Source organism: Streptomyces sp. SID13031 (assembly GCF_010548305.1).
Lineage (GTDB): Bacteria > Actinomycetota > Actinomycetes > Propionibacteriales > Kribbellaceae > Kribbella.
Map to the genome: position 1 here is coordinate 457,862 of NZ_JAAGLV010000001.1, position 57,671 is coordinate 515,532.

At 68.1% G+C, this 57,671-nt stretch carries 48 protein-coding genes (2 of these 48 running past the window's edge); 35 read left to right on the forward strand and 13 right to left on the reverse strand.

Annotated elements, in window-relative coordinates; translation table 11 throughout:
• Nucleotides 1-2,687, forward strand: the 3' portion of a protein-coding gene (locus G3I17_RS02060; RefSeq protein ID WP_343238185.1) for a molecular chaperone Hsp90. The gene continues 298 nt to the left of window position 1, outside the view; the window shows 2,687 of its 2,985 coding nt (coding positions 299-2,985); its start codon lies beyond the left edge, outside the window; it ends in the stop codon at nt 2,685-2,687.
• A gap of 23 nt (nt 2,688-2,710) precedes the next feature.
• Here G3I17_RS02060 and G3I17_RS02065 read toward each other — a convergent pair whose 3' ends face one another.
• The 4 genes from G3I17_RS02065 to G3I17_RS02080 all read right to left on the reverse strand — a co-directional run bounded on the left by G3I17_RS02065 (nt 2,711) and on the right by G3I17_RS02080 (nt 6,828).
• On the reverse strand, nt 2,711-3,292 hold the full coding sequence (locus tag G3I17_RS02065; RefSeq protein ID WP_164593332.1) for a hypothetical protein: 582 nt from the start codon (nt 3,290-3,292) through the stop codon (nt 2,711-2,713).
• Nucleotides 3,292-4,125 (reverse strand): class I SAM-dependent methyltransferase, encoded by an 834-nt coding sequence (locus tag G3I17_RS02070; RefSeq protein ID WP_164593334.1) that lies wholly within the window; start codon nt 4,123-4,125, stop codon nt 3,292-3,294. The genes G3I17_RS02065 and G3I17_RS02070 overlap by 1 nt, the downstream gene beginning before the upstream one ends.
• Nucleotides 4,125-5,927 carry a BTAD domain-containing putative transcriptional regulator gene (locus G3I17_RS02075; protein ID WP_164593336.1) on the reverse strand — a complete coding sequence of 601 codons (1,803 nt, stop codon included), beginning with the start codon at nt 5,925-5,927 and terminating at the stop codon, nt 4,125-4,127. Before G3I17_RS02075 ends, G3I17_RS02070 begins: the two co-directional genes overlap by 1 nt.
• Before the next feature lie 73 nt (nt 5,928-6,000).
• Nucleotides 6,001-6,828, reverse strand: a complete 828-nt coding sequence (locus tag G3I17_RS02080; RefSeq protein ID WP_164593338.1) for a methyltransferase domain-containing protein — start codon at nt 6,826-6,828, stop codon at nt 6,001-6,003.
• A gap of 366 nt (nt 6,829-7,194) precedes the next feature.
• On the opposite strand from G3I17_RS02080, the gene G3I17_RS02085 reads away from it, so the two are divergent.
• The 14 genes from G3I17_RS02085 to G3I17_RS02150 all read left to right on the forward strand — a co-directional run bounded on the left by G3I17_RS02085 (nt 7,195) and on the right by G3I17_RS02150 (nt 26,181).
• Nucleotides 7,195-9,024, forward strand: a complete 1,830-nt coding sequence (locus G3I17_RS02085) for an ABC transporter substrate-binding protein (protein WP_164593340.1) — start codon at nt 7,195-7,197, stop codon at nt 9,022-9,024.
• Complete coding sequence (locus G3I17_RS02090; RefSeq protein ID WP_164593342.1) at nt 9,021-10,115, forward strand: ABC transporter permease; 1,095 nt, start codon at nt 9,021-9,023, stop codon at nt 10,113-10,115. Before G3I17_RS02085 ends, G3I17_RS02090 begins: the two co-directional genes overlap by 4 nt.
• Nucleotides 10,116-10,120: 5 nt before the next feature.
• Nucleotides 10,121-10,996 carry an ABC transporter permease gene (locus G3I17_RS02095; RefSeq protein ID WP_164593344.1) on the forward strand — a complete coding sequence of 292 codons (876 nt, stop codon included), beginning with the start codon at nt 10,121-10,123 and terminating at the stop codon, nt 10,994-10,996.
• Nucleotides 10,989-11,804, forward strand: coding sequence for an ABC transporter ATP-binding protein (locus tag G3I17_RS02100; RefSeq protein WP_164593346.1), 816 nt, complete (start codon nt 10,989-10,991; stop codon nt 11,802-11,804). Before G3I17_RS02095 ends, G3I17_RS02100 begins: the two co-directional genes overlap by 8 nt.
• On the forward strand, nt 11,801-12,685 hold the full coding sequence (locus G3I17_RS02105) for an ABC transporter ATP-binding protein (RefSeq protein WP_164593348.1): 885 nt from the start codon (nt 11,801-11,803) through the stop codon (nt 12,683-12,685). The genes G3I17_RS02100 and G3I17_RS02105 overlap by 4 nt, the downstream gene beginning before the upstream one ends.
• Before the next feature lie 530 nt (nt 12,686-13,215).
• On the forward strand, nt 13,216-14,628 hold the full coding sequence (locus G3I17_RS02110) for a family 2B encapsulin nanocompartment shell protein (RefSeq protein WP_343238186.1): 1,413 nt from the start codon (nt 13,216-13,218) through the stop codon (nt 14,626-14,628).
• A gap of 4 nt (nt 14,629-14,632) precedes the next feature.
• Entirely contained in the window at nt 14,633-16,879 is a 2,247-nt protein-coding gene (locus G3I17_RS02115; RefSeq protein ID WP_164593352.1) for a germacradienol/geosmin synthase, read from the forward strand.
• On the forward strand, nt 16,873-18,264 hold the full coding sequence (locus G3I17_RS02120) for a family 2B encapsulin nanocompartment shell protein (RefSeq protein ID WP_343238199.1): 1,392 nt from the start codon (nt 16,873-16,875) through the stop codon (nt 18,262-18,264). The genes G3I17_RS02115 and G3I17_RS02120 overlap by 7 nt, the downstream gene beginning before the upstream one ends.
• Before the next feature lie 11 nt (nt 18,265-18,275).
• Nucleotides 18,276-19,328, forward strand: a complete 1,053-nt coding sequence (locus tag G3I17_RS02125) for a family 2 encapsulin nanocompartment cargo protein polyprenyl transferase (protein WP_164593356.1) — start codon at nt 18,276-18,278, stop codon at nt 19,326-19,328.
• Between the two features lie 23 nt (nt 19,329-19,351).
• Nucleotides 19,352-20,287, forward strand: a complete 936-nt coding sequence (ispH, locus tag G3I17_RS02130) for a 4-hydroxy-3-methylbut-2-enyl diphosphate reductase (protein WP_164593358.1) — start codon at nt 19,352-19,354, stop codon at nt 20,285-20,287.
• Nucleotides 20,284-21,414 carry a flavodoxin-dependent (E)-4-hydroxy-3-methylbut-2-enyl-diphosphate synthase gene (ispG, locus tag G3I17_RS02135; protein WP_164593360.1) on the forward strand — a complete coding sequence of 377 codons (1,131 nt, stop codon included), beginning with the start codon at nt 20,284-20,286 and terminating at the stop codon, nt 21,412-21,414. The genes ispH and ispG overlap by 4 nt, the downstream gene beginning before the upstream one ends.
• Complete coding sequence (locus tag G3I17_RS02140) at nt 21,411-22,178, forward strand: DUF4239 domain-containing protein (RefSeq protein WP_164593362.1); 768 nt, start codon at nt 21,411-21,413, stop codon at nt 22,176-22,178. The genes ispG and G3I17_RS02140 overlap by 4 nt, the downstream gene beginning before the upstream one ends.
• Before the next feature lie 4 nt (nt 22,179-22,182).
• Entirely contained in the window at nt 22,183-23,502 is a 1,320-nt protein-coding gene (locus G3I17_RS02145) for a hypothetical protein (RefSeq protein WP_203589610.1), read from the forward strand.
• Between the two features lie 96 nt (nt 23,503-23,598).
• Entirely contained in the window at nt 23,599-26,181 is a 2,583-nt protein-coding gene (locus tag G3I17_RS02150; protein ID WP_164593364.1) for a LuxR family transcriptional regulator, read from the forward strand.
• Between the two features lie 49 nt (nt 26,182-26,230).
• Here G3I17_RS02150 and G3I17_RS02155 read toward each other — a convergent pair whose 3' ends face one another.
• On the reverse strand, nt 26,231-28,279 hold the full coding sequence (locus G3I17_RS02155; RefSeq protein WP_164593366.1) for a phospholipase C, phosphocholine-specific: 2,049 nt from the start codon (nt 28,277-28,279) through the stop codon (nt 26,231-26,233).
• Between the two features lie 149 nt (nt 28,280-28,428).
• Here G3I17_RS02155 and G3I17_RS02160 point away from each other — a divergent pair, with 149 nt between their 5' ends.
• The 4 genes from G3I17_RS02160 (at nt 28,429) to G3I17_RS02175 (ending at nt 30,735) form a co-directional block, all read left to right on the forward strand.
• Nucleotides 28,429-29,052, forward strand: a complete 624-nt coding sequence (locus G3I17_RS02160; protein ID WP_164593368.1) for a histone deacetylase — start codon at nt 28,429-28,431, stop codon at nt 29,050-29,052.
• A 75-nt stretch (nt 29,053-29,127) separates the two neighbouring features.
• Entirely contained in the window at nt 29,128-29,766 is a 639-nt protein-coding gene (locus G3I17_RS02165; protein WP_164593370.1) for an NAD(P)H-binding protein, read from the forward strand.
• A complete protein-coding gene (locus G3I17_RS02170; RefSeq protein WP_164593372.1) occupies nt 29,766-30,206 on the forward strand; it encodes a DUF1772 domain-containing protein in 441 nt (146 codons plus the stop codon). The genes G3I17_RS02165 and G3I17_RS02170 overlap by 1 nt, the downstream gene beginning before the upstream one ends.
• Nucleotides 30,207-30,246: 40 nt before the next feature.
• Nucleotides 30,247-30,735, forward strand: a complete 489-nt coding sequence (locus G3I17_RS02175; RefSeq protein ID WP_164593374.1) for a MarR family transcriptional regulator — start codon at nt 30,247-30,249, stop codon at nt 30,733-30,735.
• An 11-nt stretch (nt 30,736-30,746) separates the two neighbouring features.
• Here the strand turns inward: G3I17_RS02175 and G3I17_RS02180 are convergent, their stop codons facing one another.
• Nucleotides 30,747-32,909, reverse strand: a complete 2,163-nt coding sequence (locus G3I17_RS02180) for a M6 family metalloprotease domain-containing protein (RefSeq protein ID WP_164593376.1) — start codon at nt 32,907-32,909, stop codon at nt 30,747-30,749.
• Nucleotides 32,910-34,258: 1,349 nt separating this feature from the next.
• On the opposite strand from G3I17_RS02180, the gene G3I17_RS02185 reads away from it, so the two are divergent.
• Nucleotides 34,259-35,617, forward strand: coding sequence for an NAD-dependent succinate-semialdehyde dehydrogenase (locus G3I17_RS02185; protein WP_164593378.1), 1,359 nt, complete (start codon nt 34,259-34,261; stop codon nt 35,615-35,617).
• Between the two features lie 18 nt (nt 35,618-35,635).
• Here G3I17_RS02185 and G3I17_RS02190 read toward each other — a convergent pair whose 3' ends face one another.
• Nucleotides 35,636-36,055 carry a PaaI family thioesterase gene (locus tag G3I17_RS02190; protein ID WP_164593380.1) on the reverse strand — a complete coding sequence of 140 codons (420 nt, stop codon included), beginning with the start codon at nt 36,053-36,055 and terminating at the stop codon, nt 35,636-35,638.
• A 39-nt stretch (nt 36,056-36,094) separates the two neighbouring features.
• Here G3I17_RS02190 and G3I17_RS02195 point away from each other — a divergent pair, with 39 nt between their 5' ends.
• From G3I17_RS02195 to G3I17_RS02205, 3 genes are all read left to right on the forward strand, one after another.
• Nucleotides 36,095-36,754, forward strand: a complete 660-nt coding sequence (locus tag G3I17_RS02195) for an HAD family hydrolase (RefSeq protein ID WP_164593382.1) — start codon at nt 36,095-36,097, stop codon at nt 36,752-36,754.
• Nucleotides 36,755-36,867: 113 nt separating this feature from the next.
• Nucleotides 36,868-38,025: an NAD(P)/FAD-dependent oxidoreductase gene (locus G3I17_RS02200; protein ID WP_164593384.1), complete on the forward strand. Its 1,158-nt coding sequence runs from the start codon at nt 36,868-36,870 to the stop codon at nt 38,023-38,025.
• Nucleotides 38,026-38,039: 14 nt separating this feature from the next.
• Nucleotides 38,040-38,729 carry a TetR/AcrR family transcriptional regulator C-terminal domain-containing protein gene (locus G3I17_RS02205; protein ID WP_164593386.1) on the forward strand — a complete coding sequence of 230 codons (690 nt, stop codon included), beginning with the start codon at nt 38,040-38,042 and terminating at the stop codon, nt 38,727-38,729.
• 65 nt (nt 38,730-38,794) lie between these two features.
• On the opposite strand, the gene G3I17_RS02210 is transcribed toward G3I17_RS02205, so the two are convergent.
• A complete protein-coding gene (locus G3I17_RS02210; RefSeq protein WP_164593388.1) occupies nt 38,795-38,998 on the reverse strand; it encodes an antitoxin in 204 nt (67 codons plus the stop codon).
• 279 nt (nt 38,999-39,277) lie between these two features.
• On the opposite strand from G3I17_RS02210, the gene G3I17_RS02215 reads away from it, so the two are divergent.
• The 3 genes from G3I17_RS02215 to G3I17_RS02225 are packed head-to-tail and all read left to right on the forward strand — an operon-like array spanning nt 39,278 to nt 41,162.
• Nucleotides 39,278-39,691 carry a hypothetical protein gene (locus tag G3I17_RS02215; protein WP_164593390.1) on the forward strand — a complete coding sequence of 138 codons (414 nt, stop codon included), beginning with the start codon at nt 39,278-39,280 and terminating at the stop codon, nt 39,689-39,691.
• Between the two features lie 13 nt (nt 39,692-39,704).
• Complete coding sequence (locus G3I17_RS02220; protein ID WP_164593392.1) at nt 39,705-40,313, forward strand: cell wall protein; 609 nt, start codon at nt 39,705-39,707, stop codon at nt 40,311-40,313.
• Between the two features lie 12 nt (nt 40,314-40,325).
• Entirely contained in the window at nt 40,326-41,162 is an 837-nt protein-coding gene (locus G3I17_RS02225; RefSeq protein ID WP_203589611.1) for a MauE/DoxX family redox-associated membrane protein, read from the forward strand.
• A gap of 40 nt (nt 41,163-41,202) precedes the next feature.
• Here the strand turns inward: G3I17_RS02225 and G3I17_RS02230 are convergent, their stop codons facing one another.
• Together G3I17_RS02230 and lexA are read right to left on the reverse strand one after the other, a co-directional pair.
• A complete protein-coding gene (locus G3I17_RS02230; RefSeq protein WP_164593394.1) occupies nt 41,203-41,637 on the reverse strand; it encodes a TIGR03618 family F420-dependent PPOX class oxidoreductase in 435 nt (144 codons plus the stop codon).
• Between the two features lie 28 nt (nt 41,638-41,665).
• Complete coding sequence (gene lexA, locus G3I17_RS02235; protein WP_164593396.1) at nt 41,666-42,325, reverse strand: transcriptional repressor LexA; 660 nt, start codon at nt 42,323-42,325, stop codon at nt 41,666-41,668.
• A 123-nt stretch (nt 42,326-42,448) separates the two neighbouring features.
• Between lexA and G3I17_RS02240 the strand changes: the two genes are divergently transcribed.
• The 4 genes from G3I17_RS02240 (at nt 42,449) to G3I17_RS02255 (ending at nt 45,543) form a co-directional block, all read left to right on the forward strand.
• Complete coding sequence (locus G3I17_RS02240; protein WP_164593398.1) at nt 42,449-43,942, forward strand: hypothetical protein; 1,494 nt, start codon at nt 42,449-42,451, stop codon at nt 43,940-43,942.
• A gap of 161 nt (nt 43,943-44,103) precedes the next feature.
• Nucleotides 44,104-44,886, forward strand: coding sequence for an NAD(P)H-binding protein (locus G3I17_RS02245; protein ID WP_164593400.1), 783 nt, complete (start codon nt 44,104-44,106; stop codon nt 44,884-44,886).
• Nucleotides 44,887-44,965: 79 nt separating this feature from the next.
• Complete coding sequence (locus tag G3I17_RS02250) at nt 44,966-45,334, forward strand: cupin domain-containing protein (RefSeq protein WP_164593402.1); 369 nt, start codon at nt 44,966-44,968, stop codon at nt 45,332-45,334.
• Nucleotides 45,331-45,543, forward strand: a complete 213-nt coding sequence (locus tag G3I17_RS02255; protein ID WP_164593404.1) for a hypothetical protein — start codon at nt 45,331-45,333, stop codon at nt 45,541-45,543. The genes G3I17_RS02250 and G3I17_RS02255 overlap by 4 nt, the downstream gene beginning before the upstream one ends.
• A 200-nt stretch (nt 45,544-45,743) precedes the next feature.
• Here the strand turns inward: G3I17_RS02255 and G3I17_RS02260 are convergent, their stop codons facing one another.
• Together G3I17_RS02260 and G3I17_RS02265 are read right to left on the reverse strand one after the other, a co-directional pair.
• Nucleotides 45,744-46,262 carry a VOC family protein gene (locus G3I17_RS02260; protein WP_164593406.1) on the reverse strand — a complete coding sequence of 173 codons (519 nt, stop codon included), beginning with the start codon at nt 46,260-46,262 and terminating at the stop codon, nt 45,744-45,746.
• 62 nt (nt 46,263-46,324) lie between these two features.
• Nucleotides 46,325-46,717: a DUF5997 family protein gene (locus tag G3I17_RS02265; protein ID WP_164593408.1), complete on the reverse strand. Its 393-nt coding sequence runs from the start codon at nt 46,715-46,717 to the stop codon at nt 46,325-46,327.
• A 33-nt stretch (nt 46,718-46,750) separates the two neighbouring features.
• On the opposite strand from G3I17_RS02265, the gene G3I17_RS02270 reads away from it, so the two are divergent.
• The 4 genes from G3I17_RS02270 (at nt 46,751) to G3I17_RS41960 (ending at nt 55,817) form a co-directional block, all read left to right on the forward strand.
• The gene (locus tag G3I17_RS02270) at nt 46,751-47,464 is read left to right on the forward strand and encodes a LysR family transcriptional regulator substrate-binding protein (RefSeq protein WP_164593411.1); all 714 of its coding nucleotides are present in this window, start codon (nt 46,751-46,753) and stop codon (nt 47,462-47,464) included.
• Nucleotides 47,465-47,522: 58 nt separating this feature from the next.
• Entirely contained in the window at nt 47,523-47,954 is a 432-nt protein-coding gene (locus tag G3I17_RS02275; RefSeq protein WP_164593413.1) for a Fur family transcriptional regulator, read from the forward strand.
• A 49-nt stretch (nt 47,955-48,003) separates the two neighbouring features.
• Nucleotides 48,004-50,193 carry a catalase/peroxidase HPI gene (gene katG, locus G3I17_RS02280; RefSeq protein ID WP_203589711.1) on the forward strand — a complete coding sequence of 730 codons (2,190 nt, stop codon included), beginning with the start codon at nt 48,004-48,006 and terminating at the stop codon, nt 50,191-50,193.
• A 134-nt stretch (nt 50,194-50,327) separates the two neighbouring features.
• Nucleotides 50,328-55,817, forward strand: coding sequence for a carboxyl transferase domain-containing protein (locus tag G3I17_RS41960; protein ID WP_164593418.1), 5,490 nt, complete (start codon nt 50,328-50,330; stop codon nt 55,815-55,817).
• Nucleotides 55,818-55,907: 90 nt separating this feature from the next.
• Here G3I17_RS41960 and G3I17_RS02290 read toward each other — a convergent pair whose 3' ends face one another.
• Nucleotides 55,908-57,185 (reverse strand): helix-turn-helix domain-containing protein, encoded by a 1,278-nt coding sequence (locus tag G3I17_RS02290; RefSeq protein WP_164593420.1) that lies wholly within the window; start codon nt 57,183-57,185, stop codon nt 55,908-55,910.
• A gap of 206 nt (nt 57,186-57,391) precedes the next feature.
• Between G3I17_RS02290 and G3I17_RS02295 the strand changes: the two genes are divergently transcribed.
• Nucleotides 57,392-57,671, forward strand: the beginning of a protein-coding gene (locus tag G3I17_RS02295; protein WP_239062163.1) for a ferredoxin reductase. 698 nt of this gene lie beyond the right edge of the window; 280 of the gene's 978 nt are visible here — the first part of the coding sequence; its start codon is at nt 57,392-57,394; the stop codon falls past the right edge of the window.

Below are 57,671 nucleotides of genomic sequence, written 5' to 3' on the forward strand. Positions count from 1 at the left end.
GAGACGACTCAGAGAGCGCTGTCGGGCGATTCGGCGTCGGCTTCTCGGCCGTGCTCGCGGTGACCGATGAGCCGGTGATCCTGTCGCGCTCTGGTGGCGTCCGCTTCTCCCGCGCGGACACCGCGGCGGCTGTTGCCGAGGCGGGCGTGCACTCGCCGGGACTGGCGACGGAGGTACGCCGGCGCGACGGCCAGGTCCCCGTACTACGCCTGCCGTTCGAGGCTGAGGGCGAGCCACCGGAGGGCTACGACACCGCCGTGATCCTCCCGCTTCGCGACGAAGCGGCGGCCGAGCTGGTACGCCGGTTGCTCGCCGAAGCCGGCGATGCGTTGCTGCTCGCGTTGCCAGGCCTGGAGCGGATCGAGATCGACGTCGACGGCGTGACGCGCGTACTCGCCGGTGTCGAGTCGCGCTGGTTCGTCCAGCGCGCGTCCGGTGTACTCGACGTCAGCGACAGAGAGCGCTTACTCGCGGACCGCCCCACCGAAGAACGCGCCCGCCCGTACTGGTCCATCCTCTGGGCCCTGCCGCGTGAACTGGCGTCGAGCGATGAGCTGCCCGGGGTCGTGCATGCACCCACTCCCACCGACGAGCCGCTTTCGCTGCCGGCGTTGCTGTTGGCAACCTTTCCGCTCGATCCGTCCCGTCGGCACGTGGCCACCGGGCCGTTGACCGACCGGCTGGTCCAGGAGGCGGCGACGGCGTACGCGGAACTTCTCCGTAGTCGTGCCGAGGACAACGCGAACGTCCTGCCGCTCGTGCCGACGGGGTTGGCAGCGGGAGCACTGGATCGCGCTCTCCGGGACGCGATCCTCGCCGCACTACCCGGTACGCCGATCGTGCGCGCGGTCGAGGACGGCACGCTGCTCCGACCCCGTGATGCCGTCGTCGTAGAGGGCTCCGACGATGCGTTCAACGTCGTGCTCGCCCCGATCGTGCGCGGGCTGATCGGTTCACCCCGCCAGGACCGGACGGCACTCGATGCCCTGGGCATCCGTCGTCTCGACCTCGCCGACCTGATCGACCAGCTCGGTTCCGCTGCCGCCGCCGAACCGCCCACTTGGTGGCACGGCGTCTATGGAGCGCTCTCCGCGATGGTCACCGAGCCGCTGCTCCGCGAGTCCCTCGGCACCCTCGCCGTCCCGCTCGCCGACGGGCGACTGGTGCGCGGCGTCCGCGGTTTGCTCCTGCCCGGCAACGAGTTGCCCGCGGACGTACTCGCGATCTTCGGCGAGTACGGCGTACGGGTCGTGCATCCGGAGGCCGTGCATCCTTCGCTGGAACGCCTGGGAGCGCTCCCCATGTCTGCCCGCGCATTGCTGGAAGACAGCGCCGTACGAGTCGCCGTCGAGCACTCCGCCGAGGCCGATGACCCCGATGTCATCGCCGATGCCGTGCTGACCGTGGTCGCCGCAGACGTCTCGCAGGCAGAAGGCCTGTGGTGGTTGTCCGACCTCGTACTACGAGACGCCGAAGGCGAGCTCGTCCCGGCGAACTCACTGGTCATCGCCGGCTCGGACGCCGCCGCGGTACTCGACGAGGAAGAGGTCGCCCAGCTAGCCCCGGCGATCGTCGAGCGCTACGGGCTGGAGGCGCTCGAGGCGATCGGCGTACTCAACTCGCTCGGCACGGTCTCGGCGTCGGACGTGACCCTCGACGAGTTGCCCGAAGCCTTGGTGGATCTGGACGGGATCGAGGACTGGGCAGACGACGTTGCACCCGACGGTTCGCGCTACGGCGCAACGGTCGGTGAGCTGATCGGAGTCCGCGACCTCGACTGGATCGTCGACGACGCTTGGCCGCGAGTGCTCGGACTCTTCGGGACGTCGCCCGAGTTGCGGCGCGCTCTCGTGGAGACGGTCCGCGTGGTCGGGCCGGACGATCGCCCGCACGGCGCGCCGTCGTACACGGCGTGGTGGATCAGAGAGCGCGTTCTGCTCGAAGACGGTGAGCCGCTGGCGGGTCGCGCCGATCCGGAAGCTGATCCGATCCTGGCGAGCTTCCTCGACAGCGCGCCCGACTGGACTGCTCAGCTGGATCCCGAGGTGCGGACCGCGGTCGGCCTCGTGCGCGTCGTCAGCGATCTGGACGCCGCCGGGGTCGAGCTGCTGCTGGACCGGCTCGCGGATCCTGACCGGGAGGTCGAGGAGAGCGCGATCCTGCGGCTGTGGAGTCAGCTCGGGATCCACGAGGCCTACCCGGGGGAGACCCCGGACGACGTCCGGGTGCTGGACGGCAGCGGGCGCACGAAGGTGATGAGCGCGGGCGACGCCGTGGTCGCCGATGCGCCGATGTGGTTGCAGCGCAACGATCTCGGTGGCTTCGTGGTCGCCTCCGGTGCCGCGGCGGACGGCCTGAGCGACCTGCTCGACGTACCGATGGCGCAAGAAGTTGCCGAAGGCAAGATTGATGGCGAGGGCACCGCGGCCGACGTCCCGGATCTGGTCCGTGAGCTGGTGCCGGAGGCGCCGGACACGTGGTGGGAGCACGAGGAGTTGCTCGTCGACGGCGTCGAGGTCTCCTGGTGGGTCGACGAGAACCGCGAACCCCACGCGGCCACCTTCGACGGCCTCGCCAAGGCACTCGCCTGGGCATCAGGCCGCTGGGACCAGCGCCACGTCATCCGAGCAGTCCTCAGCGAGCCGGGCCGCTCCAGCGAACTTCGCCTGGACGCCACCTTCGACTAGCCACCGCTCGGCGGTGCCAGCACCTAGGGCTCGAGTGGACGGCCGTAGGTGATGGCGGCTAGGACGGGCTGCGGCGCCAGAGAGCGGTATCCGGCGTCCGGGCGCGATCCGAGCGCATCATTGATCGTGGAGAAGGCGATCCGTAGTGCGACGAATGCTGTGATCCCGAAGATCTGCGGGTCGCTCCAGCCGGCTGCTCGAAGACTGCGCACGTCGGTGGCCGTGGTGTTGTTGGGGTCGCGGGCGACCTTGCGGGCCCAGTCGGCGAGAGCGTGTTCGGCGGGGGAGAGGTGCGTGTCGTCGCCTCGGAGTACGGAGGCTGCGGTCTCCGCGCCGGAAACCGTGGACAATTTGGTGCCCCAGGCAACGGAACAGTACGAGTCGCCGAGCGCGGAAACGCAAGCCGTCACCAGGATCCCGCGTTCACGGAAGCTCAAGCCGTGCTCTCGGACCAGCTCACCGAGCAACCCGAAGATCTGCCGCTGCAACGCCGGCTGATGCGCCCACAGCCGCGAGGCGTTCATCACGAACCCGAGTTCTGCCAGGTCCTCGGCGAATCCCTCCTCGGCCTCGGCCGTCGGCACCGCCCACTCGATGAAGCTCATCACGCCGCCTTCCGCGCCAGATACCCGGTGACCGCGATCTCCGCCCGCAACGGCAACCCCTCGCGAACGCGCTCCCGCCCGTGAGCAACCGCTCTCTCGAGAAACTCCGCCTCACCGACGTTCTGGATCGCCTCGTACGCCGGTCCGGTGGCGGCCAGCGCCCGCGCGTAAAGCTCCGGATCCGCGAACTCCCAAGCGAACGGCACCGCCACCCGCTCCACCTCCACGAACCCGAACCGCCCGAGCAGTTCCTCCCCGACCCCAGGCCGCCCGAGCGACACCATGGTCGCCTGGTTCCGCACCTTCACGTCAGACGCCAACCGGAACGGCTGCAGAGCCCACGCCCCCGGCGACTGCTTGAGATGCCCCCACACCGTCAACCCGACCCGGCCACCCGGCACCAGCACCCGATGGATCTCGGCCAGAGCGGCAGGCGTAGTGCCCCAGACTCCCCGGAAGCTGGTCACCACCTCGAAGTTCTCATCCGGCCACGGCAGTGCATGCATGTCACCCACCCGTACGTCGGAGTCCGGGTTCCGATCGCGTGCCACCGCGACGAGCCGCGACGACGCATCGATCCCCGCGCACCGAGCACCGCGCGCTCGGGCCAGCTCAAGCGAAAGCCCGGCCCCACAAGCGATATCGAGCAGCAGATCGCGCTCTCCGACACCCAGCCGATGATGCAGGGCGACATACTCGCGACAGTTGGACGGCTCGCTCAACGTCGCGAAATCGGCAGCCCGCCGCCCCCAGCCCTCGTCGACCACGGTCCAGTCCGCAGCAGCGGCGCCGGTCGTCAGATCGCCCTCAGGAATCCCCTGAAGTGTGTTCATCATTCCCCCTGAAGAAGCAGATTGGTCAGTGCGGGATTGTCGATCGCAGCGCCGAGCAAACGCGCCGAAGCGGTGGCCGACGAGTCGCCGAGCCGCGCCTGGTGCAGCTTGGCGCGGACCATCAGTTCCCGCATCTCGCAGCGCGCCGCCAGCGTGGCGAGTTGCGCCACCAATGGCCGGGCACGTTCGTCGTCGTCGCGCGCCAACGCCGCAGTACAGGCTGCATCGAGGACATAGGCGTGCACCCACTGGTAGCGATCGGGCTCGCGCGCCGCCCGGCTCGCCGCTTGCGTGAGCCACTCGGTCGCGCCCGCATGGTCCCCGCGATCAGCGCTGAGCAGCCCGAGCCCGCGGCCCGCCATCCCTTCCCAGCAAGGGTCATTGAGCTGACAGCCGAGCACCCACGCCTGCTCGAATCCGTCGGCGGCGGCTTCGAGGTCACCGGCGTACAGGGAGAGCTCGGCGTCGAGCGCCTGCGGAAACGGCAGGAAGGCGATCCAGCGCTCCTGCCTGATCAGGTCGAGCGACTCGCGCACGATCGTCGTCGCCTGGCTGTACTCCGCGCGGAGCAGATGCGCGCGACCCATGAGCGCCAATGACCACGCCTGTTGCCGGCGATCCCCGCAGCGCGCGGCCGTGTCGACCGACTCGCCCAAGTGCTCGAAGGCCGCCGGATAGTCACCCTGATCGGACGAGTTCATCCCCCGTACGCCGAGGATCGCCGCGTGCTCCCCGTCGGTCTCGGCGAGCGCCTCCGCTTTCCTCAGCCAGTTGCCCGCCGTCTGACGCCGCCCGGCCTGTACTTCGACGAACCCGAGCTCGCGATGGGCGAGCACCGACGTACTCCGGTCGCCCGCCTGCTCGGCGATCAGGATCGCCTCGTGCAAGACGATCGCGCCCTCTTCGTCGTGACCGCGGATGGCATGGACGAGAGCGCCGCCGAGAGCCGCGAGAGCGCGACCTCGTAGTACCGCGTCGTGGCAGTGTTCTGCCTCAGAGACCGCTCTCCTGAGGCACTGGAGACCGGCATCGACCGCGCCTGCTGCGATCGCCGCCCGCCCGGCCTCGAGCTGGCTCGCCGCCGCTGCCCGGCCGCCCAGAGGCGGCCCGGCGATCGAGCCGGGGCCCACCGCCGACGCTTCCCGCAGAGCCGAAGATGCCTGCAGCCCGAGCTCACGCCGCAAAAGGTCTTCACACACAGCGATCTGCCGGAGCGCCGCAGTGCGGTTCCCCGAGATCGCGAGGCTGCGGACGAGTAGTTCGTGGTTGCCCTGTTCCAGCGGGTTCAGCGCGACAGCCTTGGACGCGTAGGCGACGGCATCGGCGGCCCGCCCTCCCGCCACCAGCGACACCGCGGTCTCCCGCAACCGCCCCTCGATCGCGGCCGAGAGCCGATGCCGCTCGACCAGCAACCAGGACTCGTACTCCGGGCAGGATGCGAGGTCCACCCCATCGAGCAGCTCGCCGCTGAAGTCCAGCAGCGGTTCCGGATCGGCCGAGTCCTCGGTGACCACCAGAACGTCCGCAGTGGTGTCGAGACCGAGGGTGAGAACCAGGGGATCACCGGTGATGACATCCCCACCGCCGAGTGCTCGCCGCAGCTCGGCCAATGACCAGCGCAAGGCGCCCAACGGATCATCGGCGTCCGCGAACAGCAGCTCCGCCAGCCGTTTGCGGCTCGGCGGTCGATCAGACAGTAGGAGGTACGCGAGCAGCGCCCACGTCTTGCGCCCCCGCGGCGGGCGAGTCGCCCCTCCGACCTGCTCGATGGACGGCGACCCCAGCAACCGGATCTTCGCCATCTGTCCCGCCCCCTCCCGAAACCTCAGTGTGGCGCACTCGCCTCCCCTGGGCGAGCGCGCCACAGCTTCTGAGTCAGCGCCTGATGCCGACGGCTTCCAAGTACTCCGCGTGCGCCGCGACCGTGCCGTCATCGGCCTGGTTGTGACCACGCGGTACTTCCGCAAGGTCGGCCGCGAACGCGACCAGCTCCTGGTCGGGCAGAGTCCCCGCGAGGCGGGTGATCGGTCCGTAGTGCTGGCGGAACCACTCGGAGAAGTGCTCCGGGGAGTGGTACCTGAACACGTACGAGCGCTTGGTCAGGCCGACCCACTCGACGCGGTCCCCGAACAGTCGGGACAGGTGCTCCTCGTTGCCCCACAGCGTCGCCGGCTGTACTCCGGCCGGCGGCGGCGCCCACTTGCCGACCGTGCGGAACAGGTCGCCGATCATGCCCTCCGGCGTCCAGCTTGCCAGCGCGATCTTGCCGCCCGGCTTCGTCACCCGGACGAGCTCGTCCGCGGCCTGCTGATGATCCGGCGCGAACATCACCCCGACAGTGCTCGCCACCAGATCGAACGCGGCGTCCGGTACCGGCAGTTTCTCCGCGTCGCCTTCCAGGAAGGTCACCGGCAAGTGCTCGGCAGCGGCCCGCTCCCGGCCCTGCGCCAGCAGGTTGACCGCATAGTCGACCCCGGTCGCGTCGGCGAACCGCCGGGCCGCGGCCAGCGCGACATTCCCTTGCCCACAAGCGACATCCAGCACCGTCTGACCAGCCCGGACGTCGGCCGCCTCGACGAGCAGCTCGGCGATGATCTGCAGCGTGTTGCCGACCCGCGGATAGTCGCCGGTCTCCCACCCGGCCCGCTGCTTGGCCTTGATCGCCTCGAAATCGATTGCCGTCCCCGTCACATCCGTACTCATCCGCTTCCCCTTCGCCCACTGAGTCGCGCCCCCCAGCGACGCCACCGCCCTCCGCGGTGTACCCCGATCAGACCGGTCGACCGTGTGACGAGCCGTGTGAAAGCGCAGTGCGCCGCGGGTCAACCGCTACAGCGCTTTCGTTGTCAGGGTTGATATATCGACTGATCAGCGCGTTTGGAGCGTCCGTTGTCGGCCAGGTGCAAAGTCTTGCCAACGTTGTCATCGTTACTTATAGTCCGAGAAACGTTTCCAACGGTGACAACCATCGTGAGGCAAGTGAAACGGAGGTGGCTTCCATCACATCGGTCCGGCCATGCGCCGGGTGAGGAGAGTCCGGTCAGGACTCGGATCGAAGGGAACCACATCGTGAACGATGCGCCGCGCCCGCAGTTCGAAGACGTCGCCGAGGTCGTCCGGCACCAGCTCAGCCGTCGAAGTGTGGTCGGAGGGGGAGCAGCTGCGATGGCCGCCTTCCTGGCCGCCTGTTCCGGCGGCGGCGGGTCGTACTCCGACAAACCGGCCAACAAACCCGCCGCGACCAAGTCGATCCAGATCGGCAAGGCCAACATCCCGGTACCGCGGGACCAGACCGTGATCGTCGGCCAGGTCGAGTACACCGTGTTCGACAGCTTCAACGGGATGATCCCGAACGGGGCGCCCAGCGGTGCGGGCTTCGAGATCTGTCGCGAGGCGATGTTCTACCTGAGTTTCGCCACCGGTGAGCTGAAACCGTGGCTGGCGACGGCGTACAAGTACAACGACGCTCACACCGAGCTGACGATCAACTTCGATCCCAAAGCGAAGTGGAACGACGGCCAGCCGCTGACCGCGAACGACTTCAAGTTCACCGTCCTGCTGCTGAAGGACCGTCCCGATCTGTTCGGCGGCGGTGGTGAGCTGAAGGAGTTCGTCAAGGAGATCAAGATCCCCGACGAGCACACCGCGGTGATCACGCTGACCAAGGCGACGCCCCGGTTCCACTACAACTTCATCGCCGCGATCGCCGGCGGGTTCGACATCCTTCCCGAGCACATCTGGAAGGGGAAGGACCCGACCAAGTACAAGGACAGCTCGCCGGTACGGACCGGTCCGTACAAGCTGAAGCAGGCGATCCGGAACCAGAAGATGTTCGTCTGGGAGAAGAACCCGGACTACTGGGCCAAGGACAAGCTCGATGTCGGACCGCAGTACGTCGTCTTCCAGAGCACGTCGAAACAGGCCGACCAGGCCGCGCTCGCGTTCGAGCGGGCCGAGTTCGACGTCGGCTCGATCGACGAGCAGCACGCGAAGCAGTTGCGCAACGGCGGCTACCCGAACCTGCAGACCACCCAGTTCCACGACCCGAACCCCCGGGTGATGTGGCTGAACTGCGATCCGTCCCGCGGGGTGATCGCCGAGGAGAAGATGCGCTGGGCGATCAACTACTGCCTGGACCGGGCGAAGATCGGCAAGTCCATCTGGCCGGTGGAGGTGCCGGCCGCGATCTACCCGTGGGCCGACTACCCGACCAACGACAAGTGGAAGAACGACGAGCTGGCGGACAAGTACAAGTTCGAGTTCAACCCGCAGAAGGCGACCGAGCTGCTGGACGAGATCTGCCCGAAGAACTCGGCCGGCAAGCGGATCTACAAGGGCAAAGAGGTCAACCTCGAGATCATCACCGCCTCGCCGGTCGACGGCGGTGAGTACGCGATCGCGAACGTGCTGAAGACCGATCTGGCCAAGGTCGGCGTACCGGCCACGCTGCGCAGCCTGTCCGGCAGCGTGCACGGCGAGAAGTTCGAGCGCGGCGAGTACGACATCGACTCCAACTGGGCCGGGTTCGCGTTCGACCCCGCGCAGATGTACTCCGACTGGGAGAGCAGCCGGGCGCAGCCGATCGGCAAGAACGCGGCCGGCAAGAACAAGATGCGCTTCAAGGACGCGGCCTTCGACGAGCTGTCGCACCAGCTGGCCGCGATGGACCCGACCGCGGCGGAGGCGAAACCGCTGCTGGACCAGGCGCTGGAGATCTACTTCCAGAAGCTGCCGCTGCTGCCGGTGATCCAGACCGGCTACCCGTCGTACTTCAACACGGCGTTCTGGACCGGCTGGCCGACCGACGACGACCTGTACGAGGTACCGCTGAACTGGTGGCAGCACTTCATCTTCGTGCTCGGCAAGGTCAAGGCCACCGGGCAGAAAGGGCCGGCGTGACGGCTGAGGCGCCGCCCGTGGTCGCTGTGGAGAAAGCCAAGGTGTCCGCGCCCCCGTCCGGGGTGCGCGCCTGGCTGTCCCGGCATCCGCTTGCGGCGTACGCCGGCCGCCGTTTCGGGCTCTATCTGGTGGAGTTGTGGGGAGCGCTCACGATCGCGTTCTTCTTCTTCCGGCTGATGCCCGGTGACCCGATCCAGACGCTGATCCAGAGCCTGCAGCAGAACTACGTCTACAACCAGCAGGCCAGCGTCGAGATCATCGCCCGGTACCAGCACGAGTTCGGTCTCGACGGCAACCTCTTCACCCAGTACCTGAGGTACATGGAGAAGCTGATCCTGCACGGCGATCTCGGGCCGTCGCTGATCAACTACCCGACGCCGGCGCAGGACGTGATCCTGCGCGCGCTGCCCTGGACCATCGGTCTGCTCGGCATCTCGGCCGTACTGTCCTGGGTGATCGGCATCGTCGTCGGCGCCATCGCCGGCTGGCGGCGGGGCAAGGCGGGCTCGGCGATCATCACGAACCTGTCGATCGCCCTGGCCCATGTGCCGTTCTTCTTCGTCGCGCTGATCCTGGTCTACGTCTTCGCCTACACCCTCGGCTGGTTGCCGGCGCGCTCGGCGTACGACTCCAACATCAATCCGGGGATCTCGCTGGACTTCATCGGCAGCGTCCTGAAGTACGGGTTGTTGCCGGGGTTGTCGATCGTCGGCATCGGCGCGATGGGCTGGATCCTGTCGACGCGGATGCTGATGGTCCCGGTGCTCGGCGAGGACTACCTGGTGTATGCCGAAGCGAAGGGCCTCAAGCCCTGGCGGATCCTGACCCGCTACGCGTTGCGCAACTGCTACCTGCCGCAGGTGACCGCGTTCGGCATCTCGCTCGGCTTCATCTTCAACGGCAACGTGCTGGTGGAGCAGCTGTTCAACTACCCCGGTCTCGGTACGACCCTGGTGACCGCGATCCAGCAACTCGACTTCAACACGATCCTCGGCGTCACCGATATGGCGATCTTCACCGTGCTGACCGCCGTCCTCCTGCTCGATCTCCTTCTCCCGCTGCTTGACCCCCGCGTCAAGTACTGGAAATAGGCGCCATGAGAATCCTGAACGCAGTACTGCGAACAGTCCGCAACAGCCGCCGGCTCGCGACCGGCTTGGTGATCCTCGCCCTGATGGTGTTGCTGGCGTTGTTCAGCCCGTTGATCGTCCACGCGATCGGTGGCGGGACGGACCCGATCGAGTTGGCGGCCTACGAGAAGTGGCTGGTGCCGTCGGGGGACCACGTGCTCGGGACCGATCAGTTCGGCCGGGACGTGCTCGCGATGGTGGTGAGCGCTCTCTCGGTCTCCCTGCAGATCGGGGCGATCGCCGGGGTCATCTCGACCGTGGTCGGGGTGGTCGTGGCGTTCGTGGCCGGCTACAAGGGTGGCTGGATCGACAACGTTCTCTCGACCTTCACCGGGATCCTGCTGGTGATCCCGACCTTCCCGTTGCTGATCGCGCTCTCGGCGTACGCGAAGAACGTCTCTCTGTTCCAGGTCGGCGTGATGATCTCGATCTTCTCCTGGCCGTTCGCGGCCAAGACGATCCGTTCCCAGGTGCTCAGCCTGCGCTCTCGCCCGTACGTCGATCTGGCCCGGGTCAGCAAGGCCCGCGACATGGAGATCATCGTGACCGAGCTGCTGCCGAACCTGCTCCCGTTCATCGGCGTCGGATTCGCCTCGTCGGCGCTCGGCGCGATCTTCGGGCTGGTCGGCCTCGAGGTGATCGGTCTCGGCCCCGGCGGCGTGATCGACCTTGGCCAGATCATCTTCAACGCGATCAACACCGGCGCGCTGACGCTGGGCGCCTGGCCGATGTTCGTCGTACCGATCGTGTTGCTGACGGCGCTGTTCGCGGCGCTGAACATGATCAACATCGGCCTCGAAGAGGTCTACAACCCGCGGCTGAGAGGAGTGGCCGGTGAGTGAGGAGACCGTACTGGAGGTGTCCGGCCTCGAGGTCGTCTACTCGACCAACAAAGGTGACGTGAAGGCCGTGCAGGATCTGAACCTGTCCGTCCGCCGCGGCGAGATCCTCGGGATCGCGGGGGAGTCGGGCAGCGGTAAGTCCACGCTCGCGGTGGCGCTGCTCCGGCTGCTCAAGCCGCCGGGCAAGGTGACGGCGGGTTCGGCGATCTTCCACCGCAAGGGCGGTTCGCCGGTCGATCTGCTGAAGGTACAGGGCGAGGAGCTCCGGGTTCTGAGATGGAGCGCGCTCTCGTATCTGCCCCAGGGCTCGCAGAGTTCGCTCAACCCGGTGATGCGGGTGGAGGACCAGTTCAAGGACGTCATCCTCGAACACGCGCCTCAGCGCAAGGAAGCGCTCTCCGAGCTGATCGCCAAGTTGCTCGACCAGGTCGGTCTGGAGCCGCGGGTGGCCCGGATGTACCCGCACGAGCTGTCGGGCGGGATGAAGCAGCGGGTGCTGATGGCGATCTGCGTCGCCCTCGAACCCGACCTGGTGATCGCCGACGAACCGACCACCGCGCTCGACGTGACGATCCAGCGGGTGATCCTGCAGAGCCTCGCCGATCTGCGGCGCGACTTCGGCGTCACCTTGATGGTGATCTCGCACGACATGGGGGTGCACGCCCAGCTCGACGACCGGGTGGCGGTGATGTACGAGGGCCGGCTGGTCGAGGTCGGCGACGTCCACCAGGTCTTCAAGGATCCCCAGCACGACTACACCCGCCAGCTGATCGACTCGATCCCGCGACTCGGAAGGAGGGCGTCATGAGCGCCGGCAAGGTGATCGAGCTGCGCGGCGTACAGCAGCGCTTCCACGCCAGAGGGACGCCCGACGGTTATCTGACCGCGGTCGAGGACGCCAGCTTCCGGCTCGACGCGCACCCGCCACAGGTGGTCAGCCTGGTTGGCCAGAGCGGCAGCGGCAAGAGCACGATCGCGCGCAACATCCTCGGCCTGCAGAAACCGACGGCCGGCTCGATCACCTACGGCGGCAAGGACATCTTCAAGCTCAACCGCGCCGAGTACGACGAGTACCGCCGCAACGTGCAGCCCGTCTTCCAGGACCCGTACTCGATCTTCAACCCGTTCTACCGGGTCGACCGGGTGCTGTGGAAAGCGGTGAAGAAGTTCCAGCTGGCTTCGACCCGTGAGGCGGGCCTGGCGCTGATCGAGGAGTCCCTCGAAGCGGTCAGCCTCGACCCCGGTCGCGTCCTGGGCCGGTACCCCCACCAGCTCTCCGGCGGCCAGCGGCAACGAATCATGCTGGCCCGCATCCACATGCTCCGCCCGGCCTTCGTGATCGCCGACGAGCCCGTCTCGATGCTCGACGCCCAGATCCGCAAGATGTTCCTCGACATCCTGCTCGACTTCCAGCGCGCGCACGGCATGACGACGCTCTTCATCACCCACGACCTGTCCACCGTCTACTACCTCGGCGGCCAGGTGATGGTCATCAACAAGGGCGAGATCGTCGAACGAGGCCCGGTCACCGAGGTCATGCACACCCCGACCCACCCGTACACCCGCCTCCTCCTCGACTCCATCCCCGCCCCCGACCCCGACGCCCGCTGGACCACCCGCATCACCATCCACGAGTCCGGCGTCACCCCACCCACAGACACCGCCCAGGAAGCCACCCCGATCATCTAGCTGTCCGAGCCCACCAGTGGTGGGCTCGGTCGGTGGAGCGCTTGTTTGATTCAGGACAATTGGTGGTATCGATTCCATAACCGTTCGGGGCGAGAGGTTGCCGGGGGCATCGGGGAGAGGTTGCTCGGGGCAAGCGAGCGGGGTGGGGCCGGGGCGTGGCGGGTATTCCTCGGGGTGCTACGGGGATTGTTTCGGGGGTTTGGAAGGTTTGGAAAAACTTGCAGGTGTGCTCATCTTGACGCCGCTGGTGAGGGCTCGGTTACCGTTTGTCACGTAGCGGTCGAGACGGTGGGACACAGGGCGAACTGGGCGTCGGCAGTCTGTGGTCCGGCCGGAGCCCCTCGCGGGCTGTCGACCGATCGATCCAGCTGAGCGGATCAACCAATCCATTGAACAGGTGCTCTGTGCACCTGTGCCCCAACGCGTGCCGGTCCACCCGCCGGCCCGACTTCCCCTGCCCGGAATGGGCGCAGGCCTACGCCCGTACCGGGCGCGACAACGTGAACCGCGAATGAATGGTGGTGGGTAGTGTGACTTTGACCGAGCCGGCCTCGTCGGACGTCAGTGCCAAGGCGCAGCTGAGCCTGGGGACCGCGGCAGCGCGGAACCTGGCGACGACGACCAAGTCCGAGCCGCAGATGCAGGGCATCACCTCGCGGTGGCTGCTGAAGCTGCTGCCGTGGGTCGAGGCCAAGGGTGGGGCCTACCGGGTGAACCGGCGGCTCAGCTACGCCGTCGGCGACGGGCGGGTCACCTTCACCACGGCGGGCGCCGAGGTCCGGGTGATCCCGCAGGAGCTGTGCGAGCTGGGCATGTTGCGCAGCTTCGACGACGTCGAGGTACTGACCGCGCTCGCGAATCGCTTTGTGCAGCAGGAGTTCCAGCCCGGCGACGTGATCGTCGAGCGTGGCCGGCCCGCTGACCAGATCTGCTTGATCGCGCACGGCAAGGTCGACAAGATCGGCGTCGGCAAGTACGGCGACGAGTCGGTCCTGGAGACGCTGACCGACGGCGACCACTTCACCTACAAGGCGATCCTGGAGTCCGACGACTTGTGGGAATACACGATCAAGGCGATCACGCCGTGCACGCTGCTCACCCTGTCGCAGGACTCCTTCGAGGAGCTGATCGGCCAGGCCGACAGCCTGCGCCAGCACATCGAGCAGTTCCGCAACAGCCCCGAGCACGCCGAGAACGAGTTCGGTGAAGCGGCCATCGAGATGGCGGCCGGCCACGAGGGCGAGTCCGAGCTGCCCGGTACGTACGTCGACTACGAGACGACTCCGCGGGAGTACGAGCTGAGCGTCGCCCAGACCGTCCTGCGGGTGCACACCCGCGTCGCCGACCTCTACAACCACCCGATGGACCAGACCGAGCAGCAACTCAGGCTGACCATCGAGGCGCTGCGCGAGCGGCAAGAGCACGAGATGATCAACAACCGCGACTTCGGCCTGCTGCACAACGCGGATCTGAGCATGCGGATCCCGACCCGCAGCGGCCCGCCGACGCCGGGGGACCTGGACGAGCTGCTCAGCCTGGTCTGGAAGGAGCCGGCCTTCTTCCTGGCGAACCCGCGCGCGATCGCCGCCTTCGGCCGGGAGTGCACGAAGGCCGGGGTCTACCCCGACAGCATCGACGTCGGCGGTCACCGGCTGCCCGCCTGGCGCGGCGTACCGATCTTCCCGTCCAACAAGCTCGGGATCAGCGACACCCGGACCAGCTCGATCCTGTTGATGCGCACGGGGGAGGACAGCCAGGGCGTCGTCGGTCTGCACCAGACCGGTCTGCCCGACGAGTACGAGCCCGGGCTGTCGGTGCGCTTCATGAACATCACTGAGAAGGCGATCATCAACTACCTGGTCAGTGCCTACTACTCCACGGCCGTCCTGGTCCCCGACGCGCTCGGCATCCTCGAGGGCGTCGAGATCGGCCGGGAAGGCTAAGACCATGGCGCAGCCCTATGAGCTGCCCGACTTCTATGTGCCCTACCCCGCCAGGATCAGTCCGCACCTGGAGGGAGCCCGGGTGCACAGCAAGGCCTGGGCCTACGAGTTCGACATGATCGACGTTCCCCAGCAGGGCAAGGCGATCTGGGACGAGCACGACTTCGACTCCCACGACTATGCGCTGCTGTGTGCCTATACCCATCCCGACGCGACCGGTCCGGCGCTGGACCTGGTGACGGACTGGTACGTCTGGGTCTTCTACTTCGACGACCATTTCCTGGAGCTCTACAAGAAGACCAAGGACCTGGCCGGCGCGAAGGCGTACCTCGACCGGCTGCCGTTGTTCATGCCGGTCGAAGGCCCGATCACGGAGATTCCGCAGAACCCGGTGGAGCGCGGTCTGGTCGACCTGTGGAACCGCACGGTGCCGTCGATGTCGCCGGGCTGGCGGCAACGATTCATCGGTACGACGGAAGCGTTGCTGGCCGAGTCGCTGTGGGAGCTGACCAACATCAGCGCCGGCCGGATCGCCAACCCGATCGAGTACGTCGAGATGCGTCGCAAGGTCGGCGGCGCGCCGTGGTCGGCCAACCTGGTCGAGTACGCCAGCAATGCCGAAGTACCGGTCGAGGTCGCCGGGAGCCGGGCGATGCAGGTGCTCAGCGACACGTTCTCCGACGCGGTCCATCTGCGCAACGACCTGTTCTCCTACCAGCGGGAGGTGGAGACCGAGGGCGAGGTGAACAACGGCGTTCTCGTCGTGGAGCGCTTTCTCGGCTGCAGTCCGCAGGAGGCGGCCGAGCTGGTCAACGACATCCTCACCTCCCGGCTACACCAGTTCGAGAACACCGCGGTCGCCGAGATCCCGCCACTGCTGGCCGAGAACCTGGTCGGCCCGCAGGGGCAGCTCGACGTCCTGAACTATGTGAAGGGCCTGCAGGACTGGCAGTCCGGCGGCCACGAATGGCACCTGCGCTCCAGCCGCTACATGAACAACGGCGGCAAGGCGGCGCTCGGCGGACCGACAGGCATCGGGCTGACTGGTTTCGGTATGGCCGCCGCGCGCATCCTCACCTCGCTCGTGGCGACTGCGCCGTACCGGATCAGAAGCCACAGCTTCACCCCCTTTCAACCGGTGGGGGAGACTCCTCTGCCGAGCTTCTATATGCCGTACACCGCCAAGCGCAGTCCCCATCTCGACGCATCGCGAGCTCACTTGCGGGAGTGGTGCGCCGAGATGGGGCTGCTCGACGGCACGGTCTGGGACGCCGACTACCTGGAGGCGAACGATCTGCCCTTGTGCGCGGCGGGAATCCACCCCGACGCCTCACTGGAAGGGCTGAACCTGTCCTCGGACTGGCTGGCCTGGGGCACGTACGCCGATGACTACTACCCGATCGTCTTCGGCCGGACCCGGGACCTGGCCGGCGCCAAGGCGACAACGAAGAGGCTGTCGGAGCTGATGCCCGTGGAGGGCGCCGCCACCACGGTTCCGGTGACTCCGCTGGAGCGGAGCCTGGCTGATCTGTGGATCAGGACGGCCGGGCCGATGCCGGTCGACCAGCGCCGTGACTTCAGGGCTGCCGTCGACACGATGACGGACAGCTGGCTGTGGGAGCTGGCCAACATGTTCCAGAACCGGATCCCCGACCCGGTCGACTACATCGAGATGCGGCGGCGGACGTTCGGGTCGGATCTCACCATGAGTCTGTGCCGGATCGGGCACGGTCGCACGGTACCGCCGGAGATCTACCGGTCCCGGCCGATCCGGGCGATGGAGAACGCGGCCGCGGACTACGCCTGCCTGCTGAACGATGTCTTCTCGTACCAGAAGGAGACTCAGTTCGAGGGCGAGTTCCACAACGGCGTACAGGTCGTGCAGAACTTCCTGGGCTGCGATCGGGACCGGGCGCTCGCGATGGTGAACGCCTTGATGACGGCGCGGATGCAGCAGTTCGAGCAGTTGGTCGCGGTCGACCTGCCGACGCTGTTCACCGACTTCGGCCTGGACGAGGAGGTCCAGCGAACGCTGCTCGGGTACGCCGAGGAGCTGCAGAACTGGATGTCCGGAATCCTCGTCTGGCACGCCGGCGTCGACCGCTACAAGGAGCCGACCCTGCTCGCCAGAGCCGGCGAACCGGTCAAATCGCTGCGGCTCCTGGGCGGCGCCACCGGATTGGGTACGTCGGCCGCTCGTCTCAAACCCAGGCAACTCGTTGGTGCGCAGAGAATGGACGGTGCATTGTGACGGCGATCGATCAGGACAAGCCACAGCTGAGTCTGGGGACCGAGGCCGCCAGGCAGCTGGCGAGCACGACCAAGACCGTGCCGCAGATGCAGGGCATCTCGCCCCGGTGGTTGCTCAGGATGCTGCCCTGGGTGGAGACCCAGGGTGGCACGTACCGGGTCAACCGCCGGACGAGTTTCGCGATCGGCGACGGCCGGCTGAGCTTCTCGGCCACCGGTGCCGACGTCCGGGTGATCCCGGCCGAGCTCACCGAGCTGCCACCGCTGCGGGACTTCGCCGACGAGGACGTGCTGACCGCCCTGGCGGGCCGGTTCTACCAGCAGGAGTACGAGCCGGGCGATGTGATCGCGGAGTTCGGCAGCCGGGTCGACGATGTCGTACTGATTGCCCACGGCAAGGTCGGCAAGGTCGGCATCGGCCAGTACGGCGATGGCACCGATCTCGGTACCGTTGCCGACGGCGACTATCTCGGCGAGGGCCTGCTGACCGAGCCACCGGAGAACCTCTGGGAGTACACCGCGAAGGCGCTCACCCAGTGCACGGTGCTCAAGCTCCACCGCAACGACTTCAACAACCTGGTGGAGCGCTCCGAATCGCTGCGGCAGCACCTCGACGAGGTCAGGCAACGGCCGCAACGGGCGCAGAACAAGAACGGTGAGGCGGCGATCGACGTCGCCTCCGGGCACGCCGGCGAGGACGACCTGCCGGGAACGTTCGTCGACTACGACCCGGCGCCCCGGGAGTACGAGCTGTCGGTCGCGCAGACGATCCTGCGCGTCCAGAACAGGGTCTCGGACCTCTACAACCACCCGATGAACCAGACCGAGCAGCAGCTCCGGCTGACCATCGAGGCGTTGCGGGAGCGGCAGGAGTCCGAGCTGATCAACAACCGGGACTTCGGCCTGCTGCACAACGCCGACTTCCAGCAGTGCATCTACACCCGCACCGGGCCGCCGACGCCGGACGACTTCGACGAGTTGCTCACCCGGCGCCGCAAGCCGCGGCTGCTGCTCGCACACCCGCGCGCCATCGCGGCGTTCAACCGCGAATGCACCCGCCGGCACGTCCTGCCCGAGACGATCGAGGTCGAAGGCAAGCGCGCGCAGGCGTGGCGCGGCGTACCGCTGCTGCCCTGTAACAAGATCCCGATCACGAGCACCAACACCACCTCGGTGCTCGTGCTACGGACAGGGCAGGACGACGAAGGTGTCATCGGCCTGCGGCAGACCGGGTTGCCGGACGAGGTCGAGCCCGGCCTGAACGCCCGCTTCATGGGGATCAGCGAGAAGGCCATCACCTCCTACCTGGTCAGCACCTACTACTCGGTGGCTGTGCTCGTCCCGGACGCGCTCGGCGTTCTGGAAAACGTCGAACTCGGTGGATGAGGAGTCATGTCATGTCCACTCTCCAACAGGCGAGTCAAACCGCCGGTGCCGGCCGGTCTGCTCAGCAACTTCTGGCCTGGAGCCGCGATCAGGTCGAGCCCGCTCTTCGCGCGGCCGTCGCAAGTATGCCGCTGGCAACTCAGCGGATCACCAACTACCACTTCGGCTGGGAGGACGAGGAAGGAGCTCCAGCCCACGCTGACGGCGGCAAGGCCCTCCGCCCCGCGCTGGTACTGCTGGCTGCTCAGGCCGTTGGCGGTACTGCGGAGGCTGCGGTTCCCGCTGCGGTAGCCGTCGAGCTGGTGCACAACTTCTCGCTCCTGCACGACGACGTGATGGACTGCGACCTGACCCGGCGGCACCGGGCCACGGCCTGGTCCGTGTTCGGTCTCGGCCCGGCGATCCTGGCCGGCGACGCGTTGCTCAGCCTCGCGTTCGAAGTACTGGTCGACAGCGGCAACCGGGCCGGGGACGAAGCGGCCAAGATGCTCGGCTCGGCCGTTCAGGAGTTGGTCGACGGGCAGCTGTCCGACTCGCACTTCGAGACCCGCGACGACGTCGTGCTGTCGGAGTGCGTGCGGATGGCCCAGCTCAAGACCGGCGCGCTGCTCGGCTGCTCGACGGCCCTCGGCGCACTCTTCGGCGGCGGCCGGATCGAGCAGGTCGACCACCTGCGACTGTACGGCGAGGATCTCGGGCTCGCGTACCAGTACGTCGACGACCTGCTGGGGATCTGGGGGGACCCCAAGGTCACGGGAAAGCCGGTGCATTCGGACCTGCGGCGGCGGAAGAAGTCGCTACCGGCCATCGCGGCGCTGACCTCGGGGACCGAGGCCGGTCGCGAGCTGGCGGCGATGTACCACCGCAAGGACGACCTGTCCGACGCGGAGCTGGCGCGAGTGGCGGACCTGATCGAGGCCACCGGAGCGCGCGAGCAGAGCCAGCTGCAGGCGGACGCGTTACTGGCCGCCGCACTGGGAGAACTGGCGTCGGCGCGGGCACTCGAGCCGGCCGCGGCTGAGCTGGAGCAACTGGCCCGGCTGGCCACGCGCCGCGATCACTGACTGCGCTTTCTGAGGGGGAAACGATGACGACACGCACCATCCTGCTGGCTTCGCCACGCTCGTTCTGCGCGGGCGTGGAGCGAGCAATCGAAGTGGTCGAGCAGCTGCTCGACCGGCGCAGCCATCCGATCTACGTGCGCAAGCAGATCGTGCACAACACCCATGTCGTCGCGGATCTGGAGAGCCGGGGGGCTGTTTTCGTCGACGAGCTGGACGCCGTGCCGGACGGTGCGACGGTCGTCTTCTCGGCGCATGGAGTGTCCCCGGCGGTCCGCAGTGAGGCGGACCGTCGGGGGCTCGACGTGATCGACGCGACCTGCCCGCTCGTCACCAAGGTGCACGCCGAGGCACGCCGGTACGCCGCCCGCGGGGACACCGTGATCCTGATCGGTCACGCGGGTCACGAGGAGGTCGAGGGGACGATGGGGGAGGCGCTGGACCAGACACTGCTGGTCGAGACGGTCGAGGACGTCGAGCGGTTGGAGGTGGCCGATCCGGCCCGCGTCTCGTACCTGACCCAGACCACCTTGGCGGTGGACGAGACGACCGCCATCTTGGATGCCCTGCGCAACAAGTTCCGCGCGCTCAAGGGACCGGCCGAGGCCGATATCTGTTACGCCACGACCAACCGGCAGGAGGCGCTCGCGGCGATCGCGGAGGAGTCGGATCTGGTCCTCGTGGTCGGCTCGACGAACTCGTCCAACTCGCGCCGGCTGGTGGAGCTCGCGCTCAAGCACGGCACCCCGGCGCACCTGATCGACGACGCGTCGGGCGTCGACGCGCATTGGCTCGACGGAGTACAGGTGGTCGGTCTGACGGCCGGCGCGTCGGCGCCGCCGCGGCTGGTGGAAGGCGTGATCGAGTGGTTGCGCGAGTTCGGGCCGATCAAGGTGGTCGAGCGGGAGATCACCCAGGAGACGATCCACTTCACCCTGCCGTCAGCGGTGAGGCAGTCATGACCGCCACGCAGCTGGGCCTGCCGGATCTGCCAGTACTACGCCGCAAGTCGCGGGCCATGATGGTGGGCACGGTGCCGGTGGGTGGCGGGGCGCCGGTGTCCGTGCAGTCGATGACGACGACTCCGACGGCTGACGTCGAGGCGACGCTGCGGCAGATCGCCGAGCTGACGGCGGCCGGCTGCCAGATCGTGCGGGTGGCGGTGCCGTCGCAGGACGATGCCGACGCGTTGCCGGAGATCGCCCGGAAGTCGGGGATTCCGGTGATTGCCGACATCCACTTCCAGCCGCGGTACGTGTTCGCCGCGATCGACGCCGGCTGTGCGGCGGTACGGGTGAATCCCGGCAACATTCGCAAGTTCGACGACCAGGTCAAGGAGATCGCCCACGCGGCAGCGGGTGCGGGGGTGCCGATCCGGATCGGGGTCAATGCGGGGTCGCTGGACCAGCGGCTGCTGGCGAAGTACGGGAAAGCCACTCCGGCGGCGCTGGTGGAGTCGGCGCTGTGGGAGTGCTCGCTGTTCGAGGAGCACGGTTTCACCGATCTGAAGATCTCGGTGAAACATCACGATCCGCTGGTGATGATGGCCGCCTACCGCGAGTTGGCGCGGCGGTGTGACTATCCGCTACACCTCGGCGTGACCGAGGCCGGGCCGCTGTTCCAGGGCACGATCAAGTCGTCGGTCGCCTTCGGTGTCCTGCTGGCGCAGGGGATCGGGGACACGATCCGGGTCTCCCTGTCGGCGCCGCCGGTCGAGGAGGTCAAGGTCGGGATCGGGATCCTGGAGTCGCTCGGGTTGCGGCCGCGCCGGCTGGAGATCGTCTCCTGCCCGTCGTGCGGCCGGGCGCAGGTGGACGTCTACAAGCTCGCCGAGCAGGTGACGGCCGCGTTCGAGGGCTTCCCGGTGCCGCTGCGGGTCGCGGTGATGGGATGTGTGGTGAACGGTCCCGGCGAGGCGCGGGAGGCCGATCTCGGGGTGTCGTCGGGGAACGGCAAGGGGCAGATCTTCGTCAAGGGCGAGATCGTCCGGACCGTACCGGAGAGCCAGATCGTCGAGGCGCTGCTCGAAGAGGCGATCAGCCACGACTGGCCGGCCGGCGGTGCCGCTGTGGGGGAGGACGACGCATGAATCTCTTTCTGACCGGAGTGTTCTGGGTCGTCGGGGTGATGCTGGTGACCGCTGTCTTGGCGGTCATCCTGCGCCGGGCCCGGCAGCGGGTGGGCCGGGAGGCGAACAACGAGGTGGCCGGCCAGGTCTTCACCGTCGTCGGTGGGGTCAACGTGGTCATCGCTGCGTTCGTCCTGATCTCGCTGTTCGACGCGATGGACAAGGCACAGGACACGGCGTACGAGGAAGCGAACGCGCTGGTCGCGGTGCAGTGGGCGGGTGAGTCGCTCGCCGAGCCCGACCGGTCGGAGGTCGCCAAGCTGACGCGGTCGTACGCGACCGTCGTGTCCGAGCAGGAGTGGCCGGACATGCAGGCGGGCCTGCCGATCAGCGCCGAGGGGTGGACCCTGCTGTCCAACCTGCAGACGGCGGTCGAGCGCGCGAAGACGACCACCGAGCGGCAGGAGAGCAGTCGCGTCGCCGCGGCTTCGCAGGTCTGGAACGTCTACCAGGCAAGGCAGGTACGGCTGAACTCGGCCGGCAGTGGGGTCAGCTCGGTCGTCTGGTTCGCGATCATGGTCGGCAGCCTGATGTCGGTGGCGCTGATGTTCATGTTCGGCGGGCCGGGGGTCTACTCGTACGCGATCATCGTGTCGATGCTGTCCGGCGCGATCGGGCTGCTGCTGTTCGCGATCTACCAGTTGCAGAACCCGTTCAGCGGCGGCGCGAGCGTCGGCCCGGACGCGTTCGTGTCCGCCCTGGCCAGGCTGAGTCACGGCGGTTGATCCCGTGAACCGCCCATTGTTCGCCACGTCCGTCGGCGTGCGCCCCGTACTGCGTACGTCGGCGGGCGTGGCCGCCTTCGTCCTTGCCTGTCTGACGACCGTACTGGTCGCGGGCTCGTCGGAGGCGGCTGCCGAGTGCTCGATCCTGCAGTTCCGGTCGTCCGGGTACAGCTCGTTGTCGCGGCTGGCGCGGATCGAGTTGCCGTCGGGGAAGAGTGCTGAGCTCGGGCGGCTCGACTACCAGATCAACGCGGCCGGGTACTCGAGGGATCAGGACCTGGTCTACGGGATCGCCACGCGGGACCGGTCGGGATGGTTACGTCGCCGGCCGCACCTGGTGTCCGTCGATCGCCGCGGCGCCGCCACCGATCTCGGTCCGGTGAGGGTTGGTGTCGGTGGGGTCGCCGACCCGACCGCCGGGGCGGTGGCGGGGTCGCGGTTGTACCTGCGCGACGGGCATCGGTTGTACACGATGGACATCGACCCGCGCAGTACGACGTACAAGTCGGTGGTGAAGGTGGTGCACCTGTCGCCGATCTTGACCGCGCTGTCGGTCGACGACTTTGCGATGAATCCGTCGGACGGGTTGCTGTACGGCATCTCGACGCGCGGTCCGCGCGCGCAGGTGGTCAGCCTGAATCCCCAGTCGGGCAAGGTGAAAGTCGTCGCCACGGTGCGAGGGGTGCCCGATCACTCCTACAGCTCGGTCGTCATGTCTGGCGGGGTGCTCTATGCCATCCACACCGGTTATGGCTCCCGAAGCCATCTCTACCGGATTGGGTTGGACGGCTCTTCGACCAAGCTGGCGACCCTTCCCGCAGCCGTGTCCTCAGACGCGGCCGGCTGCCTCTACACGGCGCCGCCTCCGCCGCCACCCCCGCCAACTCCTACACCGCCGCCGCCGCCCACACCCACCCCAACCCCCAAACCTTCTAAGCCAACCCCCACACCCACTCCAACTCCCACACCCACTCCAACCCCGACGCCCAGCCCGACCCCGCGCCCTCCGGCGCGCCCGACCCCAACCCCAACCCCAACGCCGACTCCGACTCCCACGCCGACCCCGACCCCGACCCCCACTCCTGTGGCCGACGTCCTACCGCCGCTACTCCCACCACCGACGACGCCAACCCCAACCCCCACTCCCACTCCGCGTCCGATCCAGCCCACGCCGAGCGAAATCACCATCGCCCCCCAAACAGCAGCCACCCCCCAACCCGCTGACCGCACGGTCCAGGTCCTTCGCCGCTGGTCCCTGGCCACCCTCCTGGTAGTCCTCACTGGAGGCGCCACCATGGCCGCCCAACGCCGGATGCGCCGATGAACGGGTCCATCGATGGAGATGCGGCGGCCCGGGCAAGCGGGGACACTGTGGGTGTGCACGTGAGAACTATCTGTAGTTGTGGTGGTAGGTGAGCTCGTGAAGTTGGTGGGGAGGGAACAAGAACTGCGCGTACTGCGGACAGCGGTGCGGGCAGCGCCGGGATTGGTGCTGGTGGTCGGGGAAGCCGGGGTCGGGAAGAGCCGGTTGGTGGCGGAGGTGCAGGCGTCGCAGCCCGTGAGGTGGCTGGTCGGGCAGTGCCGGCCGGTGGAGGATCAGGTCCCGCTGGCTCCGGTGATGGACCTGCTGGGGGAGCCGGTACTACGTTCTGGCACCCGTCACGCTGTCTTCAGCTCGGTGGTGGATCACCTGTCCGCCGCCGGACCGACCGTTCTGGTCGTCGAGGATCTGCAGTGGGCAGACCCGGGAACCCTGCAGCTGTTGCGATTTCTCGCCAGTCGTCTCCCGCGGGACCTCGTGCTGATCGCCACCTATCGGCAGGAGGACACCCAGCACTCCGGGGAGATCACCGCTCTGGCCGGCTGCGTCCCGGCCGGCGCGCGGGCGACCGAAGTACGACTTCGCCCGCTGGAGCGCGCCGCGGTACAGGAGTTGGCCGCTGAGTTGCTCGGAGTGAAATCGTTGCCGCCGGCCCTGACCGACGAGCTGGTCGACCGCACCGGCGGCCTGCCGTTCGTCGTCGAGGAACTGCTCCGTGACGAGACCCTGGGCAAAGGCACGAGCGACAGCGCGGCACTCCTCCGTGCCTTGGCAGACAAACCGGCACCGGTGGCCTTGCGCGCCTCGCTCACCATCCGTCTCCAGCAGCTCCCGGACTTCGGCCGCGAGGTGATCCAAGCAGCCGCAGTCCTCGACGCACCCGCGTCGGAGGCGATCCTCGGCGCGGTCGCCGGCGTATCCGGTTGGCAGCTGACCACGGCGATGGACTCCGGCCTCGCCCGCGGGCTGCTCGGCGAGCCGAGGCCTGCCTTGTACGACCTCCGCCATACCCTCGCTCGCCGGGCGGTCTACGAGACGATCCCGCCCGACGACGTACGGCGGCTGCATCGCCGTGCGGCGAGCGCCCTTGCAGCGGTCGAGCCGCCGGACCATGCGCAGATCGCCGAGCACTCGCGCCTCGGCGGATCGATCGGCGACTGGATGATCCACGCGGAGCTCGCTGCCGAACATGCGCAGGCCGGGGGCGACCATACCGTCGCCGTCCGGCAACTGACCGAGATGCTGCAGATCGAGGCGCTGCCATGGAGTGATCGCGCGCGTCTGGCCGGCAAGCTCGGTCGGGCCGCCTCACCCACCGGGCAGTGTCAAGACGCGATCGCGACGATGCGGGCGGTGCTGGCGAAGTCCACCGTCGCCAGCCCGATCCGCGGCCGGCTCCGGCTGGTGCTCGGGTTGATGCTGCAGGATCAGGTGGGTGAGATCTGCGCCGGCCGCCGTGAGCTGGCGGCCGCGATCAGCGAGCTGGGGGCGGATCCGGAGTCGGCGGCCTGGGCGCTGTCGGCGTTGGCCTTGCCGGTCTCGGGCCCTGAACCGATCGCCGAACAGCGAGCCTGGCTGGAACGTGCCCTGCTGCTGATCGGCGACCAGTCGGAGGGCGACGCGCAATTCGCAGTACGGCGCAATCAGGCGCGGTTCCGGCTGGCGCTGGGGGAGACGGACGAGGCCAACGGGGTCGAGATCGCGAGCGCCTTGGCGTGGCTGGGTCACGACCGGCGCAGTACGGCGTTGCTGGATCGCGCGGCGGAGTACGAGAATCCCTTCACCAGAACGGCGATCGCGGCGGTCAGGGCTCGCCTGGACTTTGCCGCCGGCAACTGGTCCGGCCTGGCCGACCGCCTCGCGCATGCCCGCGCCGAAACAACCGGCCTGCCGGTACTCCGTGCCGAGCTCGACCTGGTCGACGGCCGGCTGCGCTTCGCCCAAGGAGATGTTGCCGGGGGCAAGCAATTGCTCGAGTCGGTGCTGGCGGCAACCGTGCGCGGCCCGTGGCCGCTGAGGACCGCCGCGGCGGCTGCCCTCGATCGGTACGCCGAGGCGCCGTTGGACGAGTGTCTGGCGATCGTGACCCGCAAGGACGGCTGGGCCTGGGCGGGGGATCTGATCGGTTGCCTGGTCTCGCGGCGTGGCGCTCGGGATGAGTCGCATGAGCTGGCGGCCAGGTTCGCCACGGCGGTGGGCGAGCGGGAAGCGCCGGTGGCGTCGGCGGCGGCCCTGGTGGCGCGTGCTGTCGTCGAGAACTCGGTGGAACTGTTCGCCGCTGCTGCGGAGCAGTATCGGGCCATGGGCAGGCGCTACGACGAATGCATGGCGCTGGAACGGCGAGGGATGCTGTTGCTCGGCGACGGTCTGCCTGAGGAGTTGGTGTCCGTCGCCAACGACTACGAGGGGATGGGCGCACGTGGCGATGCGCGGCGCTGCCGGGAGGTGCTGCGGGAGGCCGGGGTCGCCGTCTCGCCCAAACGCGGCCGCCGCGGCTACGGGAACGCGCTCTCTCCGCGCGAGCTCGAAGTCGCCCGCCTGGCCACGCAAGGCCTGAGCAACAGCCGGATCGCGGCGACCCTGAGCCTGTCGGTCAGCACCGTCGAAGACCACCTGTCCCACGCGATGCGCAAACTGGAGGTCCGCTCCCGCCACGACCTGGCCCCGCTGATCACCCGCTGAGCCGTCCTGCCCCGGTGATCCACCGGGGCAGGACGGGTGGGACTCAAGCTCAGGCGGTGATGATGCCGGGGTCGCTGACTCCGGCCTCGCCGGTCTCGACGTGCCCGGCGAAGCGTCGCAGGAAGACGCTGTCCGTGTCGGCGAGCACCGATACGTCGTACCACTGCTTGCTGTGATGCACGTTCAGCTTGTACTGCGAGCTCCGGCCCTTGAGCACCTTGAGTCGCTTCGGGCGGCCGTCGTACGAGTTCGTCAGGGTGAAGATGACGTCCTTCGCGCTGGTGTTGGTCAGCGTGAAGTCGAGGTCACCCGTGCTGCCGTTGTGCCGGGCGATCACCTCGAGTCCGGTGTCCGGCTTGCTCTTGAAGGTGCGCAGGAATCCGTTCGGGCCGTGCACGGTCAGGTTGGTGACGCCGGCCGAGTACACCGTGTTCCAGGTGTCCGCGATCGACTTGCCGGCCTCGGTCGTGTAGGTCCACGGGGCGTCGGTGCGGTTCGCCGAGGTGACCAGGAACTGCGCACCCGCTTCGTTGCCAGAGGCAAACGTCAGCTGGTACTTGCCGGCTTGCGTGGCGCCGTCGACGTACGGGGCGTAGGGCAACGGCCGGGTCCGCCGGGAGCCGGCCTCCTGGACGGGCATGGCGCCGACCGCGGGCGGGGTCAACCGGTAGTCCGGGTGACGGTCGCCGTCCGGCGGCTGGTACGCCGAGGTGTCGGGGAGCTGGCCGGGCTGCTTCGCGTCGGCGCTGAAGTCGAAGGCCGCGGTCAGGTCGCCACAGATGGCGCGGCGCCAGGGCGAGATGTTCGGCTCGTGCACGCCGAACCTGCGCTCCATGAACTGGACGATCGAGGTGTGGTCGAGCACCTCGGAGCAGTTGTAGCCGCCGGTGCTCCATGGCGACACGACGATCATCGGGACGCGCGGGCCGAGACCGTACGGACCGGCCGTGTACCGCGAGCTGCCGGGGAACAGGTCGGCGCTGACGTCCACCGTGGACAGTCCCTGCGCCGCCGACATCGGCGGGAGCGGCGGGACGACGTGATCGAAGAAGCCGTCGTTCTCGTCGTAGGTGATGAAGAAGGCCGTCTTGCTCCACACGTCCGGGTCGGAGGTCAGCGCGTCGAGGACCTGCGAGATGTACCAGGCGCCGTAGTTCGACGGGAAGTTCGAGTGCTCGGTGAACGCCTCGGGTGCCGCGATCCAGGAGATCTGCGGCAGGTCGCCGTTCTTGACGTCCGCGCGGAGGTGGTCGAACAGGCCGTCGCCGGCCTTCGCGTTCGTCCCGACCCGGGCCTTGTCATAGAGCGGGTCGCCGGGGGAGGCGTTGCGATACTTGTTGAAGTACAGCAGCGAGTTGTCGCCGTAGTTGCCCCGGTATGCGTCGTTGATCCAGCCCCAGCTGCCGTCGGCGTCGAGGCCGTCGCCGATGTCCTGGTAGATCTTCCACGAGACGCCGGCCTCCTCCAGGCGCTCCGGGTACGTTGTCCAGCCGTAGCCGACCTCGTCGTTGCCGAGCACCGGGCCGCCGCCGGTTCCGTCGTTACCCGTGTAGCCCGTCCACATGTAGTAGCGGTTCGGGTCGGTCGCGCCGATGAAGGAGCAGTGGTAGGCGTCGCAGACGGTGAACTTGTCGGCGAGGGCGTAGTGGAACGGGATGTCCTCGCGGGTCAGGTACGCCATCGTCGGCGCGGTCTTGGCCGGCACCCAACGGTCGTACTTGCCGTTGTTGAACGCGGCGTGACCGTCCGGCCAGCTGTGCGCGAGTCCCTGGAGGAACTGCATGCCGAGGTCGTCGGCCTGCGGGTGGAACGGCAGTACGTCCTTCGTGCCGTTCGACTGGTGGAAGACCGACTTGCCGCTGGGCAGCGTGACGGGTCGCGGGTCACCGAAGCCGCGGACACCCTTCAGCGAGCCGAAGTAGTGGTCGAAGGAACGGTTCTCCTGCATCAGGACGACGATGTGCTCGACGTCCTCGATGCTGCCGGTCCGGCGGTTGGCCGGGATCGCGGCGGCTTGTTCGATACTGCTGGACATCGCGGCGAAGGCCGCGCTACCACCGGCTAGCTGCAGAAACCTGCGGCGGTTCAGATCTGGCATGACGGGTCTCCTCGTTGAGCGGGACGGGTGGAGCGTTCAGTACCAGCACTGCATTGGTGGCACCCTGAGTGGAAACTTCAGATGGACGGAATGTGAAGTTTATTGTTCGTTAGGAGCCGGTTTCAGACTGTAACGGACGGAGTTAACGTTTGAGTAGCGTCTGGTACGTCGCTTACGGCTCGAATCTCGCACTGAACCGGTTCCGCTGCTACCTGTCCGGGGGCCGCCCGCCGGGTGGCATGCGCGACTACACCGGCTGCCGCGACCCTAGCGAGCCCTCGCAGGTCCTCAGTGTGTGGATCCCCGGCGGCCTGGTCTTCTCCGGCGAGTCAAAGGTCTGGACCGGCGGCAGCGCCTTCTACGACCCGGACGCCGGCACGCAGGTGGCCGCTCGCGCGTACCTGATCACAGTCGACCAGTTCGCCGACGTGGTAGCTCAAGAGATGCGCCGGCCCCCGGGTGGCGAGTTCGCCCTGGCCGTGAGCGCGGTGGCGAGCATCGTGGAGATCGCGCAAGCGCTGGGTCCCGGTCGCTACGAGACGCTCATCCGGGTGGCGCTGCGCGACGGTGTGCCGATGCTCACGATGACCCACGGTGAGGCGAGTGCGCTGGAGCCCGCGGCACCGAGTGCGGCGTACCTGGGGTGGATCGGCGCGGGGCTGCGGGAGGCGCATGGCTGGGACGCGGAGCGGATTGCAGACTACCTGAGCACTGCGCCTGGAGTGCGGGGTGTCTGGGGTCGCGAGGAGTTGGTCGCCGCGGTGGAAAGGTGAAGTCGCTCACCTCTTCATATCGTATGAAACTCATATGATATGTTCTAGATATTACCTAGAGAGAGGTGTGGGGCGATGCGGATCACGGTGTTCGGTGCGACCGGGCGGATCGGGGCGGCGGCGGTTGAGCAGGGGCTCGAGGCGGGGCACAAGGTGGTGGCGGTGGTGCGAGCCTCGGCGCAGTACGAGGTGCGGCATCCGGCGCTTGAGGTGGTGAAGGTGTCCGGGGTGACGGCGGCGTCGGACCTTCTGGAGGCAGTTGATGGGGCGGAGGCGGTGGTTTCGGGGATCGGGCCGCGTGGGCGGAAGGATGGGCCGGTGACATCCAGTTCGACGCGGGCGATCACGGAGGCGATGCAGCAGAGCGGAGTACGCCGGTACGTCGGGGTGAGCGCAGCGCCGGTCGGTCCGATTCCGCCGGGGGACAGCCTGCTCAACCGGGACTTCATTCATCCGTTCTTCGGGTGGATGCTCAAGGAGACGTATGCCGACCTGGCGTTGATGGAAGAAGAACTCGCGCGGAGCGGCGTCGAGTGGACCGTCGTCCGGCCGCCGAAACTCGTCAGCAAGCCGGCCACCGGCGTCTACCGCACGGCCCTGGATGCCAACATTCCGCGCGGCCTGTCGATCTCCCGGGAAGACGCCGCCCACTTCATGCTCAAAGCCCTCGCCGACCCGCTGACGATCGGCCACGCGGTCGGCATCGCGTACTGATGAGGTTCGTGCGGTTCGCCAACGTCGCCTTCGCCGGCCTCTTCGCGGGATTCCTGCTGACCGTGCTGGTCCTCGAGCACTCCCTGCGGCCCTTCGACGGACACGTCTACACCCAGGTGCGTCAGGTGGAGTTGGTCCGGCTGGACACCCTGGCCAGCGTGACGTTGCTGCCGGCAGTCATCACGACAGTAGTGCTGGTACTACGATCCTGGCGCGCGCCGGCGATCGCGGCGCTGGTACTGCTGGTCGGGGTGTTCGCCCTGACGCTCATCGTCAACCTGCCGATCAACTCCGACCAGGCAGACTGGTTGGTCGCGACTCCACCCGCCGACTGGGCCGACGTACGGGACCGATGGCAGCTAGCCCATCTGGCGAGAACCGTTGCGGCGATCATCGCTTTGGGCCTGCTGATCTCTGGGCGGAAGCGGTCAGCTGAGTAAAGTGTTGTTCGGAGTTCGTACAACACGGGGAGCGCATCTTATGAGTCCGGTAGCTTCTGACGACAACCGGCAGCGGCGCCGGCTGGCGACCGAGATCAAGGACTCACTGCGCGAGCTGAGCAACCAGCTCTCCCTGCTCAACCACCAGGTCGGCGCGCAGCTCGAGCTCAAGGACGTCGACCTGGACTGCCTCGAACTCATCACCAGGCACGGCCCGCTGAGCCCGAGCGAGATCGCGCGCCGGGCCGGGCTGCACCCGGCGACGATGACCGGCGTCCTCGACCGCCTCCAACGCGGCGGCTGGATCGCCCGCGAACGCGACCCCGAGGCAACCGATCGCCGTGCAGTCACCGTCCGCGCGCTCCGCGAACGCAGCGCCGAGGTCTTCAAGCTGTACTCCGGCATGAACACCAAGATGGACGAGCTCCTGGCCGACTACACCGCCGCCGACCTGGAACTCCTGGCCGGCTTCCTCCAAGCCACTACCGGAGCCGGTAAGACCGCGACAACCACGCTCGCCGAGGCCTGATCCGAGGGGGGCTACCGGGCGATTGCCAAGCAGGTGGTGGTGGACTTCTTGGTGGGGTCGGATTCTGAGGTCGCGGTCAGGGTCACCTGGGCCAGCGGGGTGGCCTTGTTGGCGGCCTTGGCTTGGACCGGGATCTTGATGGTGGCGCCGGTCTTGGCGGTGGCGAGGGCGTTGGGGAGGGAGATGGTCCAGCCCTTGCCGGTGACCTTGGCGGACAGTCGGTAGACGTCGTTGTTCAGGTACTTCGCGACGTCCTCCGGGTGCGTGCCTTGCGGCGGCGCCGTCTTGCCCGTGTTGGTGAGCGGGAAGGCGCAGGTGCTGACACCGTCGCGACCAGCGAGGCCGACGGTCGGGAGAACCCGTACGCCGCGCTTCTGCGGACCGGCGCCGTCGAGGGAACGGATCGCCACCGTGTAGGAGAGCTCGCCCTTGCCGTTGCGGTGCACGTTGGTGACGTAGAAGTGCAGCCGGTTCGCCTGGTCGACGTACTCGAACTCGCTGCCCGAATTGGTACCGGCGTGGAAGAGCGCGTCGGACAGTTGGCGGTAGTCGCCGATCGTGATCGGGACCTTGGTGCCGTCGGGCAGGACGTAGTCGGTCATGTTGATGTCCTGCGGGTTCGCGTCGACGACCCACTCGAACGGTGCCGCGTCCTGGTTCTTGGTCTTCGCGAGCAGGACGCCCGCGTCGGGCGTGAACGAGTCCGTGCCGACCCTGTCGACGACCTCGACCGTGTAGTTGTTGTAGCCGCCGCCGTCACAGAACGGGTTGGTGGTGATGTCGCACTTGGGGGAGAGATCACCGGTGCCGAGCGCGATGTTGATGCCCGCCAAGTCGTTGGCGCCGGGCTGGGTCACTCGGGCGGTGACATCGGCGACGACCAGGCCCGATTGAGCCAGCGCCTCGCGCGACAGCCGTAGTACGTTCTGCTCGTCGACCATCTGCAGCTTGATCTTGTTGCGCAGCATGTGTTGCGCGCCCATCGACGCGCCACCGGTCGCCGGGATCATCCAGCGGCTGTGGGGACCGCCGGGGCCGTTGAACGTGCCGCGACTGAGCATCTCCCACGGTCCGGAGTAGTCCCGCCGCGCCGGTACGCCGAACGGGTTGTTGTAGTTGTCGCCGATCCCGAGGATGTGGCTCAGCTCATGGGCGAAGACCGACATGCCGGAACTCTCGGCCTGTGTGGTCGAACCGCCGCCCGCGTTGGGCCACAGCGTCGAGCCGGAGGCCCACGAGGTCCACGGGACGTACCGGGTGAGCGACCAGTTCGGCAGCGCCGGGTCGGGCGGGCCGAAGTCGTCGGTGACGTCTTCCTTGGTCGGGAACTTCATCGACCCGAACTCCTGCCAGGTGGACGACTCGTCCTGGCCGGCGCTGAGGTAGTAGATGAAGTCGAACCCGGCCGGTACCTCGGCGCCCTGGTCGGTGACCCAGGCGGCGCGGGCGTCGGTGCGCAGGTTCTTGTTGCAGTTGTCACCGGCGGGACAGGCCGTGCCGCCCTGGAACTCCATCGCGTACTCGTACGACTTGCCGGGCATCTGGTACGCGCCGAATGAGGTCAGCTCGACGCCGTACCGGCCGCCGGAGTCCTCCATCCAGTACTCGTGGATGGTGTGGCCGTGGTTGAGCGCGCCGGGCTTGTTGAGGAAGTCGCGGTAGAAGTCGGCGACCTGGGTGCGCGGGATGCCGTTCGCCTCAGCGCTCGGGTTGCCGAAGGGGGTGGAACCCTTCGGCTGGGTGACCACGAACGGCTGGTTCGCGTAGTCCACGAGCACGAGCGCGCCCTTGAACGTCCGGACCGAACCGGACTTGCTCGGGTCGGCCCAGTTGGTACCAGGCGGCTTCTTGTAGTCCGCCCACGTCATATGGTCGGGGTTGACCCAGTTCTGCGGGTCGATCGGCGCTCCGAAACCAGGCTGCGCGACGCGCTTGGCGGCGAACTCCGACTCCTGCCACGGCTGCTGCTGCGGCCAGTGGTCGAACTGCCAGGGATTGACGGGATCAGCCTGCGCAGCCGCCGGTACTACGGCCGCGGCGGCCGGGGGAGCGGCGTTGCCCGGCGTGGCGCCTGGCGAACTGCCGGGTGCCGCGAACGCGAGACCGGGAATGGAGACGGCTGCCAGCAGAGCGGTCGCGCGCAGGGCAAGCCGGAGCTTTCGTTGCTCAGACACGGGCGGAGTCCGATCGACGAAGGAAACATGCGGGCCTTCATCCTGCCTCATCGCAGGCGTCCGCACCCAGCCGGTTTTCCCTTGCTGTCGCCGAAAAGCTGGCGTGGATGCGGGGTGCTCGGCGTGGGGGTTGGGGTGGATGCGGGGGTGCTCGGCGTGAGGCTGGTGTGGATTCGTGGTGCTGTCCCAAGGTGGGTGTGGTTCGCGGTCTCCGCTGCGGGAGTGTCCTAGTCGAGACGATGAGCGTCAAGAGCGCTTCGCGTCCCTTCGGGATCGAACGAGTTCGACTCTTGACCCTCATCGTCTCGACCAGGGAAGGACGCAGCTATGTGGATCCCGCGGGGAGGTGTGAGCCAGGGGCCATCTTGGGTCACGCCGGCCGGGTCGCGGGGGAATGGTGGTGAGGTCGGCCGGGTTGCGGGGTCGGGCGGGGGTGGGGGTGGGGGTTGAGTGGGTAACTTTTGGTCGCCAGGTGCAAGTTTGTTTCCACCGCCGCGGGGTTGCTGGGGGCGACGGGCTGCTGTGCACACCTAACCCGGTAGGCAAGCGCTTACCTCGGTGTGTCGGGGCGCTCGCGGCGAGTTGTGCGTGCGTGCCGGTCCCGGTCGGTCCCCTCGACCAAACGCGACAGGTGTGTCTGTCGGTGATGGTGCTGTTTTGGGCGGTTTTGGGGGCTGGGTTCGTGTTGGTGGGGGTCGGCTGGCGGGTTGTTGTACCGCTAGCGTCTTGTAGGGCGCTAGTGGTCGGATAACGCGCTAGTGGCTGAGGAATCGGGGTCGCCGGGCCCGCCCGCACGCCGCCCGGGCGCGGTGCGGCGGGGCGGGGGCGTCAGGGGTGCCCGGATGGTGCCTCGCCGGGTGGAATCTTGGGTGCCTATGGTGCCCGGATGGTGGCCGGCCTTGGGATGGTGGTGACTCATCCATTGTGGTCAGTCTTTCCAGCGGCTCCGGGATAGCTGCGTCTTTGCCTGGTCGTGGTGGTGGGTGTCAAGAGTCGAACTTGTTCGATCCCGAAGGGACGCGCAGCGCTCTTGACGCGCATCGCCGCGACTAGGACCATTTCGCAGCCCGGCGACGCAATCCACAGCACCCTTGGCACAGCACCCCGAATCCAGAGCCCCCTTGGCACAGCACCCCGAATCCACAGCACCCTTCGCGACAGCACCCCGAATCCACAGCACCCTTCGCGACAGCACCACGAATCCACCCGCGCCGAACCGTGAGCGTCCCGCGACACCCTCTAGCCCCGCAATGCTGAGATGACTGCATCTGAGACAACTGTATACAGTATGTGGCTCAGCCGTTAGCCTGGCGGGGCGCAGTGTTGTCGAGGGCGGAGGGCTCGGTCCTATGTATTCAGTTACCAACCCGGCGACGGGTGAGTTGGTTGAAGAGGTGCCGAACTCGACTGCCGAGGAGGTGGAGGCGGCGATCGCGCGGGTGCACGGTGGGTATCCGGCGTGGCGGCGGCGGGGTGTCGAGGAGCGGGCCGCGATCGTGAGGCGGGCGGCTGAGTTGTTCGGCGAGCGGGCCGATGAGCTGGCGGCGATCATGACGCTGGAGATGGGCAAGCGGATCAACGAGGGGCGGGGTGAGGTCGGGATCGTGGTCGACATCTTCACCTACTACGCCGACAACGGGCCGGCGCTGCTGGCCGATCAGCCGGTCGCGATCAAGGGCGGCCAGGCGGTCATCACCAAGAACCCGATCGGGCCGCTGCTCGGGATCATGCCGTGGAACTTCCCCTGCTACCAGGTCGCCCGCTTCGTCGCGCCCAACCTGGTGCTGGGCAACACGATCCTGCTCAAGCACGCCTCGATCTGCCCGCGATCGGCTGCCGCGATCGAGTCAGTACTTCGCGACGCCGGCGTACCCGATGACGTCTACGTCAACACCTTCGCCTCGTCGCGGCAGATCTCCGCGATTCTGGCCGACCCGCGGATCCAGGGCGTCTCGCTGACCGGTAGTGAGCAGGCTGGCATCTCGGTGGCTGCCGAGGCGGGCAGGAACCTCAAGAAGACCGTGCTCGAGCTCGGCGGCTCCGACCCGCTGATCGTGCTCGACAGCGACGACCTGGACGAGACGGTCAAGGCGACCGCAACCGCCCGGATGCGCAACTGCGGCCAGTCCTGCAATGCGCCCAAACGGATGATCGTGCTCGCCGGCCTGTACGACGAGTTCGTCGACAAACTCACCAAGCGGGTCGCCGATTTCTACCTCCCCGGCGACCCGGCCGACCCCGAGACCAAGCTGCCCCCGCTGGCCTCGATCGCCGCGGCCGACGAGGTCGCCGAGCAGATCGAGCGCGCGGTGCGACAGGGTGCGACGCTCCGTACCGGTGGTCAGCGGATAGAGCCCGGCGCGTACCTCGAAGCGACCGTGCTGACCGACGTCACACCGGAGATGGACGCGTACTACGAGGAGATCTTCGGGCCGGTCGTCCTGGTCTTCAAGGCGGAGACGGAGGACGAGGCGATCGTGATCGCGAACGACTCGCCGTTCGGCCTCGGCGCTAGCGTCTGGGGCACCGACCCCGTCCGCAACCGCCGGGTCGCCGACCAGATCGAAGCCGGCATGGTCTACCTGAACAGCGCGGGCGGATCGCAGGCCGACTTGCCGTTCGGCGGGATCAAGCGCTCCGGTATGGGCCGCGAACTCGGCCCGGCCGGTATCGAGGAGTTCATGAACCAGAAGTCCATCCGGCTCTGATTCTGGTCGCAGCCCCGGCTACTGCTTCGGCCAGAGGATCAGCTGGGTGCAGCGGAAGGTCGCGATCTTGCGGCCGGTGTCCTCGTTGGTCACTTCCGCGTCCCATACCTGGGTGGTCCGGCCGAGGTGGATCGGGCGCGCCTCACACAGCACCGCGCCTTCGCGAGCGGTGCCGAGGAAGTTGCTCTTCAACTCGATCGTCGTGAACCCGGTCGCACCCTCGGGCAGATTGACGATCGTGCCGTACCCGCACAACGTGTCGGCGATGCTCACCACCGTACCGGCGTGGAGATACCCGTTCGGCGCGAGCAGCTCAGCGCGTACCGGTGTACGGGCCTTGATCAGCTCCGCCTCGACCGAGGTGAACTCGATCCCGATCAGCCCGGGCAGCGCTCCCGCGCCGTACTTGGTCAGCTCTTCGGCCGTGTACTTGGTCATGGCGGGCAAGTATGCCAGCGCTCGCCTAGGGTTGCCCGGGTGAGCATCGTGAGGGCATCGCACGTCGTTTGGGACTGGAATGGCACGTTGTTGCACGACAACGAGGTGGTGCTTGCCGCGGTCAACGAAGTGGGCGCCGAGTTCGGACGGCCGCCGTTGCGGTGGGAAGAGTGGCAACAGTTCTACTCGCGACCGGTGCGAGCCTGCTACGAGCGGGTGCTGGAGCGTTCGCTGAGCGACGCGGACTGGGCTCGGGTCGATCGGCTGTACCACGACAAGTACGACGCATTGCTGCACACCAGCGTGCTCGCACCCGGCGTACCGGAAGAACTGGTCGCGTGGCGTGAAGGCGGCCGCACGCAGTCCCTCCTGTCGATGTGGTTCCACACCCAACTGGTCCCGACGATCGCCGGCCATGGCCTCACCGACCTCTTCCAGCGCGTAGACGGTCTTCCCGGCGACCTCGGTGGCGAGTCCAAAACAGAGCACCTCGTCCGCCACCTCAAAGCCCAGAACCTGGAGCCGGCCGACGTGGTGCTGATCGGCGACGTCGTCGATGACGCCCTCGCCGCCCAAGCGGTAGGCGCTCCCTGCATCCTCGTCGCCACCGGCGCCATGACCCGCACGGCGCTGGAAGCCACCGGCGTACCAGTGGCCGACACGATCACCGAAGCGATGCGGTACGTCGTACCGGCGTAGGCGCGAGTCCTGCGAACGGCCATCGATCGCGTGACGAACTTGTATGTAACGAACATGTTCGTTACGCTGGGAACCGGGCATGACGACATGCCCCGGTCCTCGGGAGAAGTCGAATGAGCACTCATCACCCCATCGCGATCATCGGTGCCGGGCTCGGTGGCCTGACCGCCGCACGGGTCCTGCACGTCAACGGAATCGAAGCGGCGCTGTTCGAGCTGGAGCCGTCCGCGGAGACCCGGGTCCAGGGCGGCATGCTCGACATCCACGAGGAGAACGGGCAGCAGGCCCTGCGCGCCGCCGACCTCTACGACGACTTCCGCAAGATCATCCACGAGGGTGGCGAGGCGATGCGGCTGGTCGGTCCCGACGGCACCGTCCATGTGTCGGAGGAGGACGACGGCAGTGGGGGCCGGCCGGAGGTGGATCGCGGCGATCTGCGCAAGCTGCTGCTGAACTCTCTTCCCGACGGCGCGATCCGCTGGGGCAAGAAGGTCACCGGCGCGCGACCGCTCGACGGCGGGCGTCACGAGGTCACCTTCGCCGATGGATCCATCATCACCACCGACCTTCTGATCGGCGCCGACGGTGCCTGGTCGCACGTCCGGCCGCTCCTTTCGGACGCCCGGCCTGCCTATACCGGTATCTCCTTCGTCGAGGCCGACTTGCTGGACGCCGACACCCGGCACCCGCGGAGCGCCGCCTTGATCGGCAACGGATTCTTCATCTGCCTGGGCGATGAGCGCGGCTTCCTGGCTCATCGGGAGACCGACGGCAGCCTGCATGTCTACACCGCCCTCAAGGTGGACGAGGGGTGGGTGGACACCGTCGACTTCGCCGACGTCGCGGCCGCCAAGGAAGCGGTACTGGCGCACTTCTCTGGCTGGGACGAAGGGCTGCGCGGGCTGGTCTCCGACGCGGACGGTGCGCTGGTGCCACGCCGCGTTCACGCCCTGCCGGTCGGGCACGACTGGAAGCGAATCCCCGGCGTGACGCTGCTGGGCGATGCCGCCCACCTGATGTCTCCGTTCGCCGGTGAGGGCGCCAACCTGGCCATGTTCGACGGAGCGGAGCTCGGTCAGGCGATTGCCGCACACGCGAGCGACACCGAGGCCGCTCTGACGGCATACGAGGAAGCTCTTTTCCCGCGCAGTGAAGCCAGTGCCGCCGACTCCGCCGAGAGTCTGCAGACCATGTTCGCCGCCGACGGCCTGAAGCGGATGACCGAATTCTTCGCCTCCATCCCGGGTGGTCCGGTCGGGGCGGGGAGCTGAAATATGCTGGGCCCATGCCTGCTGTGAGCCGCCGGGACCGTCCCGCCAAACCTGCCCTCACCCGCGAGGGCATCGTCGACGCGGCGGTACGTCTGATGGAGAGCGAGGGACTCCAGCGCGTCACGATGCGCCGCCTCGCACTGGAGCTGGACACCGGAGCCGCCTCGCTTTACGTGTACGTCGCCAACAGCTACGAGCTCCATGCGGCAATCCTGGATCGGCTGCTGGAGCAGGTCGAACTGGTTCCGGTCGAGAGTGCAGACGACTGGCGCGAGGGGTTGCACCGAGTCCTCGGCAGCTACACCGACATCCTGCTCGCTCATCCCAGCCTGGCTCACTCTGCGCTCAACACCCGCCCTGACGGGCCGCACTACCTGGCGCTGGTCGACACGTTGCTCGGGCTGCTCGCCGCGGGGCAAGTGCCAGCCGGCCAAGCTGCCTGGGGTCTGGACTTCCTGCTGCAGACAGCCACCGCCACAGCCGCCGAACACTCTGTACCCCGCAATGGCGCCAGCCATGAAGACGAGTTGCGACAGCTCAGCGAGCACCTCGCCGGAGCCTCAGCAGAGAAGTTTCCCTACGTCCACGGGCAAGCGGCCGACCTCGTCTCCGGTACGCCGGCCGAGCGCAGGCGATGGGCCTTCGACATGCTGATCAACGGCATCATCGCCACCGCCCGCCCTGCCGGTGGTACCGGGGTGTAGCAGGCCGCAGACGACGAAACGGGCCGCGAGCTGGATGCTCGCGGCCCGTTTCGTGCTGAGAGGGGTCAGTTGAGGTCGTCGTCCTGGCCGTCGAGGGAGTCCAGGCCGTCCTTGGCCTTGTCCGTGCCCTGGTCGATCTTGTCGCTGTACTTGCCGCCGGTCTTCTCGTCGATCGCGTCGCCGGCCTTGTCGAGGCCGTCGCTGATCTTGTCGCCGTGCTCGTCGACCGCGTCGGTGAGCTTGTCCTTCATGTTGTCGAAGACACCCATGTCGCTCGCGTCCTTTCCTCGGAGTCGAGCGTCTCGCGGGTCCTCGCCCCCTCCGCAGGGCGGTGGTCCGCGTCCGAGACGCTCCGTACTCCGCCCACGTTCCCGCTCGGCGACGTTGCCAAACGCACCCGACGGCACTGGCGACCAGGTGACGCATCAACCCCACCGAGCGCGGGGTGGAAACTTACGGAATATCACCATGAGTTGTATATATCCCACTCCCAGCGAGGTATAAGGGTGCCGAATGGGTCGAACCGCCCCGTAGACCTAGGAGGAGCAATGGCTGGATTGCAAGGAGAAGTCTCATGGTTCTGTTGCGGCAACGCATGGGGACCCTGTGGAACGGCCGGGCACGGAGCCTGTGGCACCTGTAACTCGGGCAGCTTCCAGCACGCCTGGACCAACACCTCGGACGCCTGCTACTCGATCACGCGTCCCGACCGCTGCGGTATCACCGGGGTCTCCCGGCGCGGCTGCGGCTTCCGGCACGCCACCACCAACCTGTGCAACGGCAAGCGCGTCGTCACCAGCATCGCCGACTGCGGACCGCAGACCGACCTGTTCTGCGGTGAGCGGGCCTGCTGCGGTGGTACCTGCGCGTCCAACCGGGTGATCGACCTGACCCCGGCGGCGTTCAGCGCGATCGCGAGTCTGAACGCCGGACTCATTCCGTGCCAGGTAGACGCAGGCTGAGGGGGACGGACCGATGACGAACACACTGGACCGCCGCACCCTGCTCACCAGCGCCGTGCTCGGCACCACCGCGACCCTCGTCGGCGCGACCGCGATGGGTTCGCTCGCCCCCGAGACGGCCTTCGCCGCTCGCTCCCAAAGTCCCGAGGCAGGGACTCCCGACCCGAACTTCGCCGAAGGCCGGGTGACCGCTCGCGACGGCAGCATGATCCTGGTCTCCGGTTCGGACGGCCGGTTCCACCGGCTCCGGCTGACCGGTGGTACCAGCGTCTGGAAGCTCCGTCCGACCACGCTCGACCAGGTCAAGGTCGGCGACGGCCTGTATGCCCGGGGAGTACTGATGCCAGACGGCACGCTCGCCGCCGAGTCGATCTGGGTCAACATCGTGAACCTGATCGTGCACGTCACCGCGATCGGCAAGAACGTCGTGCACCTGGACCACAACGGTTCGAAGATCGTCGGCCACGTCGTACCGGGCACCAGCGCCGCCGTCTACAACGGCACACCCGCGGTGGCGGACCTGTCGATGCTGAAGGTCGGCAAGCACGCCCAGGTGATCGGCGCCTGGCGGCCGGACACCAACGAGATCGACGTCGCCACCATCTATGCGACGACGGCCTAGGGAAGGCCGCCGATGATGGGACAAGTGGCGGCCCTGCAGGCGCTGGTGATCGGCGCGCTGCTGATCTGGTCGTCGTACGGGAAGCTCGCCGGACCCCTGGTCGGTGCCAGGGCCAGGCGGACCGCCCTGAAGAAGTTCGTCGGCGAGGAGCGAGCAGAGCCGGCGTTCCGTGCGGTCGGTGGAGTCGAGTTGCTGCTCGGCGCCACTCTGTTGCTGCCTCCGCTGTGGAAGGTGGAGAGCTGGGCCGCGATCGCCTTGGCCGTAGGCTTTCTCGGCTATCTGACCTATTCGCTGGTTGCCGCTCCGGACTCGTCGTGTGGTTGCGCGGGATCCGCGACGGCACCCGTGACGTGGCGGTCGTTCGGCCGAGCTGGGCTGCTGCTCATAGCCGCAGTACTGGCGTCGACCGCCGACGTCGGCTGGTGGTCGATGCCGGGGGCAACTGCCTTCGCGGTGGTGGTCGTCGAGGTGATGTTGTTCGTTGCCTTGTCGTCCGAACTCGACCGCCGCTGGCTGCTGCCACTGCGTCGGCTCAAGGTCAGGCTCACCCACCCACTCGCGAGCACTGCCTCGTACGACGTACCGCTGGCCACGACGCATCACCAGCTGTTGCGTAGCGGTGCCTACCGAGCAGTGAACGCGCTACTGCGATCCGACATCCGCGACCACTGGGACGAAGGCGACTGGCGCTTCGTCAGCTACACGGCAACCTACGACGACCGTCCGGCAACGGCCGTCTTCGCAGTACCTCGGCAACGCTACGAACCGGATGAGGTCCGGGTGGCGATCGTCGACGACGCTTCAGGCGAAACGCTCTACCGGCCGTCGCTCTTGCCGGTACTGGCCTGATCGCGGCGAACCTGTTGGGCCGGTCCGCCGGTCCGACAGGTCAGCCGTAGACGCGCTGAGGTGCGATCAGTACGGCGGTGCGGCGCTGCTCGGCCATGACCCGGTCGTACTCGTCCCAGTCACCGTGGGTGCCGCCGGCTGCGGTGAAGATCTCGCGCAGCAGCAGGCGGAGCGACTCGGCGTCGAGCCAGGGCTGGGGGTCGTCCGGGCCGGCCAGTTCGGCCTGACCTTCGACGGTGCCCCACTTCCAGCCCTTACGGAATGTCACCGACAGCTGGGGTCGTACCCGGAGGTTGGCGAGCTTCACCCGGCCGTAGGTGACGAAGGCCAGGGTGGGTTCGCCGGTCACCGGGTGGTCGATCACGCCCGCGTTCACCAGCGAGGACTGGATGGTCTGATCTGCCCGGAGCGTCGAGACCACGGCGAGTCCCTGGTCATCACTGGCCAGGGCCACTGCTTCTGCCAACGTCGTCATACCGGCCAGCCTCTCAGACCCAGCGGTCTCAGACGCTGCGCAGGACCGAGACGACGACGCCAAGGATGACGGCGTTGTCGCCGTCGATCACCTCGTACGCCGGGTTGCGCGGCTCGAGGTACACGTGGCCGTTGCGGCGGCGGTACACCTTCACGGTCGCCTCCTCGTCGATCATCGCGGCGACGATCTGGCCCGAGTGCGCCTCGGACTGCTGCCGGATGACGACCATGTCGCCGTCGCAGATCGCCGCGTCGATCATCGAGTCGCCGCGCACGCGCAGCGCGAAGATCGTGCCGCGCCCGGTCAGCTCGCGGGGCAGCATCAGGGTGTCGTCGAGGTGCTCGATGGCCGAGATCGGCGTACCGGCCGCGATGTCACCGACCACCGGTACGGAGACCGAGTCGTCGGCGGGCGCCTGCGGCTGGTTGTCGTGCAGGAACATCCGCACGTCGATCGGCCGCGACATCGACTGGCTCCGGCTGAGGAAGCCCTTCTCCTCCAGGCTGGTCAGATGCCGCGACACCGTCGACGACGACCGCAACCCGACCGCCTCACCGATCTGCCGGGTGCTCGGCGAGTACCCGTGCTTGACCACCCAGTCCCGGATCGCCACCAGAATCTTCTGCTGCCGCTCGGGAAGACTCGAAGCGTTCAACTGCTCGAAAGGGTCAAGGTCGTCGTAGGTCACCGGCGGAATTCTAGGGCCGGCCACCGGGCGGCGCTATCGACACGCGGTTACTCTTCGTGCACCATCAAGGCAAAGGCGCGGCTGGGGGGCCAGATCCGCGCCGATCTAAGCCGGGGGGCTCGCATGCGCGAAGACGTCGAATTCTCCTATCGGCTGCCGCTGACCTATGTACGGATCACCGGCACCCGAACCGACATCACCGACGAACTGGTAGACGGAACAGTCCCCGCCGAGTACGCATCGGTGGTGACGACCGAGGCCGGCGCCGATCCATTGACCGAGTGCCGGGTGAGTATGTCCGCGGAAGCGCTCACCACGCAGAAGTCGACCTGGAACCTGCTGACCGACGGCCGGCTGACCGGAACCGACGTGACCGTCACCGCCGAACCGCTCGCCCGCTGGAAGACCGCGCTGGAAGTGGGCGCCGCCGTTGTCGGTGCGGGAGCGCTGGTGGCAACCGGTCCGGTGGGCTGGGGCGTGCTGGGTGGAGCCGGCGCGGCGGCAATCGGCGCTGGGATTGCCAGTAGTGGCAGCCGCAACCTGTTCAAGTCTCTTCAGGACGAGGGGCGCGGGACGGGAGCAAAGCCGGCGCCACCCGGGGACGCCGACATGGATGACTGGGATGTGCCCAAGCTCTATCAGAAGGAAGAACCCGAGGCCGCGAAGACGCTGGCCAACTATCGCCAAGCCTTGGCCACTGGTGCTGCCGCACACGCCAATGCTGCCCGAGCCTGGGCCATGGCCGTAGACGAGCAGGACTACTGGGAGTATCGCGTCAGGTCTCTGCAGCGGATGCTCGCGTCGGCCACGGTCGGTGCGGAGCACGCCGAGGCGGCGTACACGAAGTGGAAGTCGGCCAGGCGCACGACCATGGTCACGCCTTTCGACGAGCGCTTCCGCATCGACGTCCTCCCGGACTCGCAGACACTGACTAGCTGGGCGAAGGCTCCCGGCGAGGTGGACGTGAACAGCTGGACCCGGCTGGCCAAGGATCTCTGCGTCGCGGTGTCTGTCGACCTCGAGGACACTGTCGGTGACGACGGGCAGAACCACCAGGAGCCCTTCGAGCCGCGGGTGAGCCGGGGCGACGTCATCCACCGCCGGCAGCCGCGGCCCGCAGTACTCACGGTCTGGAAGCTGAAACTGAACGAGGACCAGTCGTACGAGCCGGAGAAGGTCGACGTACGGCGCCTGCTGGTGGCCTATCCCGGCAACGAGAAGGTCCTGAGCATCGAGAGCGAGGACGACACCTCGGGTGCGGTGGCTGCCGTCTTCGACGAATCGGGCGCGCTGACCAAGGTCACCACGGACCTCACCGATCCGGCGCTGCAACGGGCCAAGGACATCTCGGCGTTGATCCCTGCCGTCGGTACTGCCGCCCAGTCCGGCCGTGACCTGATGAAGGCCTTCTCGCCACCGACGCTCGTTGAGCGCGCCGCGGAGGCGAAGGCGGCCCGCGAGCTCGGTCTGACCCCGTCGGCTCCCGACCCGCTGGAGACGCGGAAGAAGGAGCTGGCCGAGCAGCAACTCCAGGCACAGCTGAAGATCGCGCAGCAGATCAATTCGTCGACATCGGTTCCCGTGATGGTGACGATCACGCAGCCAGCGGCGGGCTGACCTCCCGGTCAACGCGCCGCCCACGCCGTCTTCCGCTCGGGGAACGCACCGGTCCGATCTCAGGTGCTCCGAGGAGTGACTGTCACAGCTTGGACAGCTGCCCTGTCTTAGCTGTGACCCGTCGGCAACCGATGCCGACGGCACTGGAGGAGGAATTCCCGATGAAGATCGTCGTAGTCGGCGGCACCGGACTAATCGGCTCGAAAGTCGTCGCGAAGCTGACCGAGCACGGCCACGAGGCCATCGCCGCGTCCCCTGCGACGGGGGTCAACACGCTCACCGGCGAGGGCCTCGAAGAGGTGCTCAAGGGTGCCGACGTCGTCGTCGACGTCTCCAACTCGCCGTCCTTCGAGGAGAGCGCGGCGACCGAGTTCTTCCGGATCTCCAACGGCAACCTGCTGGCCGCCGAGAAGGCCGCCGAGGTAGGGCATCACGTGGCACTGTCCGTGGTCGGTACCGACCGGCTGGCCGCGATCGACCACGACCCGCAGTCCACCAGCGGGTACTTCCGGGCGAAGCTGCTGCAGGAGGCCCTGATCCTCGAGTCCGGGCTCCCGTACTCGATCGTGCACGCGACCCAGTTCTACGAGTTCGCCGGCTCGATCGCGGATGTCGGCACCGACGGCGACGTGGTGAAGTTGCCGACGGCACTGATCCAGCCGATGGCGGCCGAGGACGTCGCGAAGGCCGTCGGCCGGGCCGCGGTCACTCCGCCGACCAACCGCATCACCGAGATCGGTGGGCCGGAGCAGTACGGGCTGGACGAGTTCATCCGGATCGCGCTGGCCTCCCGCAAGGACCCGCGCACTGTGGTCGCGGACGACAGCGCGACGTACTACGGCATCGCGATCGAGGAGCGCAGCCTGGTCCCGGCCGGCGACGCGCTGCTCGGTGAGCTGCACTTCGGTGACTGGCTGGCGGCCCAGGCCGCGGAAGGAAAGTGAATCCTGTGACGCAGACCCGAGCAGACGAAGGCGTCCTGCAGGACTACCGGGGACGGGTGCCTGGCAGCAGGCGCTCACCATGTTGCAGTCGGCGAACCCGCCGCACGTCGCCCCGGACGCCGAGGTGATGACCGCGATCCTGGAGTATCCGCCCGGCGACCCGGGCGCCCCGCCGCACCGGCACTCCGGACCTGCCTTCGGCTACATGCTGGAGGGCGAGATGTGGTTCGAGCTGGAAGGCGAAGCGCCCCGGGTGATCAAGGCCGGCGAGGCGTTCTGGGAGCCGGGTGGCGACGTCATCCACTACCGCGACGGCAACAACCGCTCGGACGTCGCGAGCAAGTTCGTGGTCACCATGCTGGGCGTTCCCGGCCAGCCGATGTTCGTCGTCGTCGAGCAGGACGAACTCGAGCGGCGTAGGGACCGGCGAGTTCCGCCGCCGTCATGAGTACGCCGGACGAGGAGTTCCTGGACGGCCTCGAGGGCGAGGTCGACCAGGACCTGACGATGATCCAGACGAGCCGGCCGGACGTACCCGGTTCGCCCGAGGGCTGGCAGGACGATCCGGCCGAGATCGAATACGAAGAGGCGAGCCTGCGCAGCCTCCGCGGCGCGATCGAGTCCCTGGAAGGCAAGGCCGATGGTCAACCCCGCTGAGCGGGACCGGTAGGCGGTCAGGTAGTTGCTGAAGGCACCTAGTGCATCGCCTGAGTATTTTCCGGCTCTGGGAATGCTCACGTGGTGCACAAGGTTTCCGAGGTGGCGGTCAGTGGACGTCGTCGGTCAGCGTGGTGGTGCGACGGCATGGGGCCGGGCCTACTGCGAGGGTGAAGCCGATGCTCAAGCCCGAAGTTGGTTCACTCGTTGGGGCGGGAGATGCCGAGGCCGCTGCGGGCTTCCCGGCCGTACTTTGCGACCTCGGTGGTCAGGTCGAGGCGGGAGACGCCGGACTTGTTCCGGTCCTCGTCGGTCAGTAGTCCGGACGGGATGAGCCAGACGATCTCGAACTCCAGGCCGTTGGGGTCCTTGCCGTAGAGGGACTTGGTGGTGCCGTGGTCGGACTGGCCGACCAGGGCGCCGGCGTCGGCGAGGGTTTTGGCCAGGTCCTGCAGGTCGCCGAGGGTGTCGACCTCCCAGGCCAGGTGGTAGAGGCCGACGGTTGATTGGCCGGCGCCCGACGGACCGGCCTCGGCGCCGATCTGGAACAGGCCGAGGTCGTGGTCGTTGGTCGATCCGGGCGCGCGCAGGAACGCGGCGCCCTGGTAGGCGTCGCCGCCCTCGATGTAGCCGAAGCCGAGGACGTCACGGTAGAAAGCGACGCTCTCGCTGACGTCGCGCACGTACAGGACCGCGTGGTTCAACCGGAAAATCGCCATGACCCGATGGTAGTTGAGAACTCAACTGGCAGGTAGCCCGGGCCTGACGACTGGCCTCGTACTCAGTGGCGGGTTTTGGCCTTTGCTTCCTTGGCGGCCTTCACGCGCTCGTCCTCGGCCTGGACGTCGGCCTGGATCTCCCGCTCGCGCTGCAGCCAGTCGGGGTTCTCGGCGCGCAGTTCCTCGATCTGGTCGGTGGTCAGCGGCTCGGTGTACCCCGCGCGGGCCAGGCCGGAGATGGAGACGGCGAGGCGGGCGGCGACCACCGGGCGCGGGTGCGGGCCGGTGTTGCGCAGCTCGCGCAGCCACTCCGGCGGGTCGGTCTGCAGGGCGTGGAGCTCGTCGCGGGTGACGACGCCCTCCTGGAACTCCGCGGGCGTGGCTTCGAGGTACACACCAAGCTTCTTGGCCGCCGTTGCGGGCTTCATTGTCTGGCTGGTCTTCGGCGACGTCATAGGGCCCAGGGTATCGAGAGATAGCCTGACCTTGTGACTGCACCTTCTTTCCGGCTCGCGTACGTCCCCGGCGTCACACCGACCAAGTGGGTGCGGATCTGGAACGAGCGGCTGCCCAGGGTCCCGCTGGAGCTGCTCGGGACCCCCGCTGCGGAGGCGCCGGACCTCGTCCGGGCGGGTGGCGCCGAGGCTGCATTGCTGCGAGTGCCGTTCGACCGGACCGGCCTGAATGCGATCCCGCTCTACACCGAGACGACGGTGGTCGTCGTACCGAAGGACCATCTCGTCACGGCGGCCGAAGAGGTCACCGCGGCCGACCTCGCCGACGATGTCGTACTACGCCCGCTGGACGACACGCTCGACTGGGAACAGTTGCCTGGTCACCCTTTCGCCGAGCGCCCGGAGACGACAGCGCTGGCCATCGAGCTGGTCGCGGCCGGGGTGGGGCTGCTGGTGGTACCGCAGTCGTTGGCGCGGTTGCATCACCGCAAGGACCTCACCTACCGGCCGATCACGGACGCGCCTGAGTCGGAGGTCGTACTGAGCTGGCCGGAAGGTGAGCCGTCCGAGCTGATGGAGCAATTCATCGGCATCGTCCGCGGCCGGACCGTCAACAGCTCCCGTCAACCGGTCGCCGCGCCCAAGGTGAAGGCCACTGACAAGGCCAAGGCGAAGGCCAAAGCGAAGAAATCCGCACCAGCGGCCAAGACTCCCCAGCGTCCTCAGCGAGGGAATCGCCGCCGCTGACTCACTGCTTCGGCAGCTAATCTTGACTCATTCCAGAAAAGGGGGAAGACTCTGGAAGGTGGCTGCACCGACGGATTTCGAGCAGAGGTTGCGCGGGGCTGCTCTGCGCGTGACCCGGCCCCGGGTGGCCGTGCTCTCCGCCGTCCATGAGAACCCGCACGCCGACACGGACACGATCATCCAGTCCGTGCGCGCGGATCTCGACGTTTCCCACCAGGCCGTGTACGACGTACTGCGCGCGCTGACGACGGCCGGTCTGCTCCGGCGGATCCAGCCCACCGGCTCGGTCGCGCGCTACGAGGGCCGGGTCGGGGACAACCATCACCACGTCGTCTGCCGATCCTGCGGAGCGATCGAAGACGTCGACTGCGCGCACGGCTCCGCCCCTTGTTTGACGGCATCGGACGATCGCGGTTACGCGATCGACGAGGCCGAGGTCGTCTATTGGGGCCTGTGCCCCGCCTGCTCCACCACGTCCAGAACTCTTTGACCCCGGAAGGTTTGCCGTGTCTGAAGGACCGAACGCCGAAGTCGGCGAGATGAATGACGAGAGCGAAGCGAAGTGCCCGGTCGACCACGGTCAGCTGAAGCACCCGACCGAGGGTGGCACCAACCGTGAGTGGTGGCCGAACCAGCTCAACCTGAAGATCCTCCGCAAGCACCCCGCGGTCGCCAACCCGATGGGCGAGGAGTTCGACTACGCCGCGGCGTTCGCGACCGTCGACCTCAACGAGCTGGCCGAGGACGTCGACGCGGTGCTGACGACGTCGCAGGACTGGTGGCCGGCCGACTTCGGGCACTACGGCCCGTTCATGATCCGGATGGCCTGGCACAGCGCCGGCACGTACCGGGTCCAGGACGGTCGCGGCGGCGCGGGCGCCGGCATGCAGCGGTTCGCGCCGCTGAACAGCTGGCCCGACAACGGCAACCTGGACAAGGCTCGCCGGCTGCTCTGGCCGGTGAAGAAGAAGTACGGCGCCTCGGTGTCCTGGGCCGACCTGATGATCTTCACGGGTAACCGCGCACTGGAGACGATGGGCTTCAAGACCTTCGGCTTCGCCGGCGGCCGCGCCGACGTCTGGGAGCCCGACGAGGACGTCTACTGGGGTCCCGAGGCCACCTGGCTCGGCGACGAGCGCTACACCGGTGACCGCGAGCTGGAGAAGCCGCTGGCCGCAGTGCAGATGGGGCTCATCTACGTGAACCCCGAAGGCCCGAACGGCAACCCGGACCCGCTGGGCTCGGCCCGCGACATCCGCGAGACGTTCGGCCGGATGGCGATGAACGACGAGGAGACCGTCGCGCTGATCGCCGGTGGGCACACCTTCGGCAAGACGCACGGTGCGGCCGACCCGGACAAGTACGTCGGCTCCGAGCCCGAGGGCGCCCCGCTCGAGGAGCAGGGCCTGGGCTGGAAGAACAGCTTCGGTACCGGCAAGGGCCGCGACGCGATCACCAGCGGCCTCGAGGTCACCTGGACCTCGACCCCGACCCGGTGGAGCAACAGCTTCTTCGAGAACCTGTTCGGCTACGAGTGGGAGCTCCACCCGAGCCCGGCCGGGGCGAACCAGTGGCGCGCCAAGGATGGCGCCGGGGCGAACACGATCCCGGATCCGGAAGACGGCTCGCTGAACCGCGCGCCCACGATGCTGACCGCCGACCTGGCGCTGCGCTTCGACCCGATCTACGAGCAGATCTCGCGTCGCTTCCTGGCCAACCCGGACGAGTTCGCGGAGGCCTTCTCCCGCGCCTGGTTCAAGCTGACCCACCGCGACATGGGCCCGATCCAGCGCTACCTCGGCCCGTTGGTGCCGCAGGAGGAACTGCTCTGGCAGGACCGCGTCCCCGCCGTCGACCACGAGCTGGTCGGGGCCGAGGACATCGCCGCTCTGAAGGCGCAGATCCTCGGTTCGGACCTGTCGGTCTCGCAGCTGGTGAGCACCGCCTGGTCGTCGGCAGCGTCGTTCCGTGGCAGTGACAAGCGCGGTGGCGCGAACGGTGCCCGCATCCGCCTCGAGCCGCAGAACGGCTGGGAGGTCAACGAGCCCGACGCGCTGGCGCAGGTGCTGCGCACGCTCGAGGGGATCCAGGAGACCTTCAACGCGACCGGCAAGAAGGTCTCGCTGGCCGACCTGATCGTTCTCGGTGGCGTCGCGGCAGTCGAGACGGCCGCCAAGGCCGCCGGGTACGACGTCGAGGTGCCCTTCACTCCGGGCCGTACCGACGCGTCGCAGGAGCAGACCGAGGTCGACTCCTTCGCGGCGATGGAGCCCACCGCGGACGGGTTCCGCAACTACCTCGGCAAGGGCAACCGCCTCCCGGCGGAGTACCTGCTGATCGACCGGGCGAACCTGCTGACCCTGAGCGCGCCGGAGCTGACCGTCCTGATCGGCGGCCTGCGCGTCCTGGGGGCGAACTTCGGGCAGTCGTCGCTCGGTGTGCTCACCGACCGGCCGGGACAGCTGACCAACGACTTCTACGCGAACCTGCTCGACCTGGGGACGACGTGGAAGCCGGCCTCGGCCGACGACGGGACCTACGAGGCCCGCGGCGCCGACGGCGAGGTCAAGTGGACCGGTAGCCGGGTCGACCTGCTGTTCGGGTCGAACTCCGAGCTTCGCGCGCTGGCGGAGGTCTACGCCAGTGACGACGCGCAGGAGAAGTTCGTGCACGACTTCGTCGCCGCTTTCGTCAAGGTGACGAACCTGGATCGCTACGACATCAGCTGATTCAGTGTCACAGGAACAGCCCGGGCCGGACGGCCCGGGCTGTTCTGCTGAGTTCAGGCCCCGACTCGACGGTAGGGGTCGAAGCCTGGGAATGTGTGCGGTGACAGGTTTCCCGAGGACAGGAGTACTGCCCGGTGTTCAGCCGCATCGCCATCGTCAACCGGGGAGAAGCCGCCATGCGGCTGATCAATGCGGTCCGCGAGCTCAACGCCGAGACCGGGAGCCACGTCGAGACGGTGGCGTTGTACACCGATGCCGAGCGCGCGGCGACCTTCGTGCGCGAGGCCGATCTGAGCTATCCGCTCGGCCCGGCCGCCGACCGGCCGTACCTGGATCACGCCAAGCTGGAGAAGGCGCTGGTCGAGACCGGGGCGGATGCCGCCTGGGTCGGCTGGGGCTTCGTCGCCGAGGACCCGGCGTTCGCGGAGCTGTGCGCGCGGATCGGGGTCACGTTCATCGGGCCGAGCCCGGAGGCGATGCGCAAACTCGGTGACAAGATCGGCTCGAAGCTGATCGCCGAGGAGGTCGGCGTGCCGGTCGCGCCGTGGAGCCGGGGCGCGGTCGAGACCCTCGACGCCGCCCTGGAGTCGGCTCGCAGCATCGGCTATCCGGTCATGCTCAAGGCGACCGCCGGTGGTGGTGGCCGCGGTATCCGGGTGATCCGCGACGACGACGACATGCGCGAGGGCTACCAGCGGACCAGCGACGAGGCCGCCCGGGCGTTCGGCAGCGGCATCGTGTTCCTCGAGAGCCTGGTGACCGGCGCGAGGCACGTCGAAGTACAGGTCATCGCGGATGGCCAGGGGACCGCGTGGGCGCTGGGTGTGCGCGACTGCTCGGTCCAGCGGCGCAACCAGAAGGTGATCGAGGAGTCGGCGTCGCCGGTGCTCACACCGGATCAGAACACCGAGCTCAAGGAGTCGGCCGAGCGCCTGGCGCTCGCAGTCGGGTACAGCGGCGCCGGCACGGTCGAGTTCCTGTACCACCCCGGCGACAAGCTGTTCGCCTTCCTGGAGGTCAACACCCGGCTGCAGGTCGAGCACTCGATTACCGAGCTGACCACCGAGGTCGACCTGGTCAAGGCCCAGTTGCACGTCGCTTCGGGCGGCCGGCTGGAGGGCACGCAGCCGGCCGAGCACGGGCACGCGATCGAGGCGCGGCTGAACGCCGAGGACCCGGATCGCGACTTCGCGCCGTCGCCGGGCCGGATCGCCCGGTTGCGGCTGCCGTCGGGCCCGGGCATCCGGGTCGACACCGGCGTCAGCGAGGGCGACGAGATCCCGGCCGACTTCGACTCGATGATCGCCAAGATCATCGCCTACGGCCGGACCCGCGACGAGGCGCTCGGCCGGTTGCGCCGTGCGATGGGCGACACGACCGTGGTGCTCGAGGGCGGCGCGACCAACAAGAGCTTCGTCCTCGAGCTGCTCGACCAGCCCGAGGTGATCGACGGCAGCGCCGACACCGGCTGGATCGACCGGGTCCGTGGCGAAGGACGGCTGGTCTCGAGCCGGCACTCCGGCGTCGCGCTGATCGCCGCCGCGATCGAGGCCTACGAAGAGGCTGAGCGAGTCGAGCGGCAACGGCTGCTCGAGACCGCTCGCGGCGGTCGCCCGCAAGTGCAGCACGAGGTGGGTCGTGCGATCGCGCTCAAGTTGCGTGGAGCGGCGTACAAGGTCTCTGTCGCGCGGATCGGTCCGCACCGGTATCGCGCGGGCGTCGGGTCCGGCGACGAGTTGCAGTATCTCGATGTCGAGCTGGACCGGCTGGACGCGTACGACGCTCGGCTGGTCGTCGCCGGGCGCCGTTTCCGGTTGATCACCGCGACGCATGGGCCCGTGCACCTGGTCGAGGTCGACGGGGTCACGCACCGGGTCAGCCGCGATGAGGGCGGCGTCATGCGCGCACCCGCACCGGCTCTGGTGGTCGCGACTCCGGTCGCGGCCGGCGCCGAGGTCGAGGCGGGCGCTCCGGTGCTGGTGCTGGAGAGCATGAAGATGGAGACGGTGCTCTACGCGCCGTTCAAGGCGATCGTGCGCGAGATCCCGGTGTCGGCCGGCAGCCAGGTCGAGACCGGTACGCCGCTGGTCCGGCTGGAGCTGGTCGGTGGCGCCGATGCGAAGGTCGAGACGGCCGAGGGCGCCGATCTGGAGCTGCCCGAGCCGCAGACCCGGCCGACCGCGGCCGAGCGGGCCACCCGTGGCCTGGACGATCTGCGCAGCATGCTGCTCGGCTTCGACATCGACCCGCGCGACGAGGGCCGGACCCTCACGGAGTACCTGGAGGCCCGTGCGGAGCTCACCGAGCCGCCGGTCGCCGCCGAGATCGAGGTACTGCGGCTGTTCGCGGACTTCGCCGAGCTGAGCCGCAACCGGCCCGTCGGCGAGGACCTGAACACCGAGCTCCGGGTGCACAGCCCGAAGGAGCACTTCCACACGTACCTGCAGACGCTGGACACCGAGCGGGCCGGGCTGTCGTCCGAGTTCGTCGACCGGCTCGCGCGGGTGCTCTGCCACTACGGCGTCAAGGACCTGGACCGCAGCGAGGAACTGACCGACGCGGTCTTCCGGATCTTCCTGGCCCAGCAGCGCACGTCTCCCGACGTACTGCTGGTGACGGCGTTGTTGCAGCAGTGGCTCGCCGCGCCGCTGCCCGAGGCACCGCTGGACGCCGAGGCCAACGCGCTGCTCGACCACCTGGTGCTCGCCACCCAGCTGCGTTTCCCGGTCATCGGTGACCTGGCTCGCAGCGTGCGGTTCCGCTGGTTCGACCAGCCGCTGGTCGACGCGGCGCGCGCTGAGGTGCTGTCGGTCGTCGGCGACGAGCTGGCGGCGCTCGCCCTGGACCCGGCGGCGTCCGACTACGCGGAACGCATCGAGGCGTTGGCGACGATCCCCGAACAGATCGTCATGTTCCTCGCCAAGCGGCTCACCAATGGGGCCAACGGCAACGAACCGATGCTGGAAGTGCTGGTGCGCCGGCACTACCTCGAGCACGAGTTGCACGACCTGCGCAACGCCAGTGTCAACGGTCGCGCCTTCACCACGGCCGACTACACGCTGGACGAGCGGCCCACGCACCTGGTCAGCACGGTCGGCACCGTCGCCGAGCTGGCCGATGTCGAGAGCGGGCTGGTGCACGACCTGACCGCGGAGATCGCCATCCGTCCGGCCGGGCACGAGGCGGTCGCCGACCTGTACCTGTCCTGGCCCGAGACGCCCGTGAACCAGCAGGAGGCGTCCGACCGGCTGCGCGAGATCGTCGCGGGCCTGCCGTTCACCCAGCAGGTGCGCCGGGTCGCGATCGCGGTGGCGCCGGGTGGTGGCCGTGAGGTCTGGTACTTCACCTACCGCCCGTCCCCGGACGGAATCGTCGAGGACGACAACGTCCGTGGCGTGCACCCGATGGTCGGCCGCCGGCTCAACCTGTGGCGGCTGCGCGACTTCCGGATCACCCGGCTGGAAGCGCCTGAGGACGTGCTGCTCTACCACTGTGTTGCCCGGGACAACGAAACCGACGAGCGGCTGGTGGCGCTGGCGCAGGTTCGCCAGTTCGCCGTGGTCCGCGACGAGTCCGGCAAGGTCACCTCGCTACCGCACGTCGAGCGAGCGATCGCGAACTGCCTCGAAGGCATCCGCCGGGCCCGTACTGCGCGCGGCGCGGCCGGCGCCCGCCTGGAGATGAACCACGTCTGGGTCACCGTCTGGCCGGTCATCGACGGCCAGGTCCCCGAGCTCACGGCGCTGCAGCGCAACATCGCGCCGCTGACGTCGGGCGCGGGCATCGAGGAGGTCGTCGTCACCGGTCGCGTGATCGGCTCTGGGGGCGGGGCGCCGTTCCCGGTGGTCGGCCGGTTCTATTACAAGCCCGGTGCAGGTGTCGTGGTGGCCGTCGAGCGGCCTGCCACCGAGCCGCTCAAGCCGCTGGACGGCTACGCCCAGAAGGTGCAGCGGGCCCGTCGCCGCAACACCGTCTACCCGTACGAGGTGGCCGGCATGGTCGTCGGCGCGGGCGGCACGTTCGTCGAGCACGACCTGGACGACTCGGGCGCGCTGGTACCGGTCCAACGGCCACGTGGTCTGAACAAGGCCGGCCTGATCGTGGGTGTGGTCAGTACTCCGACCCGCCGGCAGCCCGAAGGTGTCACCCGGGTGGTCCTGAGTGGCGACCCGACCAAGGCGCTCGGTGCGGTCGCCGAGGCGGAGTGCGCGCGGATCATCGGCGCGCTCGACCTGGCCGAGAAGCTGGGCGCCCCGGTCGAGTGGTTCGCGGTCTCGGCCGGCGCCCGGATCTCGATGGACTCCGGTACCGAGAACATGGACTGGGTCGCGAAGGCGCTGAAGCGGATCGTCGAGTTCACCCAGGCCGGTGGCGAGATCAATGTGGTTGTCGCGGGCATCAATGTCGGCGCGCAGCCGTACTGGAACGCCGAAGCCACCATGCTGATGCACACCAAGGGCATCCTGGTGATGACGCCGGACAGCGCGATGGTGCTGACCGGCAAGCAGACGCTGGACTTCGCCGGTGGCGTCTCGGCCGAGGACAACTACGGCATCGGCGGCTACGACCGGGTGATGGGCCCGAACGGGCAGGCGCAGTACTGGGCCCCCGATCTGGCCGGCGCGCGGGACATCCTGATGGCGCACTACGACTACACGTACGTCGTACCGGGGGAGAGCGGGCCGCGGCGCGCGCCGAGCTCCGACCCGCACGAGCGCGATGTCACGTCGTTCCCGCACGACCCGGTCGACGGTGGGTTCAGCACCGTCGGCGAGATCTTCTCGGACGCGACCAACCCGGACCGGAAGAAGGCGTTCGACATCCGCACGCTGATGCGCGCGGTGGCCGACCAGGACCACCCGATGCTGGAGCGCTGGGCGGGGATGGCCGACGCCGAGACCGCCGTCGTCGTGGACACCCGGCTCGGTGGGATCTCGGTCTGCCTGCTCGGGATCGAGTCCAAGCCGGTCGCCCGGCGCGGCTTCCCGCCCACTGACGGGCCGGACACCTACAACGGCGGAACGCTGTTCCCGCGGTCGTCGAAGAAGGCGGCCCGGGCGATCAACGTTGCCAGCAGCAACCGTCCGTTGGTGGTGCTGGCGAACCTGTCCGGGTTCGACGGGTCGCCGGAGTCGATGCGCAACCTGCAGCTCGAGTACGGCGCCGAGATCGGCCGGGCGATCGTGAACTTCCAGGGCCCGATCGTGTTCTGCGTCGTCTCCCGGTACCACGGTGGCGCCTTCGTGGTGTTCTCCAAGACGCTCAACCCGGCGATGAAGGTGCTCGCCATCGAGGGCTCGTTCGCCTCGGTGATCGGCGGCGCGCCGGCGGCCGCGGTGGTGTTCTCCGGCGAGGTGAACAACCGCACGTCGGCCGACCCGCGGGTGACCGAGGTATCGGACCGCCTGACCGAGTCCGAGGGCGCCGAGCGGGCAGCGCTGACCAACGAGCTGGCCGAGATCCGCTCGACGGTCCGCGCGGAGAAGCTGGGCGAGGTAGCAGCCGAGTTCGACCGAGTCCACAGCATCCACCGAGCCGTAGCCGTCGGCTCGGTCGACGCCGTCATCCGCCCCGAAGAACTCCGCCCGCAACTCATCGCAGCCCTCGAGTCCGGCCTGTCCTGACCCCGCGCCGTCTCAGGGGTTAACCCCTGAGACGGTGGGTTACCCCGCCAGGTTCTCAGCGGGCAACCCACCGGTTGCGGGGTTAACCCCTCAGACGTCGGCAGGCGCAGTGGCTGTCGGGCGGGGTGGGGTGGCTAGGGCGATTGTTAGGGATAGGACTGTGTTGGGGTCGTCTAGGCGAGCTCCGTAGAGGTCTCGGATTTGGCCCATGCGGTAGCGGACTGTTTGGGGGTGGACGTGGAGGGCTGCGGCTACCTCGTCGCGGCGGCCTAGGTGGAGGAGCCATTCGCGGAGGGTTTCGGCCAGGCGCTCGGCGGTGGCTGGGCGGAGGGCGGCGAAGGGGGCGAGTACTTGGCGTCGGAGGTCGTCCAGGGCGTCGGAGTCGGAGGTCACCACGAAGGTGGTCAGGTGGCGCTCGGTGTCGACCGGGGCGTTGGGCTCGGCGGTCAGACCGAGGTTCCGTGCCCGGAGGGCCCGCTGGTACGACGTACGCACGGTCGCCCACGGTTGGGGCGGGCCGACCCAAGCCTGGTAGCCGCGCAGGTTCCTCAGCAGGGCCGCGCGCGCTGAGCCGTCGGCGTCGGGCACCAGCAGCACGGCCACCTCGGCTGCGTCCTCACCGAGGGGTTCGCCCGAGTCGCCGGGCTCGGCGAGGTCTTGGAGGTCGGCTTCAGGGCGCAGTGTCCGAGGGTCCAGGGCGCCCAGCATGCTCCGGACGTGGGCGCTCGGCAGGAGCACCGCCGTCAAAGTGCGGGGCGGCTCCCAATCGGCTCGCTCCGCCCGGGCGGTCAGCTGTTCGGCCGGGTCTCCGTGCAGGAGGCCGAGTCCCAGCTCCTGGAGATAGCGCTCTCTGACCCGACCGGTGGTCGCCAGTTCGTCGGTATGACCGGAGACGCTGGCCGCGGACAGCTCGTCGATGTAGGCGAAGACCAGCTCGGCGAACCTGGCCAGCGTGTCGGCCGAGAGGCCGGCCTCGACCGCCGTGCGGGACAGCTCACGCCAGGACACCCGCGCGCCCACCCGGTAGGCCGCGAGTAGCGCGTCCATCGTCCGGCCGCTGCGCGCCTCACCGCGGCCCAGGACGTACGCGCCTTCCAGAGCGGGAGCGAGCGGAGTACCGGGGTCGCCGCTGCTCGCCAGCCGGAGGAACCCGCCGAGGGCGAGCTGGACCGCCCCCGCGATCTTGGGACCCATCGGACCCGCGAGAGCATTGGTGTAGGCGGGCACTTCGACGATGATCGCGGTCACGGTCAGCCCGGCGATCTCCGGCAGGCGGGAGCGCAACAGCTCGACCGCGGGGTCGCCCAGCTCGAGCTCGGCCGCTCCGCGGGCTGTCCGGCTCGCGTGCTGAGCGGGGTCATCGGGCATTTTTTGTTCCCTCCGAACAAGATCGCGGAACAGATTCACCGCTGACGGTCATGAAACTACACCTCGCGTCGAGGATGCTGGATCATATGACCACGTTTGCGTCCGACACCGAAGCTCCCGCGAGCCTTCGCGGCCGGCTGCGCGACCGGATTTGGCGGGTCGCGGCAGCTGCCACGCACCCGCTCGACCCCTCCGAGTACCTCGACATGTTCCGCCCGCTGCGCGCCGGCGCCGACCTCCGGGCCTGCGTCGTCGAGGTCCGCCCCGAGACCGCCGACGCAGTGACCGTCGTACTGCGCCCCGGCGCCGCCTGGCGCGGCCACCAGCCGGGGCAGTACGTCCGTATCGGCCTAGAGGTCGACGGCATCCGGTTGTGGCGCTCCTACTCGCTGACCTCCGCGCCGGAGAGCGATCTCTTGACTATCACGGCCAAGGCGGTCCCGGACGGCCTGGTGAGCGCTCACCTCGCGCAGGAACTGCGTCCCG

Coding starts and splice junctions, on each gene's coding strand:
- G3I17_RS02065 (WP_164593332.1), bottom strand. CDS start 3,292: ATGAGCTTCATCGAGTGGGCGGTGCCGACGGCCGAGGCCGAGGAGGGA.
- G3I17_RS02070 (WP_164593334.1), bottom strand. CDS start 4,125: ATGAACACACTTCAGGGGATTCCTGAGGGCGATCTGACGACCGGCGCC.
- G3I17_RS02075 (WP_164593336.1), bottom strand. CDS start 5,927: ATGGCGAAGATCCGGTTGCTGGGGTCGCCGTCCATCGAGCAGGTCGGA.
- G3I17_RS02080 (WP_164593338.1), bottom strand. CDS start 6,828: ATGAGTACGGATGTGACGGGGACGGCAATCGATTTCGAGGCGATCAAG.
- G3I17_RS02095 (WP_164593344.1), top strand. CDS start 10,121: ATGAGAATCCTGAACGCAGTACTGCGAACAGTCCGCAACAGCCGCCGG.
- G3I17_RS02105 (WP_164593348.1), top strand. CDS start 11,801: ATGAGCGCCGGCAAGGTGATCGAGCTGCGCGGCGTACAGCAGCGCTTC.
- G3I17_RS02115 (WP_164593352.1), top strand. CDS start 14,633: ATGGCGCAGCCCTATGAGCTGCCCGACTTCTATGTGCCCTACCCCGCC.
- G3I17_RS02125 (WP_164593356.1), top strand. CDS start 18,276: ATGTCCACTCTCCAACAGGCGAGTCAAACCGCCGGTGCCGGCCGGTCT.
- ispH (WP_164593358.1), top strand. CDS start 19,352: ATGACGACACGCACCATCCTGCTGGCTTCGCCACGCTCGTTCTGCGCG.
- ispG (WP_164593360.1), top strand. CDS start 20,284: ATGACCGCCACGCAGCTGGGCCTGCCGGATCTGCCAGTACTACGCCGC.
- G3I17_RS02140 (WP_164593362.1), top strand. CDS start 21,411: ATGAATCTCTTTCTGACCGGAGTGTTCTGGGTCGTCGGGGTGATGCTG.
- G3I17_RS02155 (WP_164593366.1), bottom strand. CDS start 28,279: ATGCCAGATCTGAACCGCCGCAGGTTTCTGCAGCTAGCCGGTGGTAGC.
- G3I17_RS02165 (WP_164593370.1), top strand. CDS start 29,128: ATGCGGATCACGGTGTTCGGTGCGACCGGGCGGATCGGGGCGGCGGCG.
- G3I17_RS02170 (WP_164593372.1), top strand. CDS start 29,766: ATGAGGTTCGTGCGGTTCGCCAACGTCGCCTTCGCCGGCCTCTTCGCG.
- G3I17_RS02175 (WP_164593374.1), top strand. CDS start 30,247: ATGAGTCCGGTAGCTTCTGACGACAACCGGCAGCGGCGCCGGCTGGCG.
- G3I17_RS02185 (WP_164593378.1), top strand. CDS start 34,259: ATGTATTCAGTTACCAACCCGGCGACGGGTGAGTTGGTTGAAGAGGTG.
- G3I17_RS02190 (WP_164593380.1), bottom strand. CDS start 36,055: ATGACCAAGTACACGGCCGAAGAGCTGACCAAGTACGGCGCGGGAGCG.
- G3I17_RS02200 (WP_164593384.1), top strand. CDS start 36,868: ATGAGCACTCATCACCCCATCGCGATCATCGGTGCCGGGCTCGGTGGC.
- G3I17_RS02205 (WP_164593386.1), top strand. CDS start 38,040: ATGCCTGCTGTGAGCCGCCGGGACCGTCCCGCCAAACCTGCCCTCACC.
- G3I17_RS02210 (WP_164593388.1), bottom strand. CDS start 38,998: ATGGGTGTCTTCGACAACATGAAGGACAAGCTCACCGACGCGGTCGAC.
- G3I17_RS02215 (WP_164593390.1), top strand. CDS start 39,278: ATGGCTGGATTGCAAGGAGAAGTCTCATGGTTCTGTTGCGGCAACGCA.
- G3I17_RS02220 (WP_164593392.1), top strand. CDS start 39,705: ATGACGAACACACTGGACCGCCGCACCCTGCTCACCAGCGCCGTGCTC.
- G3I17_RS02225 (WP_203589611.1), top strand. CDS start 40,326: ATGATGGGACAAGTGGCGGCCCTGCAGGCGCTGGTGATCGGCGCGCTG.
- G3I17_RS02230 (WP_164593394.1), bottom strand. CDS start 41,637: ATGACGACGTTGGCAGAAGCAGTGGCCCTGGCCAGTGATGACCAGGGA.
- G3I17_RS02240 (WP_164593398.1), top strand. CDS start 42,449: ATGCGCGAAGACGTCGAATTCTCCTATCGGCTGCCGCTGACCTATGTA.
- G3I17_RS02245 (WP_164593400.1), top strand. CDS start 44,104: ATGAAGATCGTCGTAGTCGGCGGCACCGGACTAATCGGCTCGAAAGTC.
- G3I17_RS02250 (WP_164593402.1), top strand. CDS start 44,966: ATGTTGCAGTCGGCGAACCCGCCGCACGTCGCCCCGGACGCCGAGGTG.
- G3I17_RS02255 (WP_164593404.1), top strand. CDS start 45,331: ATGAGTACGCCGGACGAGGAGTTCCTGGACGGCCTCGAGGGCGAGGTC.
- G3I17_RS02260 (WP_164593406.1), bottom strand. CDS start 46,262: ATGGCGATTTTCCGGTTGAACCACGCGGTCCTGTACGTGCGCGACGTC.
- G3I17_RS02265 (WP_164593408.1), bottom strand. CDS start 46,717: ATGACGTCGCCGAAGACCAGCCAGACAATGAAGCCCGCAACGGCGGCC.
- katG (WP_203589711.1), top strand. CDS start 48,004: ATGAATGACGAGAGCGAAGCGAAGTGCCCGGTCGACCACGGTCAGCTG.
- G3I17_RS02290 (WP_164593420.1), bottom strand. CDS start 57,185: ATGCCCGATGACCCCGCTCAGCACGCGAGCCGGACAGCCCGCGGAGCG.